The 57,671-nt window shown below is 44.8% G+C and carries 55 protein-coding genes and 1 tRNA gene (1 of these 56 running past the window's edge); 42 read left to right on the top strand and 14 right to left on the bottom strand.

All coding sequences use genetic code 11. The annotated features are described in order from the left end of the window. The 6 genes in view from fliF to flgA are tightly spaced (at most 60 nt apart) and all read left to right on the top strand, a layout consistent with a single transcriptional unit that may run on beyond the window. Nucleotides 1-1,401 carry the 3' portion of a flagellar basal-body MS-ring/collar protein FliF gene (gene fliF / locus MMA19_RS23555; RefSeq protein ID WP_240207408.1) on the top strand. It extends 273 nt beyond the left edge of the window, so only the last 1,401 of its 1,674 coding nucleotides appear in the window; its start codon lies off the left edge, out of view; its stop codon occupies nt 1,399-1,401. 25 nt (nt 1,402-1,426) lie between these two features. Further along, the gene (locus MMA19_RS23550) at nt 1,427-2,431 is read left to right on the top strand and encodes a FliG C-terminal domain-containing protein (protein WP_006074317.1); all 1,005 of its coding nucleotides are present in this window, start codon (nt 1,427-1,429) and stop codon (nt 2,429-2,431) included. Nucleotides 2,432-2,444: 13 nt separating this feature from the next. Further along, a complete protein-coding gene (locus MMA19_RS23545; protein WP_240207406.1) occupies nt 2,445-3,452 on the top strand; it encodes a hypothetical protein in 1,008 nt (335 codons plus the stop codon). 60 nt (nt 3,453-3,512) lie between these two features. After that, entirely contained in the window at nt 3,513-3,800 is a 288-nt protein-coding gene (locus MMA19_RS23540; protein WP_240207405.1) for a flagellar biosynthesis anti-sigma factor FlgM, read from the top strand. Further along, nucleotides 3,790-4,209: a hypothetical protein gene (locus tag MMA19_RS23535; RefSeq protein ID WP_236111570.1), complete on the top strand. Its 420-nt coding sequence runs from the start codon at nt 3,790-3,792 to the stop codon at nt 4,207-4,209. Before MMA19_RS23540 ends, MMA19_RS23535 begins: the two co-directional genes overlap by 11 nt. Next, on the top strand, nt 4,202-4,909 hold the full coding sequence (gene flgA, locus MMA19_RS23530) for a flagellar basal body P-ring formation chaperone FlgA (protein ID WP_240207404.1): 708 nt from the start codon (nt 4,202-4,204) through the stop codon (nt 4,907-4,909). The genes MMA19_RS23535 and flgA overlap by 8 nt, the downstream gene beginning before the upstream one ends. A 68-nt stretch (nt 4,910-4,977) precedes the next feature. Here flgA and MMA19_RS23525 read toward each other — a convergent pair whose 3' ends face one another. Further along, nucleotides 4,978-5,577 carry a thiol:disulfide interchange protein DsbA/DsbL gene (locus tag MMA19_RS23525; protein WP_124940750.1) on the bottom strand — a complete coding sequence of 200 codons (600 nt, stop codon included), beginning with the start codon at nt 5,575-5,577 and terminating at the stop codon, nt 4,978-4,980. A gap of 63 nt (nt 5,578-5,640) precedes the next feature. Beyond that, nucleotides 5,641-5,994, bottom strand: a complete 354-nt coding sequence (locus MMA19_RS23520; RefSeq protein WP_124940751.1) for a hypothetical protein — start codon at nt 5,992-5,994, stop codon at nt 5,641-5,643. A 192-nt stretch (nt 5,995-6,186) separates the two neighbouring features. Here MMA19_RS23520 and MMA19_RS23515 point away from each other — a divergent pair, with 192 nt between their 5' ends. After that, nucleotides 6,187-6,702 (top strand): glycine zipper 2TM domain-containing protein, encoded by a 516-nt coding sequence (locus MMA19_RS23515; protein ID WP_124940752.1) that lies wholly within the window; start codon nt 6,187-6,189, stop codon nt 6,700-6,702. Between the two features lie 66 nt (nt 6,703-6,768). On the opposite strand, the gene MMA19_RS23510 is transcribed toward MMA19_RS23515, so the two are convergent. Next, a complete protein-coding gene (locus tag MMA19_RS23510; protein WP_124940753.1) occupies nt 6,769-8,856 on the bottom strand; it encodes a flagellar biosynthesis protein FlhA in 2,088 nt (695 codons plus the stop codon). A 164-nt stretch (nt 8,857-9,020) separates the two neighbouring features. Here MMA19_RS23510 and MMA19_RS23505 point away from each other — a divergent pair, with 164 nt between their 5' ends. From MMA19_RS23505 to MMA19_RS23425, 17 genes are all read left to right on the top strand, one after another. Continuing rightward, complete coding sequence (locus tag MMA19_RS23505; protein WP_062462733.1) at nt 9,021-10,214, top strand: flagellin; 1,194 nt, start codon at nt 9,021-9,023, stop codon at nt 10,212-10,214. Nucleotides 10,215-10,280: 66 nt separating this feature from the next. After that, complete coding sequence (gene fliD / locus MMA19_RS23500) at nt 10,281-11,603, top strand: flagellar filament capping protein FliD (RefSeq protein ID WP_240207403.1); 1,323 nt, start codon at nt 10,281-10,283, stop codon at nt 11,601-11,603. A gap of 12 nt (nt 11,604-11,615) precedes the next feature. Next, nucleotides 11,616-12,020, top strand: a complete 405-nt coding sequence (gene fliS, locus MMA19_RS23495; RefSeq protein WP_006074328.1) for a flagellar export chaperone FliS — start codon at nt 11,616-11,618, stop codon at nt 12,018-12,020. Beyond that, entirely contained in the window at nt 12,004-12,306 is a 303-nt protein-coding gene (locus MMA19_RS23490) for a hypothetical protein (protein WP_240207402.1), read from the top strand. Before fliS ends, MMA19_RS23490 begins: the two co-directional genes overlap by 17 nt. Beyond that, nucleotides 12,306-13,517, top strand: a complete 1,212-nt coding sequence (locus MMA19_RS23485; protein ID WP_240207401.1) for a flagellar hook-length control protein FliK — start codon at nt 12,306-12,308, stop codon at nt 13,515-13,517. Before MMA19_RS23490 ends, MMA19_RS23485 begins: the two co-directional genes overlap by 1 nt. 2 nt (nt 13,518-13,519) lie before the next feature. Beyond that, nucleotides 13,520-13,954 carry a flagellar biosynthesis sigma factor gene (locus MMA19_RS23480; protein WP_124940757.1) on the top strand — a complete coding sequence of 145 codons (435 nt, stop codon included), beginning with the start codon at nt 13,520-13,522 and terminating at the stop codon, nt 13,952-13,954. Nucleotides 13,955-13,963: 9 nt separating this feature from the next. Continuing rightward, nucleotides 13,964-14,671 (top strand): sigma-70 family RNA polymerase sigma factor, encoded by a 708-nt coding sequence (locus MMA19_RS23475; RefSeq protein ID WP_006074332.1) that lies wholly within the window; start codon nt 13,964-13,966, stop codon nt 14,669-14,671. Next, nucleotides 14,659-15,525: a flagellar motor stator protein MotA gene (gene motA, locus MMA19_RS23470; protein WP_006074333.1), complete on the top strand. Its 867-nt coding sequence runs from the start codon at nt 14,659-14,661 to the stop codon at nt 15,523-15,525. Before MMA19_RS23475 ends, motA begins: the two co-directional genes overlap by 13 nt. 16 nt (nt 15,526-15,541) lie before the next feature. Beyond that, nucleotides 15,542-16,510, top strand: a complete 969-nt coding sequence (locus MMA19_RS23465; protein WP_240207400.1) for an OmpA family protein — start codon at nt 15,542-15,544, stop codon at nt 16,508-16,510. After that, nucleotides 16,503-16,793, top strand: a complete 291-nt coding sequence (locus MMA19_RS23460; protein WP_006074335.1) for a hypothetical protein — start codon at nt 16,503-16,505, stop codon at nt 16,791-16,793. The genes MMA19_RS23465 and MMA19_RS23460 overlap by 8 nt, the downstream gene beginning before the upstream one ends. A gap of 418 nt (nt 16,794-17,211) precedes the next feature. After that, nucleotides 17,212-18,669 (top strand): protein adenylyltransferase SelO, encoded by a 1,458-nt coding sequence (locus MMA19_RS23455; protein ID WP_240207399.1) that lies wholly within the window; start codon nt 17,212-17,214, stop codon nt 18,667-18,669. 161 nt (nt 18,670-18,830) lie between these two features. Further along, complete coding sequence (locus MMA19_RS23450) at nt 18,831-19,559, top strand: response regulator transcription factor (RefSeq protein WP_006074338.1); 729 nt, start codon at nt 18,831-18,833, stop codon at nt 19,557-19,559. A gap of 3 nt (nt 19,560-19,562) precedes the next feature. Continuing rightward, nucleotides 19,563-21,017 (top strand): ATP-binding protein, encoded by a 1,455-nt coding sequence (locus tag MMA19_RS23445; protein ID WP_038229791.1) that lies wholly within the window; start codon nt 19,563-19,565, stop codon nt 21,015-21,017. A 98-nt stretch (nt 21,018-21,115) separates the two neighbouring features. Beyond that, complete coding sequence (locus MMA19_RS23440; protein ID WP_038223373.1) at nt 21,116-22,372, top strand: ABC transporter substrate-binding protein; 1,257 nt, start codon at nt 21,116-21,118, stop codon at nt 22,370-22,372. Between the two features lie 242 nt (nt 22,373-22,614). Beyond that, the gene (locus MMA19_RS23435; RefSeq protein WP_006075543.1) at nt 22,615-23,613 is read left to right on the top strand and encodes a TRAP transporter substrate-binding protein; all 999 of its coding nucleotides are present in this window, start codon (nt 22,615-22,617) and stop codon (nt 23,611-23,613) included. Between the two features lie 80 nt (nt 23,614-23,693). Beyond that, nucleotides 23,694-24,347, top strand: coding sequence for a TRAP transporter small permease (locus MMA19_RS23430; RefSeq protein ID WP_006075544.1), 654 nt, complete (start codon nt 23,694-23,696; stop codon nt 24,345-24,347). A 2-nt stretch (nt 24,348-24,349) separates the two neighbouring features. Continuing rightward, entirely contained in the window at nt 24,350-25,711 is a 1,362-nt protein-coding gene (locus MMA19_RS23425; RefSeq protein ID WP_006075545.1) for a TRAP transporter large permease, read from the top strand. A gap of 32 nt (nt 25,712-25,743) precedes the next feature. On the opposite strand, the gene MMA19_RS23420 is transcribed toward MMA19_RS23425, so the two are convergent. From MMA19_RS23420 to MMA19_RS23410, 3 genes are all read right to left on the bottom strand, one after another. Continuing rightward, nucleotides 25,744-25,932, bottom strand: a complete 189-nt coding sequence (locus MMA19_RS23420; RefSeq protein ID WP_006075546.1) for a hypothetical protein — start codon at nt 25,930-25,932, stop codon at nt 25,744-25,746. 96 nt (nt 25,933-26,028) lie between these two features. Further along, on the bottom strand, nt 26,029-27,375 hold the full coding sequence (locus MMA19_RS23415; protein WP_006075547.1) for a sigma-54 dependent transcriptional regulator: 1,347 nt from the start codon (nt 27,373-27,375) through the stop codon (nt 26,029-26,031). A gap of 3 nt (nt 27,376-27,378) precedes the next feature. After that, nucleotides 27,379-29,169 (bottom strand): ATP-binding protein, encoded by a 1,791-nt coding sequence (locus MMA19_RS23410; protein ID WP_236111554.1) that lies wholly within the window; start codon nt 29,167-29,169, stop codon nt 27,379-27,381. Between the two features lie 560 nt (nt 29,170-29,729). Here MMA19_RS23410 and tig point away from each other — a divergent pair. The 7 genes from tig (at nt 29,730) to MMA19_RS23375 (ending at nt 38,614) form a co-directional block, all read left to right on the top strand. Next, nucleotides 29,730-31,034 (top strand): trigger factor, encoded by a 1,305-nt coding sequence (gene tig / locus MMA19_RS23405; RefSeq protein ID WP_240207397.1) that lies wholly within the window; start codon nt 29,730-29,732, stop codon nt 31,032-31,034. 105 nt (nt 31,035-31,139) lie between these two features. Then, nucleotides 31,140-31,763, top strand: a complete 624-nt coding sequence (gene clpP, locus MMA19_RS23400; RefSeq protein ID WP_038229800.1) for an ATP-dependent Clp endopeptidase proteolytic subunit ClpP — start codon at nt 31,140-31,142, stop codon at nt 31,761-31,763. A gap of 123 nt (nt 31,764-31,886) precedes the next feature. After that, nucleotides 31,887-33,167 carry an ATP-dependent protease ATP-binding subunit ClpX gene (clpX, locus tag MMA19_RS23395; protein WP_038229801.1) on the top strand — a complete coding sequence of 427 codons (1,281 nt, stop codon included), beginning with the start codon at nt 31,887-31,889 and terminating at the stop codon, nt 33,165-33,167. A 117-nt stretch (nt 33,168-33,284) separates the two neighbouring features. Then, nucleotides 33,285-35,636 carry an endopeptidase La gene (lon, locus tag MMA19_RS23390; RefSeq protein WP_038229802.1) on the top strand — a complete coding sequence of 784 codons (2,352 nt, stop codon included), beginning with the start codon at nt 33,285-33,287 and terminating at the stop codon, nt 35,634-35,636. Nucleotides 35,637-35,831: 195 nt separating this feature from the next. After that, nucleotides 35,832-36,104, top strand: coding sequence for an HU family DNA-binding protein (locus tag MMA19_RS23385; protein ID WP_006075676.1), 273 nt, complete (start codon nt 35,832-35,834; stop codon nt 36,102-36,104). A 185-nt stretch (nt 36,105-36,289) separates the two neighbouring features. Then, on the top strand, nt 36,290-38,149 hold the full coding sequence (gene ppiD, locus MMA19_RS23380) for a peptidylprolyl isomerase (protein ID WP_240207395.1): 1,860 nt from the start codon (nt 36,290-36,292) through the stop codon (nt 38,147-38,149). 171 nt (nt 38,150-38,320) lie between these two features. Then, a complete protein-coding gene (locus tag MMA19_RS23375) occupies nt 38,321-38,614 on the top strand; it encodes a ComEA family DNA-binding protein (RefSeq protein WP_006075255.1) in 294 nt (97 codons plus the stop codon). Here the strand turns inward: MMA19_RS23375 and rrtA are convergent. Further along, entirely contained in the window at nt 38,597-39,160 is a 564-nt protein-coding gene (gene rrtA / locus MMA19_RS23370) for a rhombosortase (protein ID WP_198557454.1), read from the bottom strand. The two genes, MMA19_RS23375 and rrtA, sit on opposite strands and share 18 nt — an antisense overlap. Between rrtA and MMA19_RS23365 the strand changes: the two genes are divergently transcribed. Then, nucleotides 39,159-39,779, top strand: coding sequence for a DTW domain-containing protein (locus MMA19_RS23365; protein ID WP_240207425.1), 621 nt, complete (start codon nt 39,159-39,161; stop codon nt 39,777-39,779). The two genes, rrtA and MMA19_RS23365, sit on opposite strands and share 2 nt — an antisense overlap. 20 nt (nt 39,780-39,799) lie before the next feature. Here MMA19_RS23365 and MMA19_RS23360 read toward each other — a convergent pair whose 3' ends face one another. The 3 genes from MMA19_RS23360 to MMA19_RS23350 all read right to left on the bottom strand — a co-directional run bounded on the left by MMA19_RS23360 (nt 39,800) and on the right by MMA19_RS23350 (nt 43,032). After that, nucleotides 39,800-41,131 carry an anti-phage deoxyguanosine triphosphatase gene (locus MMA19_RS23360; protein WP_240207393.1) on the bottom strand — a complete coding sequence of 444 codons (1,332 nt, stop codon included), beginning with the start codon at nt 41,129-41,131 and terminating at the stop codon, nt 39,800-39,802. A gap of 18 nt (nt 41,132-41,149) precedes the next feature. Beyond that, on the bottom strand, nt 41,150-41,734 hold the full coding sequence (gene yfbR, locus MMA19_RS23355) for a 5'-deoxynucleotidase (RefSeq protein WP_006075259.1): 585 nt from the start codon (nt 41,732-41,734) through the stop codon (nt 41,150-41,152). Nucleotides 41,735-41,817: 83 nt separating this feature from the next. Continuing rightward, nucleotides 41,818-43,032 carry a pyridoxal phosphate-dependent aminotransferase gene (locus MMA19_RS23350; protein ID WP_240207391.1) on the bottom strand — a complete coding sequence of 405 codons (1,215 nt, stop codon included), beginning with the start codon at nt 43,030-43,032 and terminating at the stop codon, nt 41,818-41,820. Between the two features lie 228 nt (nt 43,033-43,260). Here MMA19_RS23350 and MMA19_RS23345 point away from each other — a divergent pair, with 228 nt between their 5' ends. The 7 genes from MMA19_RS23345 to MMA19_RS23315 all read left to right on the top strand — a co-directional run bounded on the left by MMA19_RS23345 (nt 43,261) and on the right by MMA19_RS23315 (nt 50,861). Next, nucleotides 43,261-44,568 carry an isochorismate synthase MenF gene (locus tag MMA19_RS23345; protein WP_038230150.1) on the top strand — a complete coding sequence of 436 codons (1,308 nt, stop codon included), beginning with the start codon at nt 43,261-43,263 and terminating at the stop codon, nt 44,566-44,568. Next, nucleotides 44,565-46,277, top strand: a complete 1,713-nt coding sequence (menD, locus tag MMA19_RS23340) for a 2-succinyl-5-enolpyruvyl-6-hydroxy-3-cyclohexene-1-carboxylic-acid synthase (RefSeq protein WP_240207389.1) — start codon at nt 44,565-44,567, stop codon at nt 46,275-46,277. Before MMA19_RS23345 ends, menD begins: the two co-directional genes overlap by 4 nt. Next, nucleotides 46,270-47,124 carry a 2-succinyl-6-hydroxy-2,4-cyclohexadiene-1-carboxylate synthase gene (gene menH / locus MMA19_RS23335; protein ID WP_240207388.1) on the top strand — a complete coding sequence of 285 codons (855 nt, stop codon included), beginning with the start codon at nt 46,270-46,272 and terminating at the stop codon, nt 47,122-47,124. The genes menD and menH overlap by 8 nt, the downstream gene beginning before the upstream one ends. Nucleotides 47,125-47,127: 3 nt before the next feature. Continuing rightward, nucleotides 47,128-47,994: a 1,4-dihydroxy-2-naphthoyl-CoA synthase gene (menB, locus tag MMA19_RS23330; RefSeq protein WP_006075264.1), complete on the top strand. Its 867-nt coding sequence runs from the start codon at nt 47,128-47,130 to the stop codon at nt 47,992-47,994. Nucleotides 47,995-48,188: 194 nt separating this feature from the next. Further along, complete coding sequence (gene menC, locus MMA19_RS23325) at nt 48,189-49,190, top strand: o-succinylbenzoate synthase (protein ID WP_240207386.1); 1,002 nt, start codon at nt 48,189-48,191, stop codon at nt 49,188-49,190. A 3-nt stretch (nt 49,191-49,193) separates the two neighbouring features. After that, nucleotides 49,194-50,579, top strand: a complete 1,386-nt coding sequence (gene menE / locus MMA19_RS23320) for an o-succinylbenzoate--CoA ligase (RefSeq protein ID WP_240207384.1) — start codon at nt 49,194-49,196, stop codon at nt 50,577-50,579. 72 nt (nt 50,580-50,651) lie between these two features. Next, nucleotides 50,652-50,861, top strand: coding sequence for a hypothetical protein (locus MMA19_RS23315; RefSeq protein ID WP_006075267.1), 210 nt, complete (start codon nt 50,652-50,654; stop codon nt 50,859-50,861). Here MMA19_RS23315 and MMA19_RS23310 read toward each other — a convergent pair. The 3 genes from MMA19_RS23310 to MMA19_RS23300 form a co-directional block, all read right to left on the bottom strand. Then, on the bottom strand, nt 50,806-51,732 hold the full coding sequence (locus tag MMA19_RS23310) for a putative sulfate exporter family transporter (RefSeq protein ID WP_240207382.1): 927 nt from the start codon (nt 51,730-51,732) through the stop codon (nt 50,806-50,808). The two genes, MMA19_RS23315 and MMA19_RS23310, sit on opposite strands and share 56 nt — an antisense overlap. A 170-nt stretch (nt 51,733-51,902) precedes the next feature. Next, complete coding sequence (locus MMA19_RS23305) at nt 51,903-53,777, bottom strand: MFS transporter (RefSeq protein WP_240207380.1); 1,875 nt, start codon at nt 53,775-53,777, stop codon at nt 51,903-51,905. A gap of 15 nt (nt 53,778-53,792) precedes the next feature. Beyond that, on the bottom strand, nt 53,793-54,383 hold the full coding sequence (locus MMA19_RS23300; RefSeq protein ID WP_006075270.1) for a TetR-like C-terminal domain-containing protein: 591 nt from the start codon (nt 54,381-54,383) through the stop codon (nt 53,793-53,795). 263 nt (nt 54,384-54,646) lie between these two features. Between MMA19_RS23300 and MMA19_RS23295 the strand changes: the two genes are divergently transcribed. The 3 genes from MMA19_RS23295 (at nt 54,647) to MMA19_RS23285 (ending at nt 57,433) form a co-directional block, all read left to right on the top strand. After that, nucleotides 54,647-55,531, top strand: a complete 885-nt coding sequence (locus MMA19_RS23295) for a TIM44-like domain-containing protein (protein ID WP_062462786.1) — start codon at nt 54,647-54,649, stop codon at nt 55,529-55,531. A 134-nt stretch (nt 55,532-55,665) separates the two neighbouring features. Then, complete coding sequence (locus tag MMA19_RS23290) at nt 55,666-56,838, top strand: BamA/TamA family outer membrane protein (protein WP_240207378.1); 1,173 nt, start codon at nt 55,666-55,668, stop codon at nt 56,836-56,838. Between the two features lie 82 nt (nt 56,839-56,920). Further along, entirely contained in the window at nt 56,921-57,433 is a 513-nt protein-coding gene (locus MMA19_RS23285) for a GNAT family N-acetyltransferase (protein ID WP_240207376.1), read from the top strand. A gap of 101 nt (nt 57,434-57,534) precedes the next feature. On the opposite strand, the gene MMA19_RS23280 is transcribed toward MMA19_RS23285, so the two are convergent. Then, nucleotides 57,535-57,619 (bottom strand) — tRNA-Tyr (locus MMA19_RS23280). Nucleotides 57,620-57,671: the final 52 nt, after the last annotated feature.

Below are 57,671 nucleotides of genomic sequence, written 5' to 3'. Positions count from 1 at the left end.
CAGCTTAGTCAAGATGATGGTCAGATATTGGTTCCGGAAGGTGATGTAGCTAAAATTCGCATGATTCTGGCGTCAAAAGGGTTAAAAGAACAACTGCCAAGTGGCTTTGATTCACTCGATAGTTCAAAAAGCCTTGGTGAAAGCCAGTTTATGGAGAATGCCCGTTACCGTCATGCATTAGAAGGAGAGTTGGCGCGCAGTATAACCACTATGAGTGCGGTCAGCTTGGCCCGGGTGCACCTTGCTATTCCGAAAGAAAGCTTGTTTATGCGTGAAGACGGAGAACAACCAAGAGCGTCTGTTATCGTCCACATCATCAATGGAATGGATCTCAAACCGACTCAAGTTGAATCGGTAATCAATTTGGTATCTGGTGCTGTCATTGGTCTTAAGTCGGAACATGTGAGAGTCGTTGACCAGCACGGCCGCTTATTATCTAACGATGCTACCGTTGGCGATATCACGGTCACCACAGGTAAGCAATCTGACTATAAACGTAACCTAGAAAGAACCTTGGTTGCGCAAGCCACAGATATGCTGACTCCAATTCTAGGTGCCAGTAATTTCCGAGTTCAAATCGCAAGTGATATTGATTTCTCCCGCATAGAAGAGACAGAAGAAATTTATGCCGACCCCGTTGTGCGAAAGGAAACTCTTCTTAACGATGTAAATGAGTCCTCAATGGCTCTGGGTATTCCGGGTGCCTTGAGTAACACGCCCCCAGTGACCGATGGCGAGCCTCAGCCGGAGCCAAACGCTAAGGTGAATCGCAGCGAAACGTCACGAGATTATGCGGTGAGTGGCAAAGTACGTCATATCCAACATCAACAGGGCGTGTTACAAAACCTTTCTGTTTCTATTGTCGTCAATGACTTGGCCAACGCCAATCAAACCTGGACACCGAAGGAGCTTACTAATGTCGAAAATGTGGTTCGCTCTGCAATAGGGTTCAGCGAAACTCGCGGTGACACTATACACATCACACATTTCCCGTTTGTGGTTGCCAGTATTCCAGATCAAGCCCCCGTAGCTTGGTTTGAAAATACCAATATTATGCAGCCACTCAAGTATCTATTGGGTGTGATGTTGAGTGGTTTAATGATCATGGTGGTCTTGCGCCCGCTGGCTCAATATTTAACGAAGTCCGCTGAGCAGGAGGAACAAGAAGCCGAGAGCATGGAATACGATGATGTGATTACCAAAGAAGAACGAGCAGCAGAAGCGGCCTTACAGTCGAAACTGGAATCACTAGGCATTGATGCTACGGGTATCAAAGCGTTGGACGACAATTTGCCATCGGCCGATAGCCCGCTAGAGGTGCAGATCAAGCACCTGAAACTTATCGCTAAAGAAGACCCAAATCGAGTAGCCGAGATTTTGCGAACGTGGATTCAGGCATAGCAAAGGATTATCAGAGGGGACGTGTATGGATGACAAACAAACTTATCAGTCTGTGGATGGTGTCGCCATGTTGGTATTGAGTATGGGCGAAGATATTGGGTCTGAGGTTCTCAAAGGATTCACCCATGAAGAGATCAAACAGATTACTCATGCGATGAGTAAAATGAAAGACATTAAGGCTAAAGATGCGCTGGTTTCGTTGTCCGGTTTTTTTGATGATTTTAGAAAGCACTCAGGCATTCTAGGTGGGACACGACAATATATAACCAATGTCTTGGAGAAGACGCTCAACGGTAACTTAGCACGAGATTTGGTATCCGAAATCTACGGTGATGAGATTCGTTCGCACGCAGAAAAACTGGCTTGGATTCCGCCTGATTTGTTAGTCAACGACCTCAAGAAAGAACACATTAATTTGCAGGCGTTACTGATTGCTCATTTGCCACTTGAGTACAGCGCTAGAGTCATGGACGAATACGATGAACAAGAGTGCCACGAGTTGATTCTGCAAATATCCAAAACACAGGTTTTGACCTCTGGGTTAATGGAGACGCTAAAGGACCTTATCGATCGCTGCAAAATCAATTATCACAGCGGCGGATCAGCAAGCCTACAAGGCTCAAAGGTGGTGGCAAACCTTATCAATCGCTATTCCGGCGATAAGAGCAACTTATTCCAATTTCTTCACGATCATGATGAAGAAGCTGCTGAGCTGGTAGAAGAGGCAATGTTTGACTTCTTCACTCTGTTTAATCAAGACCTTGAAACTATCAACCTCATTAATGAAAGAGTCAGTCTTGAGTTATGGGCATACGCCCTTAAAGGGACAAACAAAGATTGCCGCCTGTACATCATCAACTCTATGCCACAGCGGGTTTCTACCGAGCTAAAAGAAAATTTGGTACGTATCGGTGCTGTGCCCGTAAGTCAGGTAGAACAGGCTCGAAAAGAAGTAATCGACATTGTTAAGCAGATGCAGTCTGAAGAGATAATTAAGCTCAACTTTGCCAACGAGCCACGATTGACTTAGTGGGAGAGGTAGGATGAAGTTAACCGGGATTACACAGAGGAAAAATCAGGTCAATCCAGCGAGTGCGGGCAAGATAAAACGTCCGGAAAAGCTTTCGACGCGCCAACCCTCATCAGTCTTATTGCACCAGCAAATGATGCAGTTGAACTTGCAAGAACGCCCCAAGCTTATCGCAGAAGTGTCCGATTCACACAAGATGTATAGCCGCTTAATGATGGCCGGAGAAGTTCTAAGAACTGTCGCTAGTGAGCTTATCAAACTTAGACAGATTGCTGAGTTGGCGCATTACAGTCCAGATCAAGCTAACCAAATCGATACCATCAAGAAGAAGTTACTGTTTTGGAGTCAAAAGCGCTTGTTTGGTCACTATGTCGTGGATTCTAGCTTTGCTCCTATTCAAACCGATAATCCTCTCATTGAATTTACGATACCAGGGCTCGATTTCCAACGAGAGCGTTTGCGAGATGAGGTGGTGTCGCTCTACATCAATAATCGGCTGGTGGCGTTAGCCTTTGAGCGCACAGAAGACCGTGAAGTCTTGTTAGAGCAGTTTAAGATGATGTTTGCGTATGCCCATTTGCAGTTACGACTTAATCAACAACAAGAGTTTGTGATTGGAATGCGAGATGAGCATTGGCGTGCGTGGGACGGCCAAGTTTTCGTTTCCGGACAGGGTGGGCGTTACGCTGAAGGTGCTCCGATAGCCGTTCAAGCTCAAGCCTGTTATCCAGTGCTAGACACCATTGGTCGTTTACTGGTGAATGAATCGGGCGCGATACAACACATCGAAGCACTGCTTGAGCGAGTCAATAAGTTGTATTTAGCGCTATCGAAAGTACTAAAAACAAAAAAAGTACGAGTAAATCAACTCATTGCTTTTTGTACCCATCCTGAATTGGAGCAGTTTGGCAGCTTTAAACAGCATTTAGCAAATAACCCAGAGCTATCGTTGAAGTCCATTCATCGTGGTTTTAGTGGCCCTAGCCGAGACAACGTTATCAAGTTACTGAGAAAAAGGTGAAACAGACGTGAAATATTGCCGTTATAGTTAATTAGAAGTGAGCAAAGTGAGTAACGGGATATGAGTCAAATCAAGGTCGATAATGTGAAGCATATTGTTCCGCATTCCCAGGTTGATGTGGTTCAAAACAAAAAGGTTGAGCCAGACCAAAAGGTCAAAGTGAAGCAAATCAATCTGTCACAACATGAAGTGGACTTGTTGGAAAATGCGAAGAGTTTTTTTGACGGAGTTGAAGAAATTGATAGCGCCAAGGTTGAACAAATCAAAGCGCAAATAGCCTCGGGGGAATTGGTGTTTGATATGGATGAGCTAGCGAAAGTTATAGCGAGACTAGACCATGGGCAATAAAAGCACGTTGATAGGCTACATTACCTATGGTCAGCATATTTTGGAGTTTTCTCGCCAGCTATCTTCTGGACTAGACGATATTCGCGCGGCGATACTCAATCGCGAATATCAAAATTTAGAGTCACTTAACCAAACCATCACTTCACTAACTCATCGAATGGCTGAAGCCGACCTAAAGCGCTACGCAATGGCAAAGCGGCTGGGTTGTCAGGACAGGCAATACACCAAAGTGATACAGGCAAAACTACAAGGTGGGGTGCTGCAACGAGTTCAAGCTTTGGATAAGCAGATTGAACAATCAATTGGACAATGTAAGACCAAGCTGGAGCGCCAAGGTAATATCATGCTGATGCAGCACCAAGCGATGGAGGAAGCGCTTGGAAAACATAAGTTAAGGATTAATGTCTAAGACCGGATTATTACTCATATTGCTTATCGCGTACGGCTGCATAACTAATATGCAAGCCGCAGTTGCTTCGAGTTCTGAGCTCGAGCAACACCTTTCCACTCGTATTCATTCGCTGATAGAGCAGACAGTTCGCTACCGTTACCCGCAACAGTATCAACTCGATGTCAGTATTCGTTTTTCAAAAGCTATTCATCAACTCGAGCCTTGCTCAAAACCAGTAGCAATTCATCATCGTAGTGAGATTAAACTGGGAAAGCAGAAGTGGACATTACGATGTGAAGTTCAGAGGTGGAGTTTATCTGCAACTTCGTCAGCCAGCCTCACTATCTGGGCTGTGACAGCCGATAAAGCTTTGCGAAAAGGCCAGCGCTTATCTCCCTCCGACATCGCAATAAAGCCAATTAAACTCTACTCCGATAAAAAGGTATTTTTTAAACCCAGTGAAGTTGTGGGAAGTAAACTGAAGCGCTCGGTGAAAAAGGGCGAGCTTCTGACCACATCACGTTTGTATCTTGATTACGATGTGGAGAAAGGTCAGGCCGTTGATGTGGTTTACCAGTCAGAGACGATACGGCTAGAGACGTTGGGAACGGCTCTTGAAAGTGGTTTAGTCGGCGACACGGTATCGGTTCAAAATCAGCAGTCGGGGAAACTGTTGCGAGGTGTAGTGATCAAGAAAAATCAAGTGAGAGTGTATTAACGAAAAAACCTAGAGCGAAGGTGAAGCTCTAGGTTTTTCTTATGCTTGTCTGAGCAGAACTAAAGCCACTACAGCGTGAGCAGGTAATTCACTAATTCGTTGTACTCCTTATAACTTTTAATACCTGTCGGCTGAACGATGTATTTGTTGTTAACTAATACACCAGGTACGCCAGTTAATGTGCTCGCATCAAACTGCTTATCAAATTTCTTCTGCATTGAGTTGACGACAAAACTGTTGTACGCCGAGTCAAAGGCTTTGCCATCAATACCATTGCTGACAAAGATTTGTTTGAGCTCTTGCTCGTCAACTGGTCTTTTGCCTATTTCGTGGATCTGATTAAACATCGCAGGAACCATCTTATCTTCTACCTTTAAAGCAACCATGGTGGCGTACGATTTTGCCATTGGTACTGCCATATCATTGCCCATAAACGCAACGTGCACTTTCTCAAATTTAACGCCATCAGCTAGCGCAGGCTTGAGGTTTTCTACTACAGATTCGAATTTGTAGCAGTGCGGACAATAAAATGAAAAGAACTCGGTTACTTTGGGTGTGGCTGACTTTTCAACATCCAATACTTTGTAGTGAGTACCTTGCTCAAATTTAGCCGCATGAGCCGATACGCTGAGTAGTAGCGCAGAAAAAAGGGTAAACAATGCCTTCATAGGGATAACTCCGAAAAAATAAATAGGGTGCGAAATCTCGCGTTAAATGCTGGGGAAACGGAGTTATGCGATAGGAGGGCGGAAAAGGGTTTGAACTCTGCCAATTGCTTTGCCTATGTCATCAATTGACATTAAGGCGAGCGACGTGGTGCCCGAGTTAAGTACGACCAATGATTGTCCACAAGGAACTTTAAGCAAACAAAATGACGCACAGCATTGATGTGGATTAGCCATTTCCACTTTGTTTGATAGTGCTTTGTTAGAGACAACTGAGTTGGTGTGGCTATCGAGCGTTGAGAGAGAATGGGAAAAGACTTCGTTTGACTCGTTACTGATCGCAACAAAACTCACTACCAGCATAATGACTGATAGGGACAGAGCTAGTGTAACGGTAAAACAACGAGAAAACATGGCCATCAAACAACGATTAGGACGCGAGCATCATACCCTAGGGACATTAAAAATACAGGTTTACCATCACAGTTTGACGCTGCGCTAATAGTGCTCTGACTCTTTACCAGACAATGACATAGAATTCATTCACCGCTGAAATACACGGTTCTTTTCTCCTTATCATGCAGCCGTAGCAACAATAACTAGGAGAATTCCATGAACAAGAAAGCAGTGGCGCTGGTAGTAATCACGATGTTGGCAATGTCTGGTTGTCAAAAAGAGCAAGAAGCTCCAACGGAAGCCAAAATAACTTTTGTAGAAGCGGTGACCAAGGCAATAAAAACACCGCATCAAGAGTGTAATGATGTAGTGGTGACTAGACAGGCTGAAGTTAGAGATGAGAATAAGCTCTTAGGGACGCTAGGTGGGGCGGCCGCAGGTGCTGCACTAGGTAATCAAGTTGGTGGAGGTTCAGGAAAAACCGTCGCAACGGCAGTCGGCACTGTAGCGGGTGCTATGACAGGAAGAAAAATCCAAGAAAATGCTCAGAAGAATGACACCATAAGTACAACAGAAAGACGCTGCACAACAAAATACACTACGTCTACCAAAGTGGTCGGCTACGATGTCACTTATGAAGTCTCAGGTACTCCAACGACTATCCGAATGGATAGTAAGCCAAAGACGGGTACTTTTCCGATTGTTTCAGGGCAAGTTGTTATTCCTCAATAAACGTCTCCACCCCCAAAAAAAGAGCTGATTGATGCCGAGTTATTAACGTAACTCGGTTTTTTGACTCTACTCAACATCGCCAAGTACGTTTAACCCATACTCATTCGGAATTTCATTGTAGCTAAGCACTATAAGCTCTTTGGCAAAAGCCTTAGCTAATTTGGCCACCATAGGTCGTGTGGTTGGTGGAACAACGATAACGGGTGGCAGATTTTGGCTTTGCATGGTTTGTACTATGGTAGGCATACGATTTTGAAACTTCTGTAAGACAGAGGGCTCGACAGGGATGGCATCTAACGGAATATTAGGATCGCTCTGTTGGCTAAGAGAAATCGCGCCCTTAAGCTCATTTTCCAACGCAGAACCGATAATAAAGGCGTTAATGGTTTTGCTGTTGGGTGATACCAAATTTACTATGGTACGTTTTAACGCCACACGAATATTTGATGACAGCAAGATTGGATCTTTGACGGTATCGATACTTTCGATAATGGTATTCGCTATGGTTCGTACATTAATGATTGGCACTTGCTGAGCAAGTAACTGACGAATCACTTGCATTTGCAGGTTCGGTGAAATGATGTTGGCGAGGTTTTCTGCCAGTTCAGGGTGGTGAATAGCGAGTCGATGATTGATTGCCTTAACATCATCATAATTAAAGATATTATCGAGATGTTCACTGCATACTTTACTGACGTGAGTCGCAATTACGTCATACACCTCAATGACTTGAAATCCGAGGTTAATGGCTTTGGTTTTGTCTGCTTGATTAATCCATAGAGCTGGAAGCTGATAAGCAGGGTCGACACCCACGATGCCATCTAAGTCTGGATGATCAATTCGGTTGCCCACTGCCATGGACTTATCGGCATAGACTTCACCACGTTCTATTTCATCACCATCAATGCTAATTGCGTATTCTGAGGGTTTGAGCGCGAGATTATCGGTGATAATCACTTCTGGAATCACAAAGCCAATTTGTTCGCTAAGTGTTTTTCGGCTGCCGCGAATACTCTTGATCAGATTGCCTCCTTTCTTGTTATTGGCAAGAGGCACCAATTTAAATCCCAGAGAGAGTGCTATCACATCGACATTGGGAATGATGCTCCAATCAATTGTGCTTTCATGATTGGTGCGAGGTAAAGAGCCTACATCAGATTCAACCTGTTCAGGGGTAGCCTGAAACTTTGACTGGCGCCAACCGACAAATGCCAGTAGGACAGTGAAAGTATAAAAAGCCAGATGAGGCATATTCGGCACGCTACCTATTACGAACATTACGCCCGCTGCCATATAAAGGTTGTTTGGCGAGGCGAGTAACTGCCTCTTTACGGTTTGTGCCATGTCATTATCATTGTCACTAATACGCGTCACGATAATGGCAGCGGAAGTCGCGAGTAATAGTGATGGGATCTGGGCGACGAGGCCATCACCTATAGTCAGTAAAGCGTAGGTTTGAAACGCCTCTTCTGCAGAAAGTCCATGTTCAAAAATCCCGATCAGCACGCCACCGATCAAATTGATGAACAGGATCAATAGTCCGGCAATAGCATCGCCTCGAACGAACTTACTCGCCCCGTCCATTGCGCCGTAAAACTCCGCTTCTTCACCGACTTCTAAGCGTCGAACTTTGGCTTCGTTTTGGTCTATGGCACCTGCATTGAGGTCGGCATCGATTGCCATCTGTTTCCCTGGTAGCGCATCAAGAGTAAATCGTGCAGATACTTCTGAGATCCGCTCGCCACCTTTGGTGATCACCACAAAGTTAATGATCATCAGAATCACAAACACCACAATACCAACAACGTAGCTACCACCAATAACGACTTCACCAAACGACTGAATGACTTTACCAGCGGCATCGCCACCGTTATGACCCTCAAGCAAAACGATGCGAGTTGATGCCACATTCAGCGTTAAACGAAGCAATGTCGCGACCAGAAGCAGGGATGGAAAAATAGAAAAGTCGAGAACTCGAGTGACGGTACTACTGACCAGCAGTACCACAATAGCTAGCATGATATTAAAGGTAAAAAACGCATCGAGCAGGATCGGTGGCAACGGCAGAATAACCATCGCGAGGATCATGAGTAGTACGATTGGAATCGTTAACCTTGATGCCACTGCCTTAAATACGTTTCCCATAACAGCCATTTTTGTGGTTATTGTTGATTAAAATACTAGGATATTTTTCACGCACTTCTCATTTTTGAGTCTTGCAATTTTAAGGTTTAGTGATTTTTTCGAAAAAAATGAAATGGAATTTTTCCACTGTCGTTAGCAGTTACTGAACAGCAAACACAGATGGGGATCATCAGATGGCTATATCAGTACACACTAACTACGCGAACCTAGTCACGCAAAATACGTTGCAGTCGACTAATAACGCTTTGACAAAATCGATGGAAAGGTTGTCAACAGGGTTTCGTATTAACTCGGCAGCAGATGATGCCGCAGGGCTTCAAATCGCAAACAGATTGAACTTACAAAGCAGAGGTTTGAATGTGGCGATGCGAAATTCGCAAGATGCTATCTCAATGATGCAAACTGCAGAGGGCGCGATGGATGAGATGACTAACATCGCCTATCGAATGAGTGACCTTGCTACCCAAGCAGCAAATGGAACTTATACGGTCAATGACAGAGCAGCAATGGATGCAGAATTTCAGGAACTCACCAGCGAACTAAACAACATTTTTTCCACTACAAATTTCGGTGGGAATAAGCTTTTGGACACGGTCAGTGGTTCGTTTGGCCAAGGAGCTGTTGCTTTTCAGATTGGTAGTACAGCGACCGATATTTTAAGCGTTGATGTTTCAAGTGAGTTAACGAGTGTGTTTGCTAGCATATCTGGTAGTGGAGCAACAGCTGATGATAGAGCTGCAATTGCTCAATCAAAAGTAGATTTTGAGGCAGAGGCAAATCGTTGGGCAGAATCAGGAGGAGCGGCGGGAAACTCCGCATTAACGGATGGTGACACGTCTGGGTGGACCGCAGCGGCGGGCGGCCCTTACACAGATTATGCTGACCTTACAGCACAAGCTTCAGCGGGTAATGCAAATGCGATCACCGATTTGGCTCAATTAATGTCGGACGTTACTGGTAGTTTGGATACTCACATAACGGCGATAGCTGGTACAGCAGGAAACGCGTACAACACTGCAGGTACAGCTAACTTAGCAGCTGTTGAAGCTCTCAATCCGTCAGGTGGAATGGATATTACAACGGATTTGACTGCATCTGCAGCAATCACGCAGGTTAGTCAGTTGGTAGATGAGCTTGGGGCCGCTCGTTCTAAATTTGGTGCGAACATAAACCGTTTGGACCATACCATTACTAACTTGGGTAATATTACAGAAAATATCGATACATCACGTGGGCGTATTATGGATACAGATTTTGCCTCCGAGTCAGGGATGATGAGCAAGTCACAAATGTTAATGCAATCAGGAGCATCAATGCTAAGTGCATCGAAAATGGTACCTCAGTTAGCAATGAGCTTATTAGGATAACATTAGTAATAGCAATCCAAGGAGGGTAGAGCTGTACCTCCTTTGTGGTTAGATGAGGGAAGAATCATGAATGTCGACGCGGTTCAGCTCGCCAGCAATTTCGCCAACTTGGATTTACAACCATTTCAATTACGTTACAACCAAAAGTTGTCGACGATAACATCTCAAACATCAGCCATAACTAAAGTTAAGACGGCATTACAATCTCTCGAAGACAAAATCTACGAGTTTACTAAAACGGGCTCTAGTCTTACTCAAACATCAACATCAACCTCTAGTGAAGACTACTTTTCACTAACGACCAGTCCAGGGGCTGAAGACGTCAATCTTGATGTCTTCGTTAAGCAGATGGCTTCTAATCATCAAGTCGTATTTGATGCTAATTCTACCGATCCGAACGATGTTATGGCTACGGCTGGAAGTTTTTCGGTGACTCAAGGTGGGGTCACGACGAATATCAACATCATGGATGCTGATACCGACATTAGTGGTGATGTCACCTACAGTGAATTTGTCACTTACTTCAATGGCCAGTTTGACGGTTCAATGCAAGCAACGTTGGTGAAGTCGCAAGGGGCGATGAAAGTACTGTTTGGTTCCAACAATGAAGGGGCTGATGCCAGTTTCACCTTATCTGCTGATGCGGCAAGTGGTTGGGAAACTACTGTTGCAGCGGCAAGTGCGGCTCCGTTACAAGCTGGTCAAGATGCCATTATTGCTCTCGGCAATGAATTTGGTACGCAGCTGACTAGTTCTAGCAATACTTTCGAAGACTTAACAGATGGTGTAGACCTCACGGTTCTCAAAGCCAACACCAGCGGTGATACCGCGACTAGTATCAATATAGGCGATGATATATCAGCCACCGTAGCATCGCTGCAAGAGTTTGTAGATGCCTACAATAACGCCGTCAGCGAAATCACCAACTTGACTCAATCAGGAAACGAAGATGAAGCACGGGGCGTGCTCGCTTCCGACAGCACAATACGCAATATTAAAAATCAGTTATCCAATGTTATTAGGGCTGACTATGGTGGGGCTCGACTATTTGAGTTGGGGTTGGAAATTGATCGCGACGGCAAATTGAATTTGGACTCGGGTACGTTTGAAAGTGCGGCTTCTAACATCGATTTTGAAACACTATTTACAGGTACGGGCGGTGTGTTTGAGGCGTTTGAAGCGCAGTTAGAGAGCTATATCGACTTCTCAAACGGCTCGCTCAATCGCCGAATTGATACCTTGAACGATGAAAAAAGTCGTATCAACGACGCCCTATCCGCTTTAGATATGCGTTATGAAACCTACTATAACCGCTACCTTGCCCAGTTTACTCAATTGAACTCACTAAGTAGCCAATTAGATTCCGTTTCCGGACTTTTCACGGTTTAAGGAGAAACCGCCATGCTATTAGGAAAACAGCAACAAGCTAACTATGCCAATGTTCAAGTCGCTGCTAACGCATCGGTCTCATCGAGCTTTGAGTTGATATGTATGCTACATGAGCGTCTGATTCAGGAGTTAGAAAGCGTTAAATACGCGATAGAGCATAAGGATCTTGAGCTCAAATCCAAAGCTTCTCAAAAATCCATTGATATCTTAGTTGGGCTAGATGCTTCTCTCGATTTGTCGACAGGTGAAGCTTTGATTCAGAACATACATGCACTCTATGAGCATGGCATTGCGACTGTATTTGAAGCATCGAAGGAGATGAATACTGAGCTGATCGACAAGCTTATTGAAGTGATGACGGATCTCAAAGAGGGATGGGAAGGAGCAATGGAGTGGCTTGATGAAGCCCAGTCCTGAACAGGTAGAACGCCTTGTTCTCAAGTTGGAACAAGCAGTCAACAACAAACAATTTTCTGAGATAGAAAAGCTAAATCGTTTGCTCAAACAGGTGCTGCTAACCATAGAGCAATCACATCCGTGCTATCTGCCTCTGGTTGTGCGGTTGAAAAGTGTTCACAACCAATGCAGAGCATTAGTAGAGCATGAACAAGTCATACTTAAACAACAGCTTAGTGACAATTCAAGTCTGCGCGAGCGAGATAAAGCATATGCCCAGACACAAGTGAGAGCAGGAGAACAGTGATGGAACTGCAAGGGAATATGGCTTCAAATAGTTGGGCGACCAATGGATTGGTTTTTGATTTGCTGTCGGCGGTGGATGCTACGGTGAAGAGCAATTCGACCTCTACTGCTCTCAGTTCATTGTCTTCTGAGCTTGGGGAAACCCGAATGACGCCTCTCGCTCAATCATTTCAAACACTATTCTCAGTGCTTAATCAGGTGCAGCAGTCCTTACCTATTGAACAAGGCGTCGTAGTCTCTGAGATCGATGTTCGCAGCGTGAGTGAGAGCGCCAAGAATCCACTCAATGAGATGCCTTTGGAACCAGTGAGTCTGTTGATGCTTGAAAAGCCAGCGCAGATACCAAATGCTAGCTTGCCTCTGCCAGCAGAACAGGTACCGTTTGGACTAAATGAAGTTGCACGCTCAATCGCTGTTTCTATCCAAGTGCTAGCAGCGTCATCGCAGCCCTATCGTTTTTCTTTTGAAGCTGACGAGTACGAAAATGTTGAAGAGTTAGTGAATTCAAACGATACCTCTTTTTCTCCACAGGTACTGAGTGCCGTGATATTGGATGTTAAGGACAGATGGCTACCAAAGGACACTCCTCAGACTAACCCCATTTTGCCCAACTTAGAGTCGTCGTTGCCTAGCATTGCGTCTAAGGCTAGCTCTATGAACCCTTGGACACCAGCTAGCTTAAAGCTTAGTACGCAATTACCGCTTGGATCAATCACCCATCAATCCATCGAAGCGCCGTATCTAGCCAATGAAACGACAGCAAGTCGATTAGTACCGACCATTGAGGTAAGTAAAGCGCTTGATGTAGATAGTCAAAGACAAATTTATCAAGTGTTGAGAGATAAAATACAACTTCAATTGGACACCATGAATCAAGCGGCTCGAATACGCTTTGATCCGCCTGAGCTTGGAAAAGTGGAGATGCACGTAAGAGTTGATGGAGAGCGGGTCACGATACAAATGAGCGCTACATCTGCTGCCACGCGAGAGGCAATTTTAGCAACGTCAGAGCGTTTGAGGGCGGAGCTCGTCGCACAAAATAGTGAGCTGTCTGAGGTAAATATCTCTTTGGAACAATCGAACTCACAGCAGTTTCAATCTCAAGAGCAGCGCGATCATTCAGAGCAAGAGGTCAGCCCGCAAGCGAATGATCTTCCTTCTCAAGATAACGGCGATGTTTTGGAATATCGTGCATACATTGCGAGGGCTTAGAGATGACTAAAATTATCGTTACGTTCATCGTTACTCTCGCGCTTTCGGTCACAGGTTTCTGGTTGTACCAAAGTAATACGCTGAATATGGAGTCCTTGACTGCTTGGCTTTCACCAAAAGAACCAGAGCCAGCTAAAATGCAGCAGGTTGAAATTCAGCTAGAAAATGTACTGGTGCCTATTAACCTGGGCAATCGACAAAGCTTGCTTTTGCTTGATGTTTCGATGTTTACCCCACAGAAAAATGGCGCATACGTGTATGAGCAATTAAGCCGAATTAAGAACCGCATCATCAAAAAATTCAGTGTCAAAGAGGCCTCTTATTTCTACAACAAACAGTTTATCTATGTGATTCAGGATGATCTCAAAGATGACTTAGATGAACTACCGAGCTTGCAAGTTGGCGATGTACTTGTCACCAAAGCGGTATTTCAATAGGTCGTTACTATGTTGATGCAGCCCAAATACCAGCACACCCAAACTAACGACCAAGCGACGTTGCAGGAGTTAGAAAAATTGGTGCTGCAACAAAACATCAAGTTGATTAACGGACTGCTTTATCAATATCGCTACGCAGTTGATGAAGGAACGTTTGAGGATTTACGGCAAACGGCCATGATGACTTTGGTCATCGAGCTTAGGAAGTTTGACCATGTTGCTAATGATGATTTTCGACGGGCGGTAGCGGTACGAATTCGAGGCGAATTAGTCGATGAACTCAGACGTCGCGACTATATGGAGCGAGATAAACGCCAATTGGTGAATCGAATCAAGCTCGCTGAAAGACAATTAGTACAGCAGTTGGCAAGACAGCCAACAACTAATGAGATTTGTCATTACTTAGGCATTGAAAGTAATGATTATCAACAAGCGATGACGTTAGTGGATGTGTTTGATGATATTGAGCTGGAAACGGTGGTGACAGCCGTTCCGGAGACAGACAGAGAAGTGCTTTTTAATGAGGTGAAACAAGTGTTGAATACGCTTCCTGAGATGGAGCAGCGCATTCTTTACTTGGTTTACGTGAAAAGTCTAAGCACCAAAGAGACGGCACTGGTCCTCGATATCAACGAAATCAAAGTGCATCGATTAAAACACCGAGGTTTAGACATTCTCAAGAGTAGAATGAAGGAGAGTGATGTATGCAAAAACTAATCGGTATTGTTATCGTGCTGAGCGTTATTTTTGGCGGCTTCATTTTTCTTGGTGGGAAGTTTGAATTTATTTTCAAGCTGTCGGAAATCATAATCATTTTTGGGGCGGCATTTGCCAGTCTATTAATGTCTACTACGTCTGCAACGATGAAATTGATGGCTCAGCAAGTTGGCATCGCTTTTCGTTCTACGCCTTATAACAAGGACTATTATCAACAGTTACTATCGTTAATGTTTGAGCTAATCAATACTGCACGAGTTCAGAATATCAAAGCGTTAGATATTCATGTTGAGAATCCTGATTCAAGTAAAATTTTCAGTAAGTATCCAAAGATCACGAGTGACGCTCTTACGACTCAATTCATTATTGATTCATTTCGACAAGTGATCACTGGTAAACAATCGCAACACGTATTGGAAGCATTTCTAGAAGAAGAGATCGAGCATCTCGAGGATGAATACACCAAGCCTTCCGAGAAACTACACGCTACTGCTGAGGCTATGCCGGGGCTTGGTATTTTAGCTGCAGTAATGGGGATCATTCTGACGATGCAAGGCCTTGACGGTGAGATCAGCGAGATTGGTCAGAATATCGCTGGCGCTCTGGTGGGAACATTTACTGGGGTTTTTGGTTGTTATTGTGTACTTGGGCCAATGTCTAGCAGTATCAAAGATGTTTCTGAGAATCAGTTAGCGCCACTACTGTGTGTGAAATCAATCCTGTCTGCTTACGCTCAAGGTCAATCGGCGCACATGTGTGCTAATGCTGGACGCAAAAACATCGAAACTCGTTATAAGCCGTCATTTGTTGAGCTAGAAAAAGCAGTCGAAGTGCTCAGACAGCAGCCTTCATAGGGCTAAGGAGCGAATGATGGAACAGCCAAATGTCATCATCAATAAAAAAGGGCGCCGTAAGCGCGGCGAGCTGCAACACGGCGGATGGAAAGTTGCCATGGCAGATTTGATGATTTCGCTAATGTGTCTTTTCCTCGTGTTGTGGATACTGCAAGTCGTCGATGTGGATGACCAGAAGAAATTGTTGAATTACTTTGCCTATGGCAATGATCCCATCATGCACTTAGGTACGAACGAAAGTGGTGGCAACTCAATTAACCCACTGCCATTACCTCATGTAGCAACCTCTCATTACGACGCGGAGCTGCATCGCATTAATGACACTTCTGTACTTGAGGGTGAGTTTAATAGCCAACAAGAACTGGAAGTTTTGGCGCAGCGAGTCAAACAAGAGTTATCCGGAATTGATGCCCTAGGTAGCGTCAGTGTGTTCGTAACACCTCAAGGCGTGAAACTAGTCATCGCAGACTCTGATAAAGGCCCGATGTTTTTTCGAGGAGGGGCCAAGGTAACGCCTTTCTATCAAGACTTATTGCTAAACCTAGCCGGATTACTAGAAAAAATCGAAAACAAAATGATTATCACCGGACACACGGATGCAAGTCGTTATAAAGGAAGTCGAATGACTAACTGGGAGCTTTCAAGCAATCGTGCTAATAGCGCTCGGTACTATTTGGATAAGGGCGGTCTTCAAGAGCGTCATATTTTTCAAGTAACGGGGATGAGTGATACGGCACCAATTGCCTTTAATAACGCCAAATCCGGTATTAATCGCCGTATCGAGTTGTACATTTTAACCGCTGAAACTTTGGCGCAACTGAATAAGGTTTACAAAGCCTTTGCTCTAGAAAAAGGGACCAGACCTTCGCCATTGGCAGAAAAAGAACTCGACACAGTTTTACGAGAATCGCACCGTAAAGCGCTGCAACAAGCAGAGTATAATCAGCCAGTTACATCATTTGAAGTGATGAACCGTTATGACTGAACTCATTCACTCTGTGCTGAACATGCGAAAGTGCTTAGCTTGGTTAGTGGTTATAGATTATGTATTAATTGGTTTTTACGTCTATTTGGCAACGAGCTTAGTATATTTTGATGTTTTTCTTATTGGAGTTTTGATCGCACTGTACAATATCCTATTGGTGACCGTTGTCATCAATCAGCCGCCAGGCTTTATTTCACTGGATAGAGACAAGCACCTTGTTATCCCAATCTGCTTTGCAACTTTTCTTGGTTGCACCATCGTTGTTTTGACCGTTTTCTGGTGATTTTTTGGCTCTATTTCAAAGATTTTTGCGAACAGCGTTGCAAAAACAGCTATTTAGGCCTAAGTTGTAATGGTAGTGTAACAAAAAGGAGACTTTGCCTATGCATCAAGAAATGATTCAACCTTCCAACCTCGGCGTTATTAGTCGCACTTGCCTGTTCTCTCTCGGTACAGTGGTAGCCATTCTGGCTATGCTCTAATAACTTAGACTTCTTAGGGGACAGCCCAAACTCAGACGCTTTGTTTAGTAGATGGGCGTTCCTCTAGGCAACGTAAATCGTTTTTTCTCCCCGTTATAAAGCTCTCTTTTTTCTAATATCCTTACTTTTCGTTAATACCCACACTTTTCGTTTGTTTTCTATCCACTGCGACTCGCTATACTCTAAGTAATTGTTATTAAGACTTGTATAGAGCCGCCTATGTTTTCGCTGGATTCACTATCCTTTTCTCATCGTTTTTTAGCTCTGCCGAATAGCTTTTATACCCAAGTTGAACCGACGCCTCTCAACAATCCTCGTTGGGTTGCATGGAATCAAGAACTGGCAGGTGAACTGGGATTTCCAGAGATGGTTGAAGGCGAACAAGCCTTGCTTGATGTTCTTTCGGGCAGTGTATCGAGTGAGCACATCAAGCCACTCGCAATGAAATACGCGGGTCACCAGTTTGGTATCTATAATCCTGATTTAGGTGACGGCCGTGGTTTGTTGCTAGGTGAAGTCGTAGGAAAGTCAGGGCAGACTTTCGACCTTCATCTCAAGGGTGCGGGTCAAACACCGTATTCGCGAATGGGAGATGGTCGGGCGGTTCTACGCTCGACAATTCGAGAGTATTTGTGCAGCGAAGCCATGGCAGGGTTAGGTATTCCTACCACTAGAGCATTGGCAATGATGGTAAGCGATACGCCTGTGTATCGAGAGCAAGTGGAGCAGGGAGCGTTATTGGTTCGTGCTGCCGACACACATATTCGCTTTGGTCATTTTGAACATTTCTTTTATACCGGTCAGCATGAGCAGCTTCGCCTACTAGCGGATAAAGTAATTGAGTGGCATTTCCCTGATTGTTTGGACGCTGACAAGCCCTATGTTGCGTTCTTCGCTGAAGTTGTTCGATTAACTGCAGAAATGATTGCTCACTGGCAAGCCAAAGGGTTTGCTCATGGGGTGATGAACACAGATAACATGTCGATATTGGGTCAGACATTTGACTATGGCCCGTTTGGATTTATGGATGACTACGAACCGGGTTATATCTGTAATCATTCCGACTACCAAGGTCGTTATGCGTTCGACAATCAACCTTCCATAGCGATGTGGAATCTCACCGCGTTAGCTCATGCTTTGTCTCCACTTATAGATAGAAAAGACTTAGATCATGGATTGGAAACCTTTACGCCAATCTTGCAGACAGAGTACAGTTGCCAAATGCGCGACAAGTTTGGGTTGTCGACCAAGCAGAGTGAAGATGGAGATTTCTTTAATCGAAGCTTTGACCTTATGGAAAGTGAAAAAGTGGATTACACCCGATTTTTCAGGGCACTATCGAATATCGATAGTACCGGCATTGCCCCTGTTGTTGACCTGTTTATCGATCGTGCTAAAGCGCAAGCGTGGGTAGAAAGCTACCTGCTACGTTGTATGTTAGAAAATGATTCTGAAGCCGAGCGCTGCCGAAAAATGCGTTTAGCGAATCCAAAGTACATTCTCAGAAATTATTTAGCCCAACAGGCCATAGAACTTGCTGAGAAAGGCGATTTTTCACTGGTTCATCAGTTGGCGGACTTACTCAAATTCCCTTACGAGGAACAAGCAGAACATGAAGAATTTGCCAAGCTTCCACCTGAATGGGGTAAACGTATGGAAATCAGTTGCTCATCATAAAGATGAATGAATTTGTTAACCCTTTATGGCTAAAAAGTATCATCATGTCATTTTTGTGACCTTGCGCAAATTCGAGCTGCAAATTTTATAAACGAATCAATAATAAAATTTCCGCTAAAGCCTTACACTATAGGGAGTAAGTGCAGACTTAAGGAAATAAAATGCAGGCTAAGACGCACATTTTGGTTGTAGATGACGATGAAGAGATCCGTCTCTTACTCGATGAGTATTTGACGAAATCTGGCTTTCAAGTTTCTACTGCTGAAGATGGGGTAGAAATGGAGCTGTTTATTAAGGCTAAAGGCTACCCGGATCTTATTCTGCTCGACGTCATGCTACCGGGAGACGATGGTTTTACTCTATGTCAGCGTGTACGGCGAGACTCGCAAGTACCCATTATTATGCTAACCGCAGTATCTGATGAAACCGATCAAATTATTGGTTTAGAAATCGGTGCTGACGATTACATTGCGAAACCATTTAGTCCGCGTCAATTGATGGCTCGAATTAAAGCACTGTTGCGCCGGACCCATCTCAATGGCGATAAGGCAGAAGAAACGCCACCAAGAACGATCGATTTTGGCGACTGGCATTTGGATACCATTGCTCATCGTATGACCAATAAGGTGAATGGCCGTACGCATGATTTATCCGGTAGTGACTTTGCGTTGCTAATGCTGTTTCTGTCGCGCCCGAATGAAATTCTTGATCGCGATACTATTTCGTTTGCGACTCGTGGCCGTGAAGCCCTTCCTTACGAACGTGGCATTGACGTTCAGTTAAGCCGAATTCGAAATAGATTAGGCACCAGTAAAAACTTCCCTCACTATATTAAAACCATGCGTGGTAATGGGTATATTCTGTCTGTTCCAGTGGAATATGGCCAATAACACATGTCTAGAACTCATTGGCTAAAGCGTTTTAGCCCTAACTCTTTAGTCGCGAGAACACTGCTGCTGACTTTGTTGGCAGTCGTGTGCTCTCAAGGTGTACTCACGGCAATTTGGTACCAAAAAACTAAGCAAGATGAGCTATCAGGTATTCGTGATACCTCTGCTAGTATGGCGACCATGTTCGCTTCAACGGTGACCTTTTTCCAAAAACTCCCTATTAAATATCGCCATATTGTTCTCGACCAGATACGTAATATGGGTGGTACTCGTTTCTTCGTTTCATTCAATAAAGAAGAACTCATCGTTGACCCCATTCCAGACACCCCACTTAAACTGGCGTCTATGGATTCGGTGACCAAAGTGCTGGAAGAGAAGCTACCGACCATAGAAGCTGTAAAGGTGAACTTCTCGAAAGCAGAGAACTTACGACTGCTTAAAAACGATATTTTTATTAAGGACCTGCCTAAATCTTGGGCTCACCATACGTTAACGCTAGGTCCACTAGACCCACCAATTCTGGTGGTGCAATTGAAGCTTAATCAAGATGAGTGGATCTATATCGCGGCTTTATTGCCTTCACCATATATTCAGCTCGAAGATACCATGCTGACTCAAGATCAAATGGTGTTCTTATTTACTTCCACAACCTTGTTGCTGATCCTGACTTTCCTTTTGGTTCGTGCTCAAGTTAAGCCTTTGAGAAGATTGGCGAAAGCTGCGAATGAAATGAGTATGGACATCGATCAGCCACCATTAAGAGAAGCTGGTGCTTCTGAACTCGTGACGGCAACACGTGCGTTTAACCGTATGCAGACACGTATTCGCCAGTATGTATCTGACCGTGAACACCTGTTTTCTTCTATCTCTCACGATTTGAAAACGCCTATTACACGTTTGAGGTTGAGAGCAGAACTTCTAGATGATGATGTCAGGCGAGACAAGTTTAACCAAGATCTGGATGACCTTGAAATGATGGTGAAAGGCGCGCTGCAGTGTGTACGTGATACCGATTTACATGAAAACAATGCCTACATTGACCTCAATGAGATGATTCGCAGTGTTTCAGAGACACATAACCAAGTGCATACGCTGGTTAGTTTCACCGCGCTTCCGATGGAGCCAGTAGTTGTTAAGCCACTAGCCATTAAACGAGTGCTGACTAACCTAATCGATAATGCGGTTAAATATGGCAATCGAGCATTTGTCAGCATTGAAGAGAATCCCAAATGGATCATCATTACCATTTTGGATAAAGGTCCTGGCATTCCAGAAGCTCGCATCGAAGAGGTGTTCGAGCCATATGTTCGCATTGCAACGGATAAAGAGGGGCATGGTTTAGGCTTGGGGATCTGTCGCAGTATCTTGCACGGCCTTGGCGGCGATTTGATCATTCGTAACGCAGATTTTGGTGGGCTAGAAGTACAAGTGTTTATTCCGCCCAACCTAGAGGCCTAGGCAGGCTAGCTATTGAATTAACCTCAGACAGAGCGTTAAAGTCACTGATTCCAATAACTCGATATCACTTTAGTGATATCGATGCACAGATAACGGCAATGAATATGCGTAAATCACTACTAGCGTTACTGCTTACTTCCACAATCTTTCCTACTTTTCTGCAAGCGAGTGAAGTTGAGGTGTTGCACTGGTGGACATCTGGCGGTGAAGCTAAATCGGTTCAAATCCTAAAACAGAAATTGGAGCAGCGAGGTTACACCTGGAAGGACTTTGCCATTGCTGGTGGCGGTGGTGAAAGCGCTATGACAGTGCTGAAAACCCGAGCGGTCTCGGGTAATCCTCCGTCAGCTGCCCAGATCAAAGGTGAGGATATTCAAGAGTGGGGAGGTTTAGGTTTTCTGACCAATCTTGATGATGTTGCCAAAGCTGATGGTTGGGATGAAGTATTGCCACCTGTTGTAGCGGCAGGCATGAAGTACGATGGCAAATATGTTGCTGTTCCAGTCAATATCCACCGAGTTAACTGGCTCTGGGTCAATCCACAAGTGTTAGAAAAATCGGGAGTGGATTCGGTTCCAGAAACTTTAGAACAATTCTTTGCTGCTGCGGAAAAAATCAAAGCTGCGGGCTTCACACCTCTTGCTAATGGCTCAGGCCCTTGGCAAGACACAACACTGTTTGAAACCATTGCCCTTGCGGTACTAGGACCTGAAGATTTTAGACAAGCGTTTGTTAATCTAGATATGGACACTTTGTCGAGCGACAAAATGGCGAAGGTATTTGAGACGTTCGGCCGAATGCGCGAATACATGGATGAGGACGTCCAAGGTCGAGAGTGGAACGTGGCAACCAACCGAGTTCTTAATGGGCAGGCTGCTATGCAGATCATGGGAGACTGGGCAAAGGGTGAATTTACCGCCGCAGGAAAAATTCCGGGTAAAGATTACCTATGCGTTCCCGCGCCGGGTACTAAAGGGCAGTTCATCCAGAATGTTGATAGTTTTGCCTTCTTTGATATCAAAGACGAAGCCGAAGTGAACGCTCAGAAAGCACTCGCCAGAACCATCATGGATAAGCAGTTCCAAGAAGTGTTCAACTTAAACAAAGGATCTTTCCCGGTTCGAACCGATATGGATATGCATGGTTTTGACAAGTGCGCTCTGGATTCTAGAAAAACATTTGAGCAAAGCATTGAAAATGGTGGTTTAGTACCAAGTATGTCGCAAAATATGGCGACAACGAGTTATGTACTGGGCGCGATTACGGATGTAGTTTCCAACTTTTTTAACGATCCAGAAGCTGATCCGAAGAAAGCTGCTCACAAATTAGCGAAAGCGGTTAAAGCGGCTATCTAGTAACTGCTTTTCCCGTTAGAAAAGCGGAAGTTACCATGGGTAGAAATGGGCTTGTTTCTACCCTTTTTCATTTTATAAATGTGTCACTTTCCACCCATTTCAAAGGCTGGTTCTACACTTGAAAATAGAAATCTTTTATAACTCGTTGTAATTATAGCTTTTTTTTGATTGGCATCGTTATTGCTCTAACAAGATTATCAGTACCCATTGAAGGGACTGCATTAATCCAAAGGAGAATAATAATGTTAAAGCCTCTATCCCTACTGTCTGTTTCTGCTATTGCTCTAGCAAGTTTTAATGCCTCTGCGGCGTGTGATCCAGGTGAGATTGTGATTAAGTTTAGTCACGTAACCAACACCGACAAACACCCTAAAGGTATTGCCGCGTCATTGTTAGAAGAGCGTGTAAATACAGAAATGAACGGTAAAGCGTGTATGCAGGTGTTTCCTAACTCTACTCTTTACGATGACAATAAAGTTCTCGAAGCCCTTTTAAACGGCGATGTTCAACTTGCCGCTCCTTCACTTTCTAAATTCGAGAAATTCACCAAGAAGTACCGCATCTTCGACCTACCTTTCCTATTTGAAAACGTAGAAGCCGTTGATCGTTTCCAAAACTCAGAGTCGGGTGAAAAACTGAAGAACGCGATGAATCGTCGTGGTCTGCAAGGTCTGGCATTTTGGCATAACGGCATGAAACAAATGTCGGCGAATAAGCCACTTCTTGTTCCTGGTGATGCGAAAGGCCTGAAATTCCGTGTTCAAGCTTCTGACGTGTTAGTTGCTCAGTTTGAACAGTTAGGTGCAAACCCTCAGAAAATGTCATTCAAAGAAGTGTATGGCGGCCTGCAAACGAAGGTTATCGATGGTCAAGAAAACACGTGGTCAAATATCTACGGCAAGAAGTTCTTTGAAGTTCAAGACGGTGTGACAGAAACCAACCACGGTATTCTTGACTATCTTGTAGTGACTTCAAAGGAGTTCTGGGATGGTATGCCGGATGATACTCGAGAGCAGTTCGCACAGATCCTAAAAGAAGTGACTGAGACTCGTAACTCAGAGTCGAGCAAAGTGAACCTAGCCAATAAAAACAATATTGTTGAAGCGGGTGGTGTCGTGCGTACTTTGACACCAGAGCAACGTCAACAGTGGGTTCAAGCTCTGCAACCTGTTTGGAAAAAGTTTGAGAAAGACATTGGTGCGGACTTGATCGAAGCCGCTCAAGCATCAAACCAACAATAACCTCGAAATTCATTGTTAAGGGCCCTACGGGAAGTGGGGCCTAACCCTCTGTCCCTACTATTACAAAAGCGATGTATCACATGGAACAGTCTCTTATTTCTCGTATTGGTAAAGTGACCGATGCTTTTGAAGAAACGTTGATTGCTTTCTTCCTTGGCGCGATGACTTTGCTCACTTTTGCTAACGTTATTTCTCGTTATGTATTTAACGACAATATCCTTTGGGCTCTTGAACTTACCGTATTTATGTTTGCCTGGATGGTCCTTGTCGGCGCGTCCTATGGTGTTAAAAAGCACTTTCATATCGGTGTGGATGTTGTCATCAACATGGTATCGGAGGATAAACGCAAACTGTTTGCCATTGCCTCGGTATTAGCTTGTTTGGTGTTCTCTATCTTATTGCTAATCGGTTCGTGGAACTACTGGTACCCCTTTGCCACCGAGCGAGCTTGGTATGAAACCGACGATATTCCTATGCCTGAGGTTTTACAGTTTTTAGCAGACTGGCTAAATGAAGGTGAACGTTACGAAAAACTGCCGCGCTTTATTCCTTATATGGCACTGCCAATTGGTATGGCATTACTGACCTTTAGATTTGCTCAAGCCGCTTACCAGATAATGACGGGTAAGTTGGACCGACTGATCGCAGGTCATGAAGCTGAAGAAGATCTAGAAGCGTTAAAAGCGGAAATGCAGGACAACGCGTTTGACAGTGTTAAAGACAAGGATAAATAAGCATGGATATTCTATTACTCTTCTTAATGGTGGTAGGCTTCATGCTAATTGGCGTGCCTATTGCCGTATCACTGGGTTTGTCCAGTATCTTGTTCCTACTAATGCACTCGGACGCATCGTTAGCATCTGTAGCGCAAACCTTGTTTAACGCCTTTGCAGGCCACTACACGTTACTTGCAATTCCATTTTTTATTCTGGCATCGAGCTTTATGTCGACAGGTGGTGTAGCAAAGCGCATCATTCGTTTTGCGATTGCTATGGTCGGTTGGTTCCGCGGTGGTCTTGCCATGGCATCAGTGGTGGCGTGTATGATGTTCGCAGCGTTATCGGGTTCATCGCCTGCAACAGTGGTAGCGATTGGTAGTATTGTTATCGCGGGTATGATCAAAAATGGCTATACCAAAGAGTTTGCAGCAGGGGTCATTTGTAATGCTGGTACTTTAGGGATTTTAATCCCGCCATCCATTGTAATGGTGGTCTACGCTGCGGCAACGGACGTTTCTGTAGGCCGTATGTTCCTTGGTGGCGTTATCCCAGGCTTGCTTGCGGGCTTGATGCTAATGATCGCCATTTATATCGCTGCAAAAGTAAAAGGATTGCCAAAGCAACCATTTGTAGGTTGGAAGGAAGTTTTCGATTCCGCTCGTGAAGCGAGTTGGGGTTTGCTGTTAGTAGTGATTATTCTTGGCGGAATCTACGGTGGTGTATTTACACCAACAGAGGCCGCAGCGGTCGCAGCAGTGTATTCATTTTTGATTGCTAACTTTATCTACAAAGATATGGGGCCGTTTGCTGATAAGGAAAACACCAAGCCAGCGATAGTTAAAGTGTTCCAAGCTTTTGTGCATAAAGATACCAAGCATACTCTGTTTGAAGCAGGAAAACTGACTATCATGCTTCTGTTTATCATTGCTAACGCTCTGATCCTTAAGCATGTATTAACAGAAGAACGTATTCCTCAAATGATCACTGAATCAATGCTTTCGGCAGGCCTTGGTCCAATTACCTTCCTGATTGTGGTGAATGTCCTACTGCTTATTGGTGGTCAGTTTATGGAGCCATCTGGCTTGTTGATCATCGTGGCGCCGTTAGTTTTCCCTATCGCCATTGCACTGGGTATCGACCCGATTCACCTTGGCATTATGATGGTCGTGAACATGGAAATAGGGATGATAACTCCGCCAGTTGGACTCAACCTGTTTGTCACCGCAGGGGTGGCGAAAATGTCGATGATGGGTGTGGTGAAAGCAGCACTGCCTTGGGTTGCGGTTATGTTCCTATTCTTGATAATTGTTACTTACGTACCTTGGGTTTCCACTTGGCTTCCGACCACATTAATGGGGCCAGAGATCATTACTAAGTAACCATTTATTAATAACAAAAAAAGAGGAGGTCGTTAGACCTCCTCATCTATATGCTTGATATTCTGTGTTCTTGGATCTGGCTGAGAGCGTCTTTCATAAAAAACACGTCTACTCTGTTTTTTCCTTCTGTCTACAGTCTCGCTGGTGCGATGCTCAACGTAAAAAATACCATCGATTTCTACCGTATCAGAAATAAAGGGAACCTTTGTTTTTTCGCCCATAATCGTCTCCCTACGTGTTCTTATACCCAATTGTTATGCAACATCCTGTCTATATAATTTAAGTATAGGAGACTTGGCTCACACTTCTACAGTATTTTAGTAGGAGCTTTTGTAGGATTCCTTAATGAGCTGATATTTCTGCATTTTATCGTACAAAGTTTTTCTAGGAACGTTGAGCTTTTCCATTGTCGCCTTGATGCTACCATTGGTTTCGATAAGGGCATGCTCAATGACATTTTTTTCGAATAACCCCACTTGTTCGGCGAGAGACTGTCCTTCGCTACTTTCTTCTTGATTAGGCGTGCCTGCTTGAATTTTACCCAGTAGGACAAAACGCTCAGCACAGTTTCTTAGCTCTCTCACATTGCCGGGCCAATCATGGCCAATAAGTTGGCTAAGTTCGTGAGGAGTTAATGCATTAGCGGTTTTTCCATAGCGGGATGCAGCGACAAGCTGAAAGTGGTGGAACAGTGAAGCGATATCGTCTTTCCGCTCTCTTAGAGGAGGTAAATCTAAAGTCACGATATTTAGGCGGTAATAAAGATCTTGGCGAAAAGTACCTTGCATCGAAGCTTGGTTTAGATCGGTTTTTGTGGCGGCGATAACGCGAATATTTAGGGGAATGAGAGCATTAGAACCGACTCGCTCAATGGCTCTTTCCTGCAATACTCGCAGCAGTCTTATTTGTGCTTGCATTGGCATCGATTCTATTTCGTCCAAAAATAAGGTTCCGCCTTCTGCGTGTTCAAACTTACCAATACGTTTGCTCTCTGCGCCGGTAAACGCTCCTTTCTCATGGCCGTATAGCTCGCTTTCAATCAAATTCTCTGGAACCGCGCCACAGTTTACTGCGACGAAATTACCGTCTTTCCGTGAGCTCTGTTCATGTAAAGAACGTGCAACCAACTCTTTGCCTGTGCCCGTTTCTCCAAACAGCAAAATATCGGCATCGGTATCGGCAACCACAGAGATAGTAGAGCGGAGTTCTTGAATCACATTGGTGTCACCGATAATCCTCGGTCCAAGTGTTTGGCTTGCTTTTAGTGAGCGCTTAAGGCTTTCATTCTCAAGGGTAAGTTGTCGCTTCTCAATCGCTCGTTGTGTTATCTCGATGAGACGTTCAGCAGAAAAGGGTTTCTCGATAAAATCGTAAGCACCATCTTGAATGGCTTGAACCGCCATCGAAATATCGCCATGCCCAGTAATCAGGATGACGGGAATACCTTGGTGGTGGCGGGTGACAGTGTTGAGTAAATCCAGACCTGATAACCCAGGTAGACGAATATCGGAAATAATGGCAAGCGGAAGGTCATTTTGTTTTAGACACAACATGGCATCTTCAACAGACGCGAAGAATCGCGCCTCAATATCGGCGAGTTCGAAGCTTTGTTCCAACGCGGCTCTTATATCAGCTTCATCATCGATAAAAAACACTTGGCTCATAATTTAATCCTTGTCCGCATGGGTGAAAATAGGCAATTCAACCGAGAAACGAGCGCCCCCAAGAGGAGATCGAGCGACACGAATCTTGCCGTTTAGGTTTTGAATAATTTGTTGGGAAATGGAAAGCCCTAACCCAAGGCCATTCTCTTTGGTGGTATAGAAGGGCTCAAACAGCTCTGCAATCGAGTTGCCATCCAAGCCCGGTCCAGAATCATCGATATGAATCGTCACTTTGGTTTGACCCTGTTCTATGGTCAACTCTAGTCGTTTTTGTTCACTATCATGCATGGCTTGCATTGCGTTAGTCAGCAAATTGATGAGGACCTGTTCAACCTGAATGGGATTGATTTGTACTAAGGTATCTTGCTGACCAATTTTACAATCGAGCGTGACTCGATGACTCTTAAGTTGTGGTTGAATTAACTCTATGGTTGAAAATATCACCGGAGCAAGCTTGATACGGCTTAACTCATTGGCATCACTGCGCTTGGCGAAAGATTTAAGTTGCTGGCTGATTTTTGCCATTCGTTCAGTCAAAGCGACGATACGCTGTAAATTATCTTTTGCTCGGTCAACTTTGTTTTTGTCGATAAAACGTTGCCCGTTTTCAGCAAAGCTGCGAATGGCTGCAAGAGGGTTATTTAGCTCGTGACTAATACTGGCAGACATTTGACCTAGCACTGCCAATTTAGCGGCTTGAATGAGTTCATCATGAGCTTGTCGCAAGGCTTTCTCAGTTTTGACCCTTTCATCAATTTCTACATGCAGTTCGGCGGTGCGTTCCATCACCAAAAACTCAAGCTTTTGTTTCGCCTCAGTTTGCACCTGTTCGATCTGTCGGTGGCGATAGCGGCGGTTCTCAATCAGAGCGACGACTAGGTAAAGCGTAATAAAAACCAGTGCTAGCACGCTAATAAAGCCGAAAAGCTCAATATAGAGCGTCGAGAGAGGAGTTAATACCCTTAAAATAAGGTTTGGAATACCGGATTCACGTTGGGTAACCAAGTAGTGTTTGGTGAATATATTACCCTCAGGATTAGCAAGTTGGGCGGATTTTGCCGTCAGGTCACCGATGAATCCCAAACTGTGAATGTCGGTTTCTAAGTATTGTCTTGAATTACGGATACGTTGCAGTGTTTGCGAGTTCAGTGTTGAAAGACTGTTAAACAGCCAATTAGGGTTGCTAGACATGAACACGACGTGATTATTGTCGGTGGCAACATAGGTGCTAGTTTCACTTTGCCAGTTGCGTTCAATGGAAGACAGATCCATTTTGACCACCACCACACCAATGTGCTCTGCAGCATAAGTTACAGGAAAAGAGTAATAATAACCGCGTTGCCCAGATGTCGAGCCCAGCGCAAAATAAGTACTTCGTCCACCGTTAATGGCTTCTTGGAAATAAGGTCGAAATGCAAAGTTTTTGCCGATAAATGAACGTTCTAATGCCCAGTTACTTGAGGCAATGGTGTTGCCGTAACGGTCGATGAGATAAGTATCGGAAGCCAAAATAATCCGGTTGGCTTGCTCTAAGTAACGATTAGTAACTTCAATTTGAGCGGTGTTGCTTGGGGATAATAATGCGTCTACTAATTCTTTATCTTGCGACAGGAGTTGTGGGATATGTCGATACTTGTCCAGTTTACTGTCGATGGTTTCTACGAATCGGTTCAGCCAATTGTTATGCTGTTCTTCAAGAGCAGCGTAGCTGTGCTGCCAGTACCATTGACCGCCTACAGTCGAAATTAAGAGAAATAGGGCAACAAAGCCTAGCAAAATCCGTTTCAATCGCATCGTCGAACCCCAACGTTAAGCACCAACGATTCCGTATGTCGTTTGAAAGCATAGGTTAACGAATTTGAGGGTTTTGTGGCAAAAAAGTTATAAGAACTGAGAGGTTAACGCGTTGCAAAACAGGAGCAAGATCTCTTTTTTCGCCATTCACCAAAAAAAGCCCTTCACTCTCTTGAAAAAGCCGATATTGTCCCCATTTCAAGTTGGAATCGGTTGAAAACGTCATTGTTGAACGTTTTCTTGGAGTAATTAGAGACAAAACCACCGATTGACCCGACTTCGACTCGACAGGGTAGGCGGAGATCGCTAGAATGTCGCGTCTGAAATTTTGTCCTGAGACTAATCAGAGATGCCTTTGAGGCTGTCTATTCAGCCCGATGAAGACGTCACTCATTAGTCCGATAGCCAAGATAACATGCTAATTAAAGCATGATTTACTGGTTATCGATGCTCACTTTAAAGAAGTACCTATTGGTACTAACAAGGATGAAGCGGAAATATCCTCGTGATATGGATGCTCATACGCTCAGCCAACACTGAGCCAAACTGAGGTTTATACAATGCAAGTTACTGTTGAAACTCTAGAGGGCCTAGAGCGCCGTCTAAACATTACTGTTCCTGCTGCTAACATCGAAGACGCAGTGACAGCTGAACTACGCAACATCGCGAAAAACCGTCGTTTCGATGGTTTCCGTAAAGGTAAAGTACCGATGAAGATGGTTGCGCAAATGTACGGCAAAGCAGTACGTCAAGACGTGATGGGTGAAGTTATGCAACGTCACTTCATCGAAGCAATCGTTTCTGAAAAAATCAACCCAGCTGGCGCGCCTACTTTCGCTCCTGTTGAAAACGAAGCTGGTAAAGATCTTGTTTTCACTGCGACTTTCGAAGTTTACCCAGAAGTAGAACTTAAGGGTCTAGAAAACATCGTTGTTGAAAAGCCTGCAACTGAAGTAAATGACGCCGACGTTGAAGAAATGATCGACACTCTACGTAAGCAGCAAGCAACTTGGACTGATGTTGAAGAAGCGGCTGAAGACGGTAAGCGTGTAACTATCGATTTCACTGGTTCAATCGACGGTGAAGAGTTCGAAGGCGGTAAAGCTGAGAACTTCCCACTAGAAATGGGCGCTGGTCGCATGATCCCTGGTTTCGAAGATGGTATCCAAGGTAAGACTGCGGGTATGGAATTTGAAATCGACGTAAACTTCCCAGAAGATTACCACGCTGAGAACCTAAAAGGTAAAGCAGCTAAGTTCCTAATCAAAGTGAACAAAGTTGAAGCACGTGAGCTTCCAGAAGTAAACGACGAGTTCGTTGCTAAGTTCGGTGTTGCTGAAGGCGGCGTTGACGCTCTTAAAGCTGAAGTTCGTAAGAACATGGAGCGCGAGCTTAAGCAAGCAATCAAGAACCGTATCAAAGAGCAAGCTCTTGACGGTCTAGTTAAAGAGAACGACATCGACGTTCCTGCTGCACTAATCGACCAAGAAATCGGTGCTCTACGTCAGCAAGCTGCACAACGTTTCGGTGGCAACCCAGAAGCTGCACAACAGCTTCCACGTGAGCTATTCGAAGAGCAAGCTAAGCGTCGCGTAGTTGTTGGCCTACTTCTAGGTGAAGTGATCAAGTCTGAAGAGCTAGAAGCTAGCGATGAGAAAGTGAAAGAGCTTATCTCTGAAATGGCAACAGCGTACGAAGACCCATCAGAAGTAATCTCTTACTACGAGCAAAACGAGCAAATGATGAACAACATGCGCAACGTTGCACTAGAAGAGCAAGCGATCGATGCAATTCTTGCTAAAGCACAGGTTTCTGATAAAGAAGTTAGCTTCAACGAGCTAATGAACCAACAGCCTGCTGCTTAATAAGCAATATCTTGTATAGAAGGTTGACTTAGAGTCGACTTCTCTGCTAACAATGGTCCGTATGATGTTTATCATCCGGGCCATTTATTTTAGGGACATAAGAATATGAGCTACCAAGAAAAAAATGCAATGTCGCCAATTATGAACGCGCTAGTACCGATGGTGGTTGAACAAACTTCCCGAGGCGAACGCTCTTACGATATTTATTCGCGACTACTAAAAGAACGAATCATTTTCTTGACTGGTCAAGTGGAAGACAACATGGCGAACTTAATTGTTGCCCAGATGCTTTTCCTTGAATCAGAAAATCCTGACAAAGATATCTTCCTCTACATTAACTCTCCTGGCGGTAGCGTAACGGCTGGTATGTCGATTTACGATACTATGCAGTTTATTAAGCCTAATGTAAGCACGCTTTGTACTGGTCAAGCATGTTCCATGGGTGCCTTCCTACTTGCAGGTGGTGCTCCTGGTAAACGTTTTGCTCTGCCTAACTCTCGCGTGATGATTCACCAACCACTAGGCGGTTTCCAAGGTCAAGCTTCAGACATTCAGATTCATGCACAAGAAATTCTGACTATCAAACAGAAGCTGAACAATCTTTTGGCAGAACACTCAGGTCAGCCACTCGACGTTATCGAAAAAGATACTGACCGTGACAACTTTATGTCAGCTGCTCAGGCCGCTGAATACGGTATTATTGACGAAGTTTTAACCCATCGCGGTTAATCGACAATCGTTTGAGTAACAATTGACCAAATTGAAGCCTGTGAAAATCAAATTGGCGGGCGCAATTTGGTCTAAATTGATATACACTCAAAACATAGAAAGTAAAGGCTAAGAGGTTAGCGAATGACAGATAAAAGCAAAGAGAGTGGTAGCGGTAAACTGCTGTATTGCTCTTTCTGTGGTAAAAGTCAGCACGAAGTTCGCAAGCTAATCGCAGGTCCGTCTGTTTACATTTGCGATGAGTGTGTTGATTTATGCAACGACATCATCCGTGAAGAAATCAAAGATGTGCTGCCGAAGAAGGAATCTGAAGCGTTACCAACGCCAAGAGACATTCGCGCACACCTCGATGATTATGTAATCGGTCAAGACTACGCGAAGAAAGTTCTCTCAGTCGCTGTTTACAACCACTACAAGCGCTTGCGCAATGGTGATACAACGGCAGACGGTGTTGAACTCGGTAAGAGTAATATTCTTCTTATCGGTCCAACGGGTAGTGGTAAAACACTGCTTGCTGAGACGCTTGCACGTTTCCTTGATGTGCCATTCACAATGGCCGACGCAACAACATTGACCGAAGCCGGTTATGTTGGTGAAGACGTTGAAAACATCATCCAAAAACTACTTCAGAAGTGCGACTACGATGTAGCAAAAGCCGAGCGCGGTATTGTCTATATCGATGAAATTGACAAAATTTCACGTAAAGCTGAGAACCCATCTATCACACGAGATGTGTCGGGAGAAGGGGTTCAGCAGGCACTACTAAAACTGGTTGAAGGTACAATTGCATCGGTTCCACCTCAAGGTGGTCGTAAGCATCCACAACAAGAATTTTTGCAGGTAGATACCTCTAAGATTCTGTTTATTTGTGGTGGTGCATTCGCAGGTCTCGATAAAGTGATCGACCAACGTGTTGCAACTGGCACTGGTATTGGTTTCGGCGCAGAAGTTCGTTCAAAAGACGAAACTAAGACTGTCGGCGAGCTATTTACCCAAGTTGAGCCAGAAGATCTAGTTAAGTACGGTCTAATTCCAGAGTTCATTGGTCGTCTACCTGTGACAACGACTCTAACCGAGCTTGATGAAGATGCACTGATTCAAATCTTGAATGAGCCGAAGAACGCACTGACCAAACAATATGGTGCGCTATTCGACCTTGAAGGTGTTGAGTTGGAGTTCCGCGAAGATGCACTGCGTGCGATTGCTAAGAAAGCAATGGAGCGCAAAACAGGTGCTCGTGGTCTACGTTCAATCCTTGAAGGTGTGCTGCTAGAAACGATGTACGAATTACCATCGGCTACTGACGTAAGCAAAGTGGTTATTGATGAAAGTGTGATAAATGGTGAGTCAGAACCGCTACTTATCTACACAAACAACGATAATCAAGTTGCCAGCGCCGAGTAATTTGCGAAGCTGAGATAAAAAGGAGGTATTTGATACCTCCTTTTTTTATTTCTTTATTGAATCCAACGAATACGCCCCCATATACTGAAAATAATACTAAGCGGAAGAGAGAATAATATGAACTTGGAACGTTCCGAGCGTATAGAAATCCCGGTATTGCCTCTGCGCGACGTGGTTGTTTATCCACACATGGTGATTCCTTTGTTTGTTGGCCGCGAAAAGTCCATTAGTTGCTTAGAAGCGGCGATGGATAATGACAAACAAGTACTCCTTGTGGCTCAGAAAGAAGCAGATACTGAAGAGCCAAAAATCGACGATCTATTCACAACAGGCACAGTTGCAACCATTTTGCAGCTTCTCAAGCTACCGGATGGCACAGTAAAAGTGCTGGTTGAAGGTCAGCAGCGTGCCAAAATTAACAATTACCGCGATGAAGAATTTTTCGTAGCGGATGCTGAATACCTGATCACGCCAGAACTCGATGAGCGTGAGGAAGAGGTCATTGTACGTAGTGCAATCGACCAGTTTGAGGGTTTCATCAAACTGAACAAGAAGATTCCACCAGAAGTACTAACGTCTCTCGGTGGCATCGATGAAGCAGCGCGTCTTGCTGATACTATCGCTGCTCATATGCCGCTTAAACTCGTAGATAAGCAGCAAGTGCTTGAGTTGCTTGATGTAACTGAGCGTTTAGAGTTCTTAATGGGACAAATGGAATCGGAAATCGACTTACTGCAAGTTGAGAAACGCATTCGTGGTCGCGTTAAGAAACAAATGGAAAAATCTCAGCGTGAGTACTACCTGAATGAGCAAATGAAGGCGATTCAGAAAGAACTCGGCGACTTAGATGATGCTCCTGATGAGTTCGAAACACTGAAGGCTAAGATTGAAGAATCAAAAATGCCTGCCGAAGCGAAAGAGAAGACCGAACAAGAGCTACAAAAGCTTAAGATGATGTCTCCGATGTCCGCTGAAGCAACCGTTGTTCGCAGTTACATCGACTGGATGGTAGGTGTTCCTTGGGCTAAACGCTCTAAAGTGAAAAAGAACCTAGCAAAAGCGGAAGAAGTACTGAACGAAGACCACTATGGCCTAGAGCGCGTTAAAGAGCGCATCCTTGAGTATTTGGCGGTGCAAAACCGAATTAACAAGCTAAAAGGTCCTATCTTGTGCCTTGTTGGTCCTCCTGGTGTGGGTAAAACCTCCCTCGGTCGCTCAATCGCGGCTGCAACGGGTCGTAAATATACTCGTATGGCATTGGGTGGTGTACGTGACGAAGCGGAAATCCGTGGTCACCGACGCACCTACATCGGTTCTATGCCGGGCAAGTTGATTCAGAAGATGTCGAAAGTTGGTGTTAAAAACCCACTGTTTCTTCTGGATGAGATCGACAAGATGTCTTCAGATATGCGTGGTGACCCGTCATCAGCGCTGCTTGAAGTTCTAGACCCAGAGCAGAACAATGCCTTTAACGATCACTATCTAGAAGTCGATTACGACCTTTCTGACGTAATGTTTGTTGCAACGTCTAACTCAATGAACATTCCTGGGCCTTTACTTGATCGTATGGAAGTGATTCGTCTTTCTGGATATACAGAAGATGAAAAGCTGAACATTGCTAAGCGTCACCTCGTGTCTAAGCAAGTTCAACGTAATGGCTTGAAGCCGAACGAAATTGAAATTGAAGACTCTGCGATCATTGGCATCATTCGCTACTACACACGTGAAGCGGGTGTTCGTAGCCTTGAGCGTGAAATCTCAAAGATCTGCCGTAAAGCAGTTAAGAACATCTTGCTTGATCCGAAACTGAAAACGGTGACGGTAAATCAAGATAACTTGAAAGAGTACCTAGGTGTCCAACGCTTTGACTATGGTAAAGCGGACGACAGCAACCGCATTGGGCAGGTAACGGGCCTAGCGTGGACGGAAGTAGGTGGTGACCTATTGACTATCGAAACTGAAGCGATGGTCGGTAAAGGTAAGCTGACTCAAACCGGTTCATTGGGCGATGTGATGCAAGAGTCAATTCAAGCCGCGATGACGGTTGTACGTTCTCGTGCAGAGAAGCTTGGTATTAACTCAGACTTCTACGAGAAGCGTGACATTCATGTTCACGTTCCTGAAGGTGCGACGCCGAAAGACGGTCCAAGTGCGGGTATCGCAATGTGCACCGCTTTAGTTTCGAGCTTGACAGGTAACCCAGTGAAAGCTGAGGTGGCAATGACAGGTGAAATCACTCTACGTGGTGAAGTTCTACCTATCGGCGGCCTGAAAGAAAAACTACTTGCAGCGCATCGTGGCGGCATCAAAACGGTATTGATTCCTAAGGATAATGAACGTGACTTGGAAGAAATTCCTGACAACGTTATTGCGGATCTGAAGGTGATTCCGGTGCAATGGATTGATGAAGTTCTTGAAGTTGCTTTAGAGAGAGCACCGCTTGGAGCGGCATTTGAACCTGTAAAATAGTGATGTGCTCCAAATTTAGGTAAAAGAAATGCGCTGATAGGCAAAAAAAGCTTGTCAGCGTTTTTTTGTAGCACTAAGTTTAGCTATGTAACTCTGAAGCCCTTGATAGACAAGGCTTAGAGTCTTCAACTACGAGAATGGAACTAACGTTACCTTTTAAAAAATAACAATTCGGTAACAGAAAGGGGAAACACAGTGAACAAAACACAATTAGTGGAAAAAATCGCAGAGAACGCAGATCTATCTAAAGCTTCAGCTGGTCGTGCACTAGATGCTTTCATCGAAGCAGTTAGCACTACTCTAGAAGAAGGTGATCAAGTGGCTCTAGTTGGCTTCGGTACTTTCAGCGTACGTACTCGTGCAGCACGTACAGGTCGTAACCCAAAAACTGGTGAAGAGATCCAAATCTCTGAAGCTAAAGTTCCTGCATTCAAAGCAGGTAAAGCTCTTAAAGACGCTTGTAACTAATCATTTGTTACAGTTGTACGCAAACCTTGCGTCAACTGAGCAAAAATTAAGCTTTTGTAAGGCTTAATCGACAAAATAAGTCGAACTTTTTTTAAATATGCGCATCTTACTGATGCGCATTTCTTTTTCTGATATTATCCGATGCAGTAGAAGATAACCCTTCCTATCTGGAGAGTAATAAAATTATGATGGAGCGAATTCGCGAAGGCGTGAATAGCATCGCGGTTAAAATTATCTTAGGACTCATTATTCTGTCTTTTGTGTTTGCTGGTGTAGGTAGCTATATCGCAGGCGGAATTGGCAATACTGCGGCAAAAGTGGGTAATGTAGAAATCGGTCGTGGTGAGTTTGAACAAGCGTATCAAAATGAACGCAATCGCATGCAATCTCAGCTTGGTGATTACTTCTCGACTCTGCTTGGTGACCCAAGCTACGTAGCGTCTTTCCGTAAGTCAGTCCTTGATCGTATGATTAATGACGTGTTGCTTGAGCAACATGCAGAATCGCTAGGACTACGTATTAGCGACGCTCAAATCCGTCAAATGATTCTTGAGATGCCTCAGTTCCAAAATGACGGAAAATTTGACCAAGACATTTATCAAGCAACGCTGCGCCGTGCTGGTTTCAGTGCTGACAGCTTTGCAGAGTACCTTCGCCGTGATTTGGTTCGTAACCAACTACTATCGGCATTGCAAGGTAGTGAGTTTACGCTTCCTAGCGAAATTGAGCTTCAAAGCAAGCTGCTAACCCAAACGCGTGATATCAAAACGCTGACACTATCGCTAGCTGACTTCTCTAAGAAAGCTCAAATTACTGATGAAGAGATTCAAAAGTATTATGAAGAGAACCCTGGACAGTTTACGCGTCCAGAGCAAGTTAAAGTGGCTTACATTGAGCTATCTGCTCAAGCACTTAAAGATCAAGTTAAAGTCACTGACGATGAAATTCAGAAATACTACGACGAGCATTTAGACAAATACTCCACTTCTGAGCAACGTGAAGTGAGCCATATTTTGGTTCAAGGCGATGACGAAGCGAAAGCACAAGCAATTTTGGACGAGCTAAATGCTGGTGCTGATTTCGCGACGCTAGCGAAAGAAAAGTCAGAAGACATTGGTAGCTCTGAAGAGGGCGGTTCTTTAGGTTGGATCGAACGTGATGTAATGGATCCTGCTTTTGAAGAAGCTGCATTTGCTCTTAAGAATGTGGGCGATACAACAGGTTTAGTTAAGTCTGATTTCGGGTACCACATCATTAAACTTGACGCTATCAAAGCATCTGAGTCTAAGCCTTTAGCTGAAGTGAAAGACGAAATCATCGCTGAGCTTAAAGACCAAGTAGCGGTGGATGAGTTCTATAACCTACAAAACGAACTAGAGAAGGTTGCTTTCGAATATCCTGATTCACTGGATGATGCAGCGAAAGCGGTAAATCAGAAAGTCGTGACTACTGATTTCATTTCTCAAGTTGATGCGCCAGAAATCTTGAAAACGCCAGCAGTGATGCAAGCGATTCAGTCACCAGAAGTGAAAGAAGATGGCCTTAACTCTGAAGTGATGGAAGTGGCTCCAGAGCATATTATTGTGGTTCGTGTCGATGACGTTCGTGAACAAACTGTATTGCCACTTGAAGAAGTGAAAGAGCAAGTGGAAACTCAGCTAGCGAAGGTTAAAGGTGAGCAAGCGGCTATGGAGTTGGGTGTTCAGTTAGTGAATGAGCTAAAAGAAGGCAAACAAGACGCACTTCAAGCGAACAGTATAAGTTTTGGAGAACTGGAAGCTATCGACCGTAGCTCTCCATTAGCAGGCACTGTGTTTGCAATGACTAAGCCAGCAGAAAACGCAGCGACCTACGCTCAGACTAAAGATATGGAAGGCAACATTGTTGTTGTTGAGCTAACTAAAGTCGCTTCTGAGTACAACGAAGCATACAACGAGCAAATCGGCGCTCAAATGGAACGTGAGGCGACTCAACAAGACTTAGCTTCCGTACTTTCAATTCTGCGCAAAAATACTGACATCGAATATTTGCTTGATGCTGAATAACAGCATTAACAGATTCGATGACGCAATTCAGCTCACAGTTCTTGTGTAACTGATAAGCTAATAAAAACGGACCGCATTCGCGGTCCGTTTTGTTTTCAGTAGACAAAACTTTTCAGTTTGTTTTTTCTGGGTATCTTGAATGGCGACTTTTAGTGAGAAAAAGGAATTCAAATGAAGTATCTAAAAAACGTTTGGCTGCTACTAGTTTTGTTAGTTGCCCCAGTGAGCTTTTCCTATGCATCTGAAGCGAAGAAACTAGAGGGGATAGAGATAACAGTCAATATCAACCAAGCGGGCCCTGAGGAACTAGCGGAACTGCTCAAAGGTGTTGGCGAGGAAAAAGCAAAAGATATTGTGGAGTATCGCGATCAACACGGAAGTTTTAAATCGGCAGATGATTTAACTCAAGTGAAAGGTATTGGTGAAGCAACGGTAGAGAAGAACCGTTCAAGAATCACTTTGTAACTTACGACGATAGACGCTTACCGAGAGTGCCAAAATCAAGCCGACGCCAAGTCCTATTGCGTGGGCTTGTGTCGCAACTGGAGCCGCGATTAGCTGCGAGGTCGCTTCTGACGCGCCGTATAAGCTTTCCCAGGCCACTTTACCGATGATACCCAAGACCAACAGCCAACTTGAATTTCTTCCACTCAGTGCCTCTTGTAGCGCCCAATAAGCAAATAGAGCGTGGAGTACTCCTGATAGGCCTAGGTAATACGTTAAGTTTGTGAACAACAAAGCGAAACCAATAGAGGTCGCACTAATTAGCGTAACAGCCACCACTGACCGCCACGAAGGACGAAATACGTAGCAAATGACCCAGAGTCCGGCGAGGTTCATGCCCAGATGTGCTAGGTTGGTATGCGAGAAATTTCCTGATACTATCCGCCACCATTGACCCGCGTGTATTGCTAGCTTGTTCCACTCTACTAAGGATTGTAAGCTCGGAATTTGCAGTAATGCGCAAAGCAGAGAAAACAGCAATAGTCTTATGACGAAAGAAGTGTCCATATCTCGATATTGTCCCAAGTGCTTGAAAGCTAAGCGCGCTTGTATTTGTCAGTGGATTCAACCCGCTCACTGTGACACACAATTGATCATTTTGCAGCATCCAAGTGAAGAAAAGCGTCCGCTTGGGACGGCGCGAATTCTGTCCTTGTCATTGCCAAACGGACATCTTTTTGTTGGTGAGGATTTCTCGACCCATCAGGCGCTTAATGATCTGTTGGCTGATGATAGATACCAGTCAGTGGTGCTGTATCCGGGTGAAGACTCTGTTGAATTATCGCAAGTACAACTCGCAGCGTCTAACAAGCACTTGCGTGTCATTCTACTAGACGGAACGTGGAAGAAAGCGTTTAAGATGTGGAAACTGTCTACGAATTTGCATGCTTTACCGTTGGTTAAATTGCCAGAGACCTTGCAGGGCGATTATCGGATTCGCAAAGCACCATCACCTAATGCACTATCCACGATTGAAGCGGGCCATCATATTATTCAAACGTTAGAGCCTGAACGGAACTTCGACGCTATGCTGGTTGCATTTGAAAAAATGATAGAGTTCCAGATTCAGCAAATGCCTTCAGGTGTTTATGAAAAAAACTATTGCGCTCCGGACTCCAACGAATAAGGCTTTACCCTTTCTAATCACTAGTAATTCGAATGCGCCGCAAACAGTTGTTGATGCATCTTTTGGGCATAGCCGTCAGTCATGGCGGAAATATAGTCGGCTATCACACGCATTCCGTTATCTTGTTGTCCACTGGCTTTACGCCAAAGGTTGCGTGTTGACTCAGGAAGTAAGCGCTCAGGGTCGGCGCTGAATGCTTCAAAAAGATCCATAATGATTTGTTGGCCTTTGTACTCGACGATTTGTACCCTTGGTACTTGAATCACGAACTCACTGACAAATCGTTTCAGAATCGCCAAGACATATTCCATATCACCATCAAGGTAGGCATTGTAGTGAAGTAGAGGATCGTCGAAATTTACCTCGGGGACCTTTTTGACTTCAATGCTAGTTAATAGAGCGTTGACAATGCCTCCAATGGCGTCTTTTCGCTCGTAGTGTTTGCCTGAAAAAAGCAGTTCAGTGATAGAGTCAATATGTTCTGAGAGCCAAGTGTTGGTTTGTGTCTTAAGCTGCGCCGCGGCGTTGGCTTGCCACATATCTTTGTCCACCAACTCAAGCACAATTGCGTCTTCTAAATCATGCACACCGTAAGCAATATCGTCAGCTAACTCCATGATAGAGCAATCAAGAGATTTGAATTGCGTCTTGTTGTGTTGAAGTGGTGTCAATTGCTCAAATCGCATGGTTTGCAACAATAATTTATCGCTGTCAGATAGTGGGTCGATAACCCAATCAAACTGGGGCTTATCTTTATCGTAGATCCCTTTTGCAGGCGCCCAGTCCTTCGCTTTTAACTGGCGTTGGCTGCTCACCGGGTGGGGCTGTTTGTCGGCGCAAGTTTGGCTAATAGGGGCGGGATATTTAAGCAAACCTAATAGGCTGCGGCGGGTGAGGTTCATTCCGTGATGCTCGGTGTAGGGTTCGAGTTGGGTGACGATACGAAACGTCTGGGCGTTACCTTCAAAACCACCATATTCACGCATCATGTAGTTGAGTGCGACTTCACCGCCATGCCCATAGGGTGGATGACCGATATCATGAGCGAGGCAGAGTGCTTCAATGAGTGCATCAGAAGGCAATAATGGTTCGAGTTCTGGCTGTTTTTGTTTTAATTGAGCTGCGATGCCTGAGCCAATTTGAGCCGCTTCGAGCGAATGTGTTAGGCGTGTGCGGTGAAAATCGTTAACACCTGTACCGTGCACCTGCGTTTTAGCTTGCAGTCGCCTAAACGCTGCAGAGTGGAGAATCCTAGCTCTATCACGTTGGAAGGGGTCGCGATGATCATTACGTCTGAGCTTGTGCTCATCACTATGTCTGGCTTGCCAAATTTGCATGGATTCTAACGGCATCTCAATTCCTCTAGTTGGCTAACTGATTTCATCAAGAGAAAGCTCAAAGCTTGGTGCAAAGGTGTTTAGGAAATAGTCCATCTCTTCGGTTTGCTTTTCAAGCAGTGTTTGGTCCAAACGTTTTTTGGCGAGAGCAAACTCATGGTTTCCAGCGCTCAGCTCCTCAAGACATTTCAAATATGCGCAGATAGAATCGGCTTGTTTGACAATTTGGGTGTCTTCTTCGTAAGCGTATTCTGAAATTAAGAAAGGTCGGAAATCATCTTGAAATTCTTCGGGTAACATAGACAACAGCTTTCGCTCAGCTGCAGACTCTATCTTTTTGTATTCCTTTGCGATTTCTGGGTTGTAATATTTAACTGGTGTTGGAAGATCACCAGTTAGCACTTCACTGGTATCGTGATACATCGCGAGAATCGCGATTCTTTCAGGGTTGGTTTTACCGCCAAATTTCTTGTTTTTTATGATGGCTAAAGCATGAGCAACGAAGGCGACTTGAAGACTGTGTTCAGAGATGTTTTCCGTTGAAACCGAACGCATTAATGGCCAGCGTTGGATCAGTTTCATTCGAGCAAGGTGAGCAAAAAAGTGACTTTCTTTCATACAGCGTAATCCCTTAATACTAGCGCCGAACTATTTATTCGGCGCTCAATAAGAATAGGCTTTATATCAGTGTTATGAAAGAGTTACTGGCTATATGTTGCCAAGAATTTTTCAAATCGACCAATCGCCATCTCTAGATCTTCTACGTGAGGTAGAGTAACGATGCGGAAGTGATCAGGTTTAGGCCAGTTGAAACCAGTGCCTTGCACGAGGAGAACCTTTTCTTGCTTCAAAAAATCGAGCACCATGCGCTGATCGTCTTTGATGTTGTACATCTTGGTGTCGATCTTGGGGAACAGGTACATAGCTCCCTTGGGTTTCACACAAGAGATCCCTGGAATTTGAGTAATAAGCTCGTAGGCTTTATCTCGCTGTTCTAATAGACGACCACCCGGCAAGATCAGTTCATTGATACTTTGGTAGCCACCCAAGGCGGTCTGAATCGCGTGTTGCATCGGAACGTTAGCGCAAAGGCGCATCGAGGCAAGCATTTCAAGACCCGCAATGTACCCAGTGGCATACTCCTTAGGGCCCGTCATAAACATCCAACCGCCACGGAAGCCACAAACGCGATAAGACTTAGAAAGACCATTGAAGGTCACTACGAGTACATCTTCGGTTAGGGTTGCAACTGAGGTATGAGTCGCGCCGTCATACAGAACTTTGTCGTAAATCTCATCTGCGAAGATGATAAGTTTATGCTGGCGTGCAATTTCAATCACCTCGAGTAGGAAGTCACGACTGTACACCGCACCGGTTGGGTTGTTTGGGTTGATAAGCACGATACCACGAGTTTTAGGCGTGATTTTCTTCTTGATATCATCTAGGTCTGGATACCAATCCGCTTGTTCGTCACAGAGATAGTGAACTGGGCTACCACCGGATAAAGAAACCGCCGCTGTCCATAGTGGATAGTCAGGAGCGGGAACTAACATTTCATCTCCGTTGTTTAACAGAGCTTGCATCGCCATTACAATGAGCTCCGAAACGCCATTGCCAATGTAAACATCTTCAACGTCTAAGCTACGAATGCCTTTACGCTGATAGTGTTGAACCACAGCTTTGCGCGCGGAGTATATACCTTTGGAATCACAATAACCTTGAGATGTAGGTAAATTCCTGATGACATCGACTAATATTTCATCAGGGGCATCAAAACCAAAAGGGGCGGGATTACCGATATTGAGTTTCAGTATTTTATGTCCCTCTTCTTCCATGCGCTTAGCATGTTTGAGTACAGGTCCCCTAATGTCGTAGCAGACATTATCGAGTTTTGACGACATCTCGATATTTTTCATTGCTATATTCCTAAAAAAACGGCTATTTCTTTACTAAATTACACTAAATTGGCTTTTGAAAGAATAAAAATCTGCCTAAAGTGAAAATTAAAGATTGGATATGAATTCAGTGGCAATGAGCCACTTAACATTGCGAACAATTAAAGCGCGTGTTGCTTGATCTATGTAGTTGGTATAAATAGAGTATCTCGTGTATATAAGATTAAAAGTTACAGTTTTGAGGTTGATTTGTCTCATTTAACAAAAGCCATCACTCAGCTTGTTGAAAAACTAGAGCGTGCGCCACAAGGCACCAAACGACTAGAGCAAGAATTGCAGGGTTCACCAAAGACTCATGGCATCGACTGGTTGGACGCTCAGCCTCATTATCCTAAGTTCTATTGGCAGTCGAGAGATACCCGTGAAGAAGTGGTTGCTCTCGGTCAGCTTCATACTTTTTCTGAAGCAGCTCCTGCTTATACGATCCTCAGTGAAAACCAGCGAGTATGGGGTGGTCGCTCTTTTGATGGCCATTCAGACAAAAACCGTCGTTGTATGTCGGCATTCTTTTTCCTACCTCAAGTTGAGTTGATTCGTTTCGATGAAGGATGGCGTTTGGCGGTTAACATTGGAATGAGCAAAGAGGTATCAATTAGGGCCTTGAAGCAACTCGTTGCCGATGCAAAGGAACTCGCGCCACTAGCGAGTGACATCGTCTCATTGCGTCATACACCAGAGAAAACACAGTGGTGTGATTTGGTTGATGATGTTTTAGCAGGAATTCAACAAGATAAATTCAAGAAAGTGGTCTTGGCTCGTAAAACCTGCGTTGATCTCAAGCACTCCATATCTCCTGCGCAGCTACTCAAAGCAAGTTATGCTCAAAACCATCATAGCTTCCATTTTTTGATGGCTTTGTCGCCTGGTCACGCATTTGTAGGCTCAACGCCTGAACGCCTCTATCGAAGAGTAGGGCAGGAGTTAGAGACAGAAGCCTTGGCGGGTACGATTGGTCGAGGTGGCAATGCCGCTCAAGATATGGAACTTGCCAATTGGTTGACTCAAGATGACAAGAACATCAATGAGAATCAGTACGTTGTGGATGATATTCTGCAAAGCCTATCGCCACATTCAGATCAAGTGCATTTAGAAAGCGAACTTCGCTTAGTTCGCTTGCGTAAAGTTCAACATCTAAAAAGAAACATCTTGGCGCATTTGCACAAGGGTATTAATGGTGTGCAATTGCTACAAGCGTTGCAGCCAACAGCTGCGGTTGCGGGGCTTCCAAGAGCAGAAGCAATGCAGTATATCCAGCAGAACGAACCTTTTGCGCGTGGTTGGTACGCTGGTTCAGTGGGCTATCTAAGCCATGAAAAAGCAGAGTTTTGTGTCGCGATTAGAAGCGCGCTATTGGTCAAAGATGAGCTACAACTCTTCGCGGGTGCGGGGATCGTGCCTGGTTCCATCGCCGAACATGAATGGCAAGAGTTGGATAAAAAGATGTCCACGTTATTAAGTCTAATTTCTGACCAACCGTCATTAGGTGTTGCGTCATGAGTCACAACCAAGCTGCTTTAAATAGGGTTTGGACGGAAATACTGATAGAAGAACTCTATCGCCAAGGGGTAAGACACGTATGCATTGCTCCGGGTTCACGCTCAACCCCGCTTACTCTTGAGGCTGTTGCTCACCCTGAGTTGACCGTTCACACACACTTTGACGAGCGTGGTTTAGGTTTCTTGGCGTTAGGTCTTGCCAAGTCAAGCCAATCACCTGTTGCGGTTATTGTTACATCTGGCACTGCAGTCGCTAATTTACTTCCTGCGGTTGCTGAGTCTAAGTTGACTAAAGAGAAGCTGGTTTTACTGACCTCTGATCGTCCCATTGAGTTAGTCGACTGTGGTGCTAATCAAGCCATCGTGCAGTCTGGAATCTTCTCACAACATGTGACGGAGACCGTTAATCTGCCATCGCCGACAACCCAGATTTCGCCAACGTGGATATTATCTACAGTTGACCATGCGTTATCAGTTCAAAAAGTGAATGGCGGTAGTATTCACTTCAACTGTCCGTTCCCTGAACCATTATATGGTGGAGACGATAAGCGTTCGTTCTCAGCCTATTTGCAACCCATAGCGAAATGGCGAAATAGCAAGGCCTGCTTTGTCGACTACCATACGGTTAGCGTTACTGACTATACGGCGGAGCATAGTGCATTAAGACTCGGTGACAGAAAAGGTGTCATTGTCGTAGGCAGTGTAACTCTCGCGATTGCCAAGCAAGCAAAGTTACTGGCGCAGAAGTTAGGTTGGCCAATTCTGCTCGACCCTCAATCGGGTTTGGGAGGTGACTGGCAGCGTTATGATATTTGGCTTCAGAATCCGCAAGCAGCAGACATGCTTTCAAGTGCCGATACTGTACTCCAAGTAGGTGCAAGGCTGGTTTCGAAAAGGCTGAATGCTTGGCTAAAGCAGCAATCTCTGGACAGTGATTACCTAGTGCTGAGTGAATTTGGCGAGCGGTTAAACCCAGATCACGTTGCGTTGAAACATTGTCAGGTGTCAATTCCTCTATGGTTAGAGTCAGCCATAGAAACAGTGGAGCACAGCAGAAATATCGGGTGGGGGGATGAATTAAAATCTTATGCCCAACTCGTAACGACATTAATGCCTACTCGCTCACACCTGACCGAATTTGATGTTGCCAGTAGCATTGAGCGACTACCGCTAGACATTAGTGTTTTTATGGGTAATAGCCTTATCGTAAGGTTAGCGGATATGTTAACTAACCCGCTTGGCATCGAAACTTATAGTAATCGAGGCGCATCAGGTATTGATGGTTTGGTCGCTTCTGCCAATGGTGTTCATCGCGATAAAGGTAAGTCGATGGTGCTTTATTTGGGTGATACATCACTGCTCTATGATTTGAATTCACTGTCACTTTTTAGCCGCACACAAGCGCCTTGCGTAATCGTTGTGACTAACAATGATGGGGGGGCGATATTTGATATGTTGCCTGTGCCGCAAGACAAAAAAGTACGCTGTTATCAAATGCCCCATGGCTTAAACTTTGAACATGCGGCGGCCCAGTTTGGTTTGCAATATAGCGCACCTAAATCACGTGAAGACTTAGAGACACAAATTCAACATCATTTATTAAGTGGGAAAGGCACTCTATTGATTGAAGTGCTTACCGCTGCCGACGAAGTGGCAAGTTTGATTCGTCAACTAAGTCAAGACATTAGTACTTATCAGACTCATGCTTAATAGTCAGTTCACAACGTCCCTCCAAGCTCATACTGAAGATAAGCCTCTGTTGGTTTTCTTACATGGCTTTTTAGGGGCGGGTGACGACTTTCACACCGTTAGTGAATACCTTCCAAACTACAACAAGCTGTTTATCGATTTACCGGGACATGGTCAAAGTCAGTCGATCCAAAGCACAAGTTTTAGTGATGTTTGCAGATTGATCCATTCAACCATACTAAAATGTATTGAAACACAAAACCTCAGTGCTACAGTGCCCATCTTTTTGGTGGGGTACTCGTTGGGTGCTAGGTTGTCGATGTACTTTCTCTGTGAGTATGAGGGAGCAGATAATCAACTGCTGCCACTCACTATGGCTGGTGTCGTCATTGAAGGTGGAAATTTTGGACTGTGCTCAGAACATGCCCGTCAGGATAGATTTGCAAATGACTTAGCATGGGCGCATCGCTTCAAAAATGATGATATTGCAGAGGTTTTGGGCGATTGGTATCAACAACCAGTGTTTTCTTCATTAAATCATGAGCAAAGACAAGATTTGATTGCTAAACGTAGTGTTAACCTTGGTGACAAGCTAAGTCATATGCTGATGACGACTTCACTAGCTCACCAGCCTAACCTGCTGCCAAAAATCCAGCAGCTTCGATTTAGTAACGGTAATCGACCTCTGTATATCGTGGGTGAACGAGACACAAAATTTACTGCGTTAGCTCAAGATAGCAACCTTGATTTTAAGGTGATTGTGGGAGCTGGGCATAATGTACACAAAGAGCAACCTAAGGCCTTTGCCTCGGTGTTGCTGAGTTATCTAGAACAAATGGGTTTAAACCCAAAAGAAAAATTGGAATAGATCATGGCTAAAACAGTTGGACTAACAGAAGAAGAACTTTACGCACCGGTTAATTGGGCGGACGTAACGGGCGATTTTGAAGAAATTCAATATCATAAATCTGAAGATGGCATCGCGAGAATCACGATTGCACGCCCACAAGTTCACAATGCATTTACCCCAAAAACAGTCAGCGAAATGATTAAAGCACTGGCTGACGCTCGTTACGACGAGGGTGTTGGAGTCATTATTCTTACTGGATTAGGTGAAAAAGCCTTCTGTTCTGGTGGCGACCAAAGTGTTCGTGGCGACTATGGCGGTTACCAAGATGATTCAGGTACACATCACCTCAATGTGTTGGACTTCCAACGTCAAATTCGTACTTGCCCTAAACCTGTTATCGCTTCGGTAGCTGGCTGGGCCGTTGGTGGCGGTCATGTTCTACACATGATGTGTGATCTAACGATTGCAGCAGAAAATGCACAGTTCGGTCAAACGGGTCCTAAAGTTGGTTCATTTGATGGAGGTTGGGGCGCGTCTTATATGGCTCGCATCGTTGGCCAGAAAAAAGCTCGTGAAATTTGGTTCTTATGCCGCTTCTACGACGCACAAGAAGCTCTGGATATGGGCTTAGTGAACACGGTTGTACCACTAGAGGATTTGGACAAAGAGACTGTTCGTTGGTGTCGTGAAGTACTTCAACATAGCCCAATGGCACTTCGATGCTTGAAAGCCGCCCTGAATGCTGACTGTGATGGTCAAGCTGGCCTACAAGAGCTAGCGGGCAACGCGACCATGATGTTCTACATGACTGATGAAGGTCAGGAAGGACGGAATGCATTTAATGAGAAGCGTCGTCCAGACTTCAATAAGTTCCCAAGAAACCCGTAACCATCGGCTCCAAGGTACTATCAGCCTTGGCGTCATTTTTGTTTGGCCATATTTAGATACATTTTATCGATAGTTTGCTCAAGTAATTTGGGAACTCTTGTAGTGAAATGTGGCCTAACAACGGTGTATTCAACGTCGTCGACTCTCTCATTTTTAGTTGACGACGTATACTTCCTATGAAGTGGGACTCTACTATGAGACAAGCAAAACTCTACCGCTACTGTCTGCCTATGGACAGCGGTGTTATTCTTCGAGAACAAAAACTTACTCACCGAGACGGTTGGATTGTAGAACTGTCTGAAGACGGCCAGACAGGCTTAGGTGAGATAGCCCCTCTACCTGGATTCAGCCAAGAAACGTTTGAGCAAGCCGGCATAGAAGCACAAAGCCAATTAGAGCAATGGGTCAATGGCAAAGACATAGACTTGGAAGTATGCGTGCCTTCTGTCGCGTTCGGCCTGTCTGCCGCATTAATGGAGCTTGCTCACACGCTTCCTCAAACCGGCAATTATCGTGCGGCTCCTTTGTGTAGTGGTGACCCGGACGAACTGATACCTATCTTGAATAACATGCAAGGTACTAAAGTTGCCAAGTTTAAAGTAGGGCTGTACGAAACGATAAGAGACGGGATGTTAGTCAGTCTTTTCCTCGAATCGATTCCAGACCTTACTCTGCGACTTGACGCTAATAAAGCATGGACTTTGGACAAAGCTAAGCAGTTTGCCAAACACATTTCCCCATCGCTCAGACAGCGTATCGCGTTTGTTGAGGAGCCTTGCCAAACACCCGGTGATAGCGTGTCGTTTGCCTTAGATACGGGGATTGCTATTGCTTGGGATGAAACACTACAGGCCGCGATTAAAGAGCCTGACTTTTCGGTGAAAGAGTTAACAGGTGTCAAAGCGTTAATCATCAAACCAACCTTAATCGGCAGCTTTGATAAATGTATTCGTTTGATCGAAGAAGCGAGAAGCCATGCTATTCGAGTCGTTATTAGCTCAAGCTTAGAGAGTAGCATTGGTCTTGGACAGTTAGCTCGCTTTGCTCACTGGCAAGTGCCAGCAGAAACACCAGGTTTGGATACCATGCAGCTTTTTGGTGCTCAGCTCGAAACACCGTGGCCAGGTTGCTTGCTTCCTGTCGAGCGTCTAGCAGACCAAACTTTGGTTTGGCAATCTGAATCCGTGGACAGCTAGTCAGTGGTTTTATCACACTTTTGGGAGCACTGGGCTCAGTCTGCTCCCAACGACATTGCCTTAATTACTCCTCAACGCCAACTGACGTGGGTCGATGTTAAACAACAAGTCGATCAATATCGACAGTTGCTTATTAATAAGGCCATCAGTCAGGGTCAGGTGGTTTGCCTTATTGGTCGTGCTGAGGAAGCGTTAGTCTTCGCTTATCTCGCTTGCCTCGCTCATGGTGCGGTGCCTGCGATTATTGCCGTGCAATCACGTGAATTACTTGAAGCCAAACTGTCCTCTCTATATCTAGACGGTGAGCGTGCTGTGGTTTGGGATTGTAGTGACTCGACGTGGCTACCAAGTTTGTACTTCCTTTCTCGAGGGACTGAATCGCGACAGTCGTTGGTCCCCGAAAATGTTGATATCGCCTCCATTATCTTTACATCTGGTTCAACAGGGTGTCCAAAAGCCGTTGTGCATGGTAGAGAGCAACATATAGCCTCTGCTAGTGGTTTACTTGAGCGCTTTCGTTTCACTGTCGGAGATTGCTGGTTATTGAGCCTGCCTATGTACCATGTCTCAGGGGTAGGTATTGTTTGGCGTTGGCTACAAGCTGGTGCAACGCTCAAAATTGCTAGCGGTGACTTTTGCAAAGACATCTCAGACGTAAGTCACGCCTCGCTGGTGTCTACGCAGCTTAAACGGATTATTGATAATCAATGGCAGACTAAGTTAGAGCGAGTACTACTCGGTGGTAGCCACATTCCTTTGTCACTAATCCAACAAGCAAAAGCCCGACATATCGATGCATGGATGGGTTATGGTATGACGGAAACCGCTTCGACAGTGACCGCCAAACCAGTAGATGAGTGGCCATCATCGGGGCATATTCTTCCGCGACGAGAGCTAAAGTTAAGTAACAATCGTATTTTTGTGTCGGGTGAGACCTTAGCCAAAGGCTACTATTGGCAAGGTCAAATTCTGCCACTGGCATTGGAAGGGAAATGGCTGGATACCAGAGATCTCGGAGAGTGGGTCAATGGCAATGAGCTAAGAGTTGTTGGTCGTGCTGACAATCTGTTTATTTCGGGTGGCGAAAACGTACATTGTGAGGAGGTCGAAGCTGCTCTCAATGCACAGCCAACGATTACTCAGAGCATTGTAGTGGCGGTAGAAGATGAAGAATATGGGGCGCGATGTGTTGCAGTAGTGCAATCAACTGCATTGCCAACGGTCTCTGAACAGCGGCAAAAGCTTGCGGATTCGTTACCAAAATTCAAACAGCCGATCGCCTATTTCTTCTTGCCTGAGTCTCTTTCGCAATCGGGAATTAAAGTCTCACGTGCTGAAGTGAAAAAATGGCTATCGCAACATCAATCCAATTATGTAGTTATTTCATAGTCCAAAACTGAATTTTCATTACCTAATAGGCTCACCATAATATGAGACATGGAAAAACAGTGAGCCTATGGAATGAACAAATTACTGGTTATCGCAATTGCCCTTCAACTGGCGCTTGCCTTCTCAACAGATGGACTGACAAGAGCGCTTGCGGAACTGACAGCGTTTTTGTTGACTGTAGTGTTGTTCTTCAATGTAAAACAAGGAAAAACAGCAGACCCTGAGACTAAACGAGCGTTAGCCAAGCTAGAGAAGTCGCCGAAATCAACAACCACATCGTAACGCCAAACACCATCGGCTTACTCCCTGCCTGTTTAAGCTTCTCAATTGAGATACTGCAACCAATCAAGAATAGACACACGACCAACAGCTTTTTCGAGACATCAAAAATTCCCTGATATACCACTTCGAACTGAGGTAAGTAGTCGCTTACTAAGATTGCGATACAGTAAAACAAAATGAAGTAAGGGATAGTGATTTTATTTTGCTTGTTGCTAAAAATAGCTGCACTTACTAGGGCAACAGGAATAATCCATAGCGCACGGGCCAGCTTTAGTGTTGTTGCTGTCGTGAGTGCTTCCTCACCATAAGCGGAAGCCGCACCGACCACGGATGACGTGTCATGGATGGCGATCGCTGCCCACGTACCGAAAGTATGTTGATCGAGACTTAGCGCGTGACCAATGACGGGAAATACGAATAAGGCGACAGAATTTAGTACGAATACAGTTGCAAGAGCGATACCGATCTTTTCATCATCTGCGTTGATCGCCGGTGCAACAGCGACAATAGCACTACCACCACAGATAGCAGTACCTGATGAAATAAGGTAACCCGTTTGTTTGTCCAATCCCATGCGGCGTGCCAAGAACCAACCGATGACTAACGTGCCAACTATAGTCACTACGATGATTCCAATCCCATCGCTGGTGGCTTGCATGGCTTGATCTAAATGGATCCCAAAACCAAGTCCGACAATGGAGTAGGCGAGCAACTTTTTAGTGAATTTTGCTAATGGTAGCGTGGTTGGCACTAGGCTAAAAGTTGTTAAAAAGAAGCCAAGTATCAGTGCAATTGGCGAGGAAACCCAGGGGGTGAGACAAGCAAGAATTGCGAGAAAAAACAGAGGGTATGAGCGTAACTGGGTGAGCATGGAGTACCTTTAATAAAAAGGCGAGAATTTTCTCGCCACATAAAGGAATTGTATGAATTTCGCTAGATCAACAAAACCTAAAATTTCTTAACGAGCGTTCAGTAAAACTAAACGTTCGTTGTTTTGATATGAACAACATCGAAATAAACGAACAAAATCGCTTATGGCGATCAGCGATAATCACCACGAAGTGTTGCAACTTTTTCGAACATCGCGGCACTTGATGCTTCTTCAGGAGCTACCGGTGCTCCCGCTTCTAATTCCAGCTTAGCTCTAAAGCGAGTTGGAAGCCCTTTACACGCGCGGCCTTTATGTCGACTAAAATAGCTGCCCCATAATCCCTTTAACGCCATTGGGATGACAGGCACAGGAGAGCGGCGCAGGACAATATCAATACCACGCATAAATTCATTCATCTCACCATCTGAGGTTAGACGTCCTTCAGGGAAAATGCAGACAATCTCCCCTTCAGCTAAAGCTTGTTCGATATCGTTAAACGCTCTTCGAATAGAACCTTTGCGAGAAGAGGAGATAGGTATGACCCCAGCACGTCGTAAAAAGCGACGAACGGGTTTGTAGTTCGCGTAGTCTTCTTCCATGACAAAACGTATGAGTCTTGGGCTTGCCGCACTCATCACCAACGCATCCATATAGCTCACATGATTGCAGACAATCAAGGCGCCACCTTTTTCTGGTAGGTGATGCAGATTTTTATGGGTGATACGGTACATGATGGTAGTGAGTACCCAAATAAGGAAACGAACCACGAAGATAGGAGCTTGCAAAAATAGGTAAGTCGCCATCATAAAGTTCATCAGAGCTAGCACAAGGAACAGTTCGACAATAGTGAGTTCCAGCAATGACAGTCCTACGATACCTAAAACTGCACTTCCAACCATAAATAGCGAGTTATAGATATTGAGGGCAGCAATCACTCGGGCACGTTCAGTTTCTTTAGCCTGTTGTTGCATCAGCGCGTACAAAGGGACGATAAACAATCCACCGGACATGCCGAGTAACAATAAATAGCCAAAAACAGGCCATAAGCTAGAGTGGGAAATAAACTCGCTGAATGAAGTAAACTGAGGTAGCTCTGATGGAACTGCAAAAGCCATAAGCGCGCCAAAAATGGTAATGCCAATGCTGCCTATTGGCACGATGCCGACATCAATGCGATTCTTAGACATCTTATCGCACAACATAGATCCGAGAGCGATGCCTACAGAAAAAAGTGCAAGTAGGAATGAAACGGCCGCTTCATTACCCATCAAATGTATTTTGGTGAAATTCGGAAACTGCGTTAGGTAAGCTGCGCCCAAGAACCAGAACCAACTAATGGCCATGATACATTGGAATACTACGCGGTCTTGGTGAGCAATTTTAAGTGTTTCTTTAGTTTGTTTTACGGGTTGCCAGCGAAATTTTAGTTCCGGTGCAGCCGCAGGCGCTTCTGGAATAGAGCGACTTGAAATGTAGCCAGCCAAGGCAAACAAAACTACACATCCAGCAGCGACGTATTTCGCGCTTTCTGCTGAAGCTATAATGCCGGCGCCTAAGGTTCCCAACAGGATGGCAAGGAAGGTGCCAGTTTCAACCAATGCATTGCCGGACAAAAGTTCGTTCGGTTTCAGTTGCTGTGGCAGAAGAGCGTACTTTACTGGACCAAAAAACGCAGACTGTGTGCCCATTAAGAACAGCAATAATAATAAAATGCCATAGCTTTCAGTAATAAAGCCAATTGCGCCGAGACACATAATTGCGATCTCAGCCAGCTTTACTTTTCTGATGAACCATGACTTTTCGTATTTGTCGGCAAGTACACCTGCTGAGGCAGAAAACAGAAAGAACGGCAAAATGAATAGACCGGCCGCTAAGTTAATAAACAGGTTACTAGAGATTGGCAGAACCTGTGGTCCTGCAAATGCGACAAACAACAATAAAACGTTTTTAAAAATATTGTCGTTAAACGCGCCAAAGAACTGAGTCACAAAGTAGGGCAGAAAGCGCCTTTGAGATAACAGAGACGCAGATTTCGTATGTGGCATTACCTTTCCTTTTGATTACCAGCTTTGTAAATACTTTGAGATTAGATCTTTGATTAGCTCATCGCCATCGACGGGCTCTGAAGCAAAGAATTTGTCGTCAACACTGAGCAGTGTGATGCCATGAACTCCAGCCCACAGTACGCGACTGGCACGAAGGACTTCTGAGTGAGACTTTTCCGGTTTATAGACTGAAAGCAAGCTCTCCAGCATGCCTGTCATCCCATCGATACGTTGTGATTGCCATTCCGGGAGCGTATCACCGTTCATGTTGTGTTCGAAAATTAATTGCCAACGATACGGGTATTTCTTGGCAAACTCGTGATAACAGCTCGCGAGAGCATATAAGGCTTCTTCGACATTATCAGCTTCATCCACAACCGCTTTTGCTTCCTGTGATAGCTCATCTAGAGTGCGAGCGACAGCGTGCAGTAGTAGCAGATTATAACTGCCAAATACATTCACTAGTGTGCTGGGAACATAACCAATCAGAGTGGCAATCTTCCGAAGGCTAAGCGTGTGATAAGAGTTTTCGCTAAGGTAGTCTTTTACCGTCGTGAGCGTAAGCTCAACAAGCTCTTCCCTGGTATGATCGTTTCTGCGGGCCATGGTTGCGGATCGTTAATTGAACACGGTTCGTTATTTTAGAGGTGTCATGATTAAGCGTCAACTAATGAAGCCTTGTATTGCAGGCTTTGCGCATAGTTTTGAATGCGGTTCTATCTAGCTCGTAACATACGTGCAATATTCTGAAACATGTCGAGGCATCAGAGTGTTTCCTTTAATGCTAAGCTCAGTATATTATGCTTGATGGGTCGTAGTTCATGTATAGTGGTTACGGCTTAACGTAACAATATAACTAAAGGTCTAGAATGAAACGTTTATTTTCTTTCGTCGCTCTGCTTGTTCTTGCAGTAGCGGTGAATCCGGTAGCTGAAGCGAAGAAGTTCGGTGGCGGTAAATCATTCGGTAAGAGCTTTAAAACAGCTCCAGCTCCGAAACAACAGCAACAGAACACAAATAACATCAGCAGACAGGATCAAAACAAAGCTGGTAGCAGCAAAAAAGGTTTGATGGGCGGTCTTCTAGGCGGTCTATTGGCTGGTGGTTTGTTAGCGGCGTTCTTTGGTGGTGCCTTTGAAGGCATCAACTTCATGGACATCCTAATCTTTGGCCTGATTGCATTCGTAATCTTCAAGTTTATGCGAGGGATGCTTGGTGCCAAGCAAGGCAGCATGAATCAGCAGCGACAGCAACCCGCGTTTGGTGGCAACACGCGCAACCAATTTGAGCAGCAACCAAACTTCCAAAACTTCGAGCAGCCGCAAAACGGTGGCGCAGCGACAGGTGGTTTTGGTGCAGCTGGTCATAGCGATGTTCCGCACAACTACCCACCAGGTTTCGATCAAGCGGCATTTCTAAATGGTGCTCGTGAACACTATCGAATCCTGCAAGGTGCATGGAACCATAACGAACTTCATACCATTGAAGAGTATGTATCGCCAAGCCTACTTCAAGATCTTATGGCTGAGCGTGCAAAACTAGAGGGCGAGCAGCATACTGACGTTATGTACGTAGATGCGGAAATTGTTCGCGCAGACTTCGATGCAAACAAAGCACAGCTGAGCTTGCAGTTCTCGGGTCGTTACCGTGATGCGGTAGAAAGCATCGAAGAGGATATCGAAGATATTTGGCACTTAGAGCGCGATCTTACTGTACCTAACGCGCCATGGCTGATCGTCGGTATTCAAGGTTAATTACCTAAAAATTATGCCAAAAACCGCAGTCTGACCACTGCGGTTTTTTTGTATTTTGCGCAAATAATTTCACAATTTTGCTGCTGTTTTATTCTATAATTCGGCCTCTCTTTTCTGATACATATAAATTATCCATGCACCAGACATTTTCTAGATTCGCACTTGTGCTTTGCGCTTCTTTGGCGACCACGACTTCATTGCATGCTGAAGAATCAGTGGTGCCTTTATTTGAGGCGACACCTAATCCAACAACAGACACTCTGGATGATGTGTTGAGTATATTTGGTGCAGAGCAAGAGTATGACGCTCAGCAAGGACTTAACTCGAGCTATATTCCAGCCGTGTTCTATACCCCAGAGCAAGGCTTAGGGCTTGGTCTTTTGTATGTTGGCCTTTATGGTGAACTGTCAGAGGGGGCGGGACAACCTTCGTCTATGGTTATCAACCCATATGCTTCTAGTAACGGATCAATGGGTATTACGTTCAGTAACAAGCACTTCTACAATTCGGGTAACGACCGCATTTTCACTGACATAAAAGTATTTGATGATGCCGCCGTCTACTACGGTCGCGGCTACGAGAACGGCCAACAAGACGATAATAAGGTCAACTTTAAAGAGCAAGTCATTGATATCAAACCAACGTGGTTGACTAGAGTGAAAGGCGATTATTTCTTAGGTCTCGGCGGTAACATCAAATCGGTGCGCCCTCATGAAAAGGAATTTGATAATCAGTCAGCGGACTACCTTGCTGATGAGCTAACCGATAACACCAGCTATGGTGTGTTTTTATCTAATGTTTATGACACACGTGATAATGTGACCAATGCTTCTAAGGGAACGCTACTGCAAGCGGATATCGGTTATTACCATGATGCAACCAACTCCGCAGATTTTGGTAAATATTCACTGAAAGCTTCACAGTACCATTCACTGGCACCTGTGCCAGGATTACTGGCTTGGCAAGTACAAGCGAACTTAACTTCCGGGGATGTGCCATGGAATCAACTGCCCGATCTTGGTGGTGCTGATGCTATGCGTGGTTACATACTTGGCCGCTACCGTGACAACCAGATGATGATGGGACAAGTCGAGTACCGCTTGCCAGTGTATTGGCGAGTAGGTGTCGTGTTCTGGGGTGCAGCTGGCACCGTTGCCGATGACGTTTCAGGACTTTGGGACAATACACTTGCGAGTGCTGGTACGGGTTTGCGCTTAAAGATCAAAGACAAGGTTAATGTGCGTGCTGATATCGGTTATGGTGAACATGGTGGTACCTTCTATTTCCATGTTAACGAAGTCTTCTAAACAGAATTTTTGCGTTGGTTATGTGCATTAGGGTTATGCATTTAGCAAGCGCAATCAAAAATATTAAGGGTTGATAGCTTATATGGACATATCCATATCGCTTGTTGAGCTGGAAGATTGTCACGCTTTGTTATTGTTTGAACGGCAGAACAAAGCGTGGTTTGAGCAGCATATTCCTCCAAGGGATGACGGCTTCTACAGTCAACAAGGTGTGGAAGAACATATTCGTGAACTGGTACTGTTTCATAGAGCGAAACTTTGCTACCCAATGCTCATTCGTAATAACGAAGGAGAGATTTGCGGTCGAATTAATCTCAATGTCTCTGAAGCCGACATGAGTTATGCGGAGGTGGGTTATCGAATCGGCGAGGCCTATACGGGAAAAGGTGTCGCTAGTTTTGCGTTGTCACTGCTCTTAGATTACGCAAAAAAAACTGCCGGTCTGAAAACCCTCAAAGCGCACGCATTAACGTCGAACTTGGCCTCACAAAAAGTGCTTGAGAATAATCAGTTCAAGCGCATAGAAAAGATCAAAGACTTTGCGGTACTTCATGAGATCCGCTCAGATGCATATTTATATCAGCGTGAGATTTAGAGTCTAAACTAAACTCGAAAATAGGTTGGCAGGTAGTGATGTCAGCAATACAAAGTGGTAATAACAAAAAAGCCGACTCAGTGAGTCGGCTTTCGTTTGTATGGTGGGGGGGGACGGATTCGAACCATCGAAGGCAGTGCCGTCAGATTTACAGTCTGATCCCTTTGGCCACTCGGGAACCCCCCCAGGGTTTTTATACTTGTTTCGCCGTTTTCCCAACGCAGCGCTTCAAGTTTGT

The sequence above is a fragment of the Vibrio sp. CyArs1 genome (genome assembly GCF_022432925.1).
GTDB lineage: Bacteria > Pseudomonadota > Gammaproteobacteria > Enterobacterales > Vibrionaceae > Vibrio > Vibrio mediterranei.
This window is presented reverse-complemented; position numbering and strand designations above follow the sequence as displayed.

Coding starts and splice junctions, on each gene's coding strand:
- MMA19_RS23550 (WP_006074317.1), top strand. CDS start 1,427: ATGGATGACAAACAAACTTATCAGTCTGTGGATGGTGTCGCCATGTTG.
- MMA19_RS23545 (WP_240207406.1), top strand. CDS start 2,445: ATGAAGTTAACCGGGATTACACAGAGGAAAAATCAGGTCAATCCAGCG.
- MMA19_RS23540 (WP_240207405.1), top strand. CDS start 3,513: ATGAGTCAAATCAAGGTCGATAATGTGAAGCATATTGTTCCGCATTCC.
- MMA19_RS23535 (WP_236111570.1), top strand. CDS start 3,790: ATGGGCAATAAAAGCACGTTGATAGGCTACATTACCTATGGTCAGCAT.
- flgA (WP_240207404.1), top strand. CDS start 4,202: ATGTCTAAGACCGGATTATTACTCATATTGCTTATCGCGTACGGCTGC.
- MMA19_RS23525 (WP_124940750.1), bottom strand. CDS start 5,577: ATGAAGGCATTGTTTACCCTTTTTTCTGCGCTACTACTCAGCGTATCG.
- MMA19_RS23520 (WP_124940751.1), bottom strand. CDS start 5,994: ATGGCCATGTTTTCTCGTTGTTTTACCGTTACACTAGCTCTGTCCCTA.
- MMA19_RS23515 (WP_124940752.1), top strand. CDS start 6,187: ATGAACAAGAAAGCAGTGGCGCTGGTAGTAATCACGATGTTGGCAATG.
- MMA19_RS23510 (WP_124940753.1), bottom strand. CDS start 8,856: ATGGCTGTTATGGGAAACGTATTTAAGGCAGTGGCATCAAGGTTAACG.
- MMA19_RS23505 (WP_062462733.1), top strand. CDS start 9,021: ATGGCTATATCAGTACACACTAACTACGCGAACCTAGTCACGCAAAAT.
- fliD (WP_240207403.1), top strand. CDS start 10,281: ATGAATGTCGACGCGGTTCAGCTCGCCAGCAATTTCGCCAACTTGGAT.
- fliS (WP_006074328.1), top strand. CDS start 11,616: ATGCTATTAGGAAAACAGCAACAAGCTAACTATGCCAATGTTCAAGTC.
- MMA19_RS23490 (WP_240207402.1), top strand. CDS start 12,004: ATGAAGCCCAGTCCTGAACAGGTAGAACGCCTTGTTCTCAAGTTGGAA.
- MMA19_RS23485 (WP_240207401.1), top strand. CDS start 12,306: ATGGAACTGCAAGGGAATATGGCTTCAAATAGTTGGGCGACCAATGGA.
- MMA19_RS23480 (WP_124940757.1), top strand. CDS start 13,520: ATGACTAAAATTATCGTTACGTTCATCGTTACTCTCGCGCTTTCGGTC.
- MMA19_RS23475 (WP_006074332.1), top strand. CDS start 13,964: ATGTTGATGCAGCCCAAATACCAGCACACCCAAACTAACGACCAAGCG.
- motA (WP_006074333.1), top strand. CDS start 14,659: ATGCAAAAACTAATCGGTATTGTTATCGTGCTGAGCGTTATTTTTGGC.
- MMA19_RS23465 (WP_240207400.1), top strand. CDS start 15,542: ATGGAACAGCCAAATGTCATCATCAATAAAAAAGGGCGCCGTAAGCGC.
- MMA19_RS23460 (WP_006074335.1), top strand. CDS start 16,503: ATGACTGAACTCATTCACTCTGTGCTGAACATGCGAAAGTGCTTAGCT.
- MMA19_RS23455 (WP_240207399.1), top strand. CDS start 17,212: ATGTTTTCGCTGGATTCACTATCCTTTTCTCATCGTTTTTTAGCTCTG.
- MMA19_RS23450 (WP_006074338.1), top strand. CDS start 18,831: ATGCAGGCTAAGACGCACATTTTGGTTGTAGATGACGATGAAGAGATC.
- MMA19_RS23445 (WP_038229791.1), top strand. CDS start 19,563: ATGTCTAGAACTCATTGGCTAAAGCGTTTTAGCCCTAACTCTTTAGTC.
- MMA19_RS23440 (WP_038223373.1), top strand. CDS start 21,116: ATGAATATGCGTAAATCACTACTAGCGTTACTGCTTACTTCCACAATC.
- MMA19_RS23435 (WP_006075543.1), top strand. CDS start 22,615: ATGTTAAAGCCTCTATCCCTACTGTCTGTTTCTGCTATTGCTCTAGCA.
- MMA19_RS23430 (WP_006075544.1), top strand. CDS start 23,694: ATGGAACAGTCTCTTATTTCTCGTATTGGTAAAGTGACCGATGCTTTT.
- MMA19_RS23425 (WP_006075545.1), top strand. CDS start 24,350: ATGGATATTCTATTACTCTTCTTAATGGTGGTAGGCTTCATGCTAATT.
- MMA19_RS23420 (WP_006075546.1), bottom strand. CDS start 25,932: ATGGGCGAAAAAACAAAGGTTCCCTTTATTTCTGATACGGTAGAAATC.
- MMA19_RS23415 (WP_006075547.1), bottom strand. CDS start 27,375: ATGAGCCAAGTGTTTTTTATCGATGATGAAGCTGATATAAGAGCCGCG.
- MMA19_RS23410 (WP_236111554.1), bottom strand. CDS start 29,169: ATGCGATTGAAACGGATTTTGCTAGGCTTTGTTGCCCTATTTCTCTTA.
- tig (WP_240207397.1), top strand. CDS start 29,730: ATGCAAGTTACTGTTGAAACTCTAGAGGGCCTAGAGCGCCGTCTAAAC.
- clpP (WP_038229800.1), top strand. CDS start 31,140: ATGAGCTACCAAGAAAAAAATGCAATGTCGCCAATTATGAACGCGCTA.
- clpX (WP_038229801.1), top strand. CDS start 31,887: ATGACAGATAAAAGCAAAGAGAGTGGTAGCGGTAAACTGCTGTATTGC.
- lon (WP_038229802.1), top strand. CDS start 33,285: ATGAACTTGGAACGTTCCGAGCGTATAGAAATCCCGGTATTGCCTCTG.
- ppiD (WP_240207395.1), top strand. CDS start 36,290: ATGATGGAGCGAATTCGCGAAGGCGTGAATAGCATCGCGGTTAAAATT.
- MMA19_RS23375 (WP_006075255.1), top strand. CDS start 38,321: ATGAAGTATCTAAAAAACGTTTGGCTGCTACTAGTTTTGTTAGTTGCC.
- rrtA (WP_198557454.1), bottom strand. CDS start 39,160: ATGGACACTTCTTTCGTCATAAGACTATTGCTGTTTTCTCTGCTTTGC.
- MMA19_RS23360 (WP_240207393.1), bottom strand. CDS start 41,131: ATGCCGTTAGAATCCATGCAAATTTGGCAAGCCAGACATAGTGATGAG.
- yfbR (WP_006075259.1), bottom strand. CDS start 41,734: ATGAAAGAAAGTCACTTTTTTGCTCACCTTGCTCGAATGAAACTGATC.
- MMA19_RS23350 (WP_240207391.1), bottom strand. CDS start 43,032: ATGAAAAATATCGAGATGTCGTCAAAACTCGATAATGTCTGCTACGAC.
- menD (WP_240207389.1), top strand. CDS start 44,565: ATGAGTCACAACCAAGCTGCTTTAAATAGGGTTTGGACGGAAATACTG.
- menH (WP_240207388.1), top strand. CDS start 46,270: ATGCTTAATAGTCAGTTCACAACGTCCCTCCAAGCTCATACTGAAGAT.
- menB (WP_006075264.1), top strand. CDS start 47,128: ATGGCTAAAACAGTTGGACTAACAGAAGAAGAACTTTACGCACCGGTT.
- menC (WP_240207386.1), top strand. CDS start 48,189: ATGAGACAAGCAAAACTCTACCGCTACTGTCTGCCTATGGACAGCGGT.
- MMA19_RS23315 (WP_006075267.1), top strand. CDS start 50,652: ATGAACAAATTACTGGTTATCGCAATTGCCCTTCAACTGGCGCTTGCC.
- MMA19_RS23310 (WP_240207382.1), bottom strand. CDS start 51,732: ATGCTCACCCAGTTACGCTCATACCCTCTGTTTTTTCTCGCAATTCTT.
- MMA19_RS23305 (WP_240207380.1), bottom strand. CDS start 53,777: ATGCCACATACGAAATCTGCGTCTCTGTTATCTCAAAGGCGCTTTCTG.
- MMA19_RS23300 (WP_006075270.1), bottom strand. CDS start 54,383: ATGGCCCGCAGAAACGATCATACCAGGGAAGAGCTTGTTGAGCTTACG.
- MMA19_RS23295 (WP_062462786.1), top strand. CDS start 54,647: ATGAAACGTTTATTTTCTTTCGTCGCTCTGCTTGTTCTTGCAGTAGCG.
- MMA19_RS23290 (WP_240207378.1), top strand. CDS start 55,666: ATGCACCAGACATTTTCTAGATTCGCACTTGTGCTTTGCGCTTCTTTG.
- MMA19_RS23285 (WP_240207376.1), top strand. CDS start 56,921: ATGGACATATCCATATCGCTTGTTGAGCTGGAAGATTGTCACGCTTTG.